Genomic DNA, 56,289 nt, shown 5'->3' on the forward strand with positions numbered 1-56,289 from the left:
CTTGGTGCCCACCAGGTGCCCGTTATAGCCCTTATGTCAGGGCGGAAAGTGCAAGATCGACGGGGACCGGGACGGGGACGGGGCGGGGGACGTCAGTCCCCCGCCCCGGTCGGTCACTGCTTGAGCATGTTGTCGAGCAGCAGGGCGCAGCGGATCAGGCCGAGGTGGCTGTACGCCTGCGGGTGGTTGCCCAGCCCGCGCTCGGCCAGCGGGTCGTACTGCTCCGGCAGCAAGCCGGTCGGACCGGCCGTGTCGAGCATCTGGGTGAACAGCTCCTCGGCGTCGCTGCGGCGGCCGGTGCGCAGGTACGCCTCGATCAGCCACGACGTGCAGATGTGGAAGCCGCCCTCCCGGCCGGGCAGGCCGTCGTCCCAGTGGTACCGGTAGACGACCGGACCGCTGCGCAGCTCCGCCTCGATCTTGAGCACGGTGGAGAGGAAGCGCGGGTCGTCGCCGGCGAGCAGCCCGGAGATGCCGATCCACAGCGACGAGGCGTCCATCTCCTCGTACCCGTAGGCGACGCTGTACGCCTCGGCCTCCGGGTGCCAGCCGTGCTCCAGCACGTTCGCGGCGATCCGGTCGCGCAGCTCGACCCACTCGGGTCGGTCCTCGCCGCCGTGGCGGCGGACCACGTGCAGCGCGCGGTCCACAGTCATCCAGAGCATGACCTTGGAGAAGACGTGGTGCCTCGGGGGGAGGCGGGCCTCCCAGATGCCGTGGTCAGGCTCGTGCCAGCGGCGGCGTACCGCCTCGACCATGTTCTCCAGCACCCGCCACTCGTCGTCGCGGATCGAGCCCCGGGCGTCGGCCACCGCCGCGATCAGGTCCGCGACCGGGCCGAAGACGTCGAGCTGGAGCTGGTGGTTGGCGAGGTTGCCGACGCGTACCGGCCGGGAGCCGGCGTAGCCGGGCAGCGTGTCGATGACCGCCTCGGCGCCCAGCTCGAAGCCGTCCACCGTGTAGAGCGGGTGCAGCCGCTCCGGGTGCCCTCCGGTGCGCTCGACCACGCCGTCGATCCAGCGCAGCAGCCCTTCGGCCTCCTCGGTCGAGCCGAGGTCGACAAGCGCGCGGGCGGTCATCGCCGCGTCCCGCAGCCAGCAGTAGCGGTAGTCCCAGTTGCGGACACCGCCCAGCTCCTCGGGCAGCGACGTGGTGGCCGCGGCGAGGATCGAGCCGGTCGGCTCGTGGCAGAGGCCGCGCAGCGTCAGCGCGCTGCGGGCGACCAGGTCCCGGGCGGTGGCGGGCAGCCGCAGTGAGGCCACCCAGTCCTTCCAGGGCTGCTCGGCGGCGGTCTGCCGCTCGTGCAGCGGCAGCCGGTGCGGCTCCAGGCTCTGCGTGCCGAAGCGCAGCTCCAGCACCACCTGGCCGCCGGCCGCCGACAGGTCGACCACCGCCTTCGCGGTCTCGTACCCGGCGTCGTTCGTGACCTCCCACTCGACGCCGGGGGAGTGCAGCGCGACCGGCTCGTTGGAGCCGAGCACCAGCAGCCCGTCGTCGAGCGGCTGGAGCTGCACCGCCACCTGACCGAACTCGGGGCGCGGCGCGAACTCGACCCGGGCCCGCCCGGTGCCGCTGAGCACCCGGACCAGTGTCGAGTCGCCGCTGACCACTGCGGGGTCGTCCGGCGTGGTCTCCCGTACCGGGAGGTCGAGCCAGTCGGTCACGGTCAGGCCGGACCAGCGGGTCTCGACGGTCATCGTGTTGCTGCGGTAGCGCTGGCCCAGCGGGATGCCGCCGCGCTCCGGGCCGACCGTGAAGTGCCCGGCCGGGCTGCCGCCGACCAGGTCGGCGAAGATCGCCGCCGAGTCCGGCTTCGGGTGGCACAACCAGGTGATCTTGGCTTCCGGCGTGACGAGCGCGACGGTACGGCCGTTCGCGAGCATCGAGTGCCGCTCGATCGGCACCGCCCGCTCGCCGAACAGCCAGTGCCGCCGCGTCTCCAGCAGCAGACCCAGCGCGCGGGCCGCCTCGATCGGCTCGGCCACCCGGTAGTCGGCGCGGGTCTCCCCGGGACCGATCTTGATGCCGACGTCCGGCCCGGTCAGGTTGCCGAAGGCGTTCTCGTCGGTGACGTCGTCGCCGATGAACAGCACCGCGCTCGCGGCGAGCTGGGTACGGAGCTGGTCGACGGCGGTGCCCTTGTTGGTCACCACCACCGACAGCTCGATGACCTCCTTGCCCTGGGTGACTGTCACGCCCTCCCAGGTCGCGGGGCCGTTGCGGACCGCCTCGACGGCCCGGGCGGCGACGTGCGGGTCGACACCGCGGGTGTGTACGGCGACGCTGGCCGGCTTGCGTTCCAGGCGGATGCCCGGGTGTTCGGCGGCGATCTCGCGCAGTGCCTCGCGGAGCCGGTGCCGGACCGCGATCAGCTCGGGGGTGAGCCGCTCGACGAAGCCGATGTCGAACTCCGAGCCGTGGCTGCCGACCAGGTGCACCTCGCTCGGCAGCCGGGACAGTGTGGCCAGGTCGCGCAGCGCCCGGCCGGAGACGACAGCGACGCTCGTCTGCGGCAGTGCGGCGAGCGCGCGTACGGCCGCCACCGACTCGGGCAGCGGCACGGCCTTGCTGGGGTCCTCGACGATCGGCGCCAGTGTGCCGTCGTAGTCGCAGGCGACCAGGAGTTGCGGAACCCGGGCGATACGGCCGATGGCGGCACGCAGTTCGGGATCCAGCACGCCGCCGTGGGCGGCGGCGGGGGCGGGCGAGGTCACGCAGCCTCCGTATCTCCGACGCCGAGCTCGCTGAGGAACGACTTGGCCCAGTGGCCCACGTCGTGGCTGCGCAGATGGCGCTGCATGACGCGCATCCGGCGGCGGGCTTCGGGCTTTTCGACATGCACGGCCCGCAGCAACGCGTCCTTCACCGCGTCCGGGTCGTGCGGATTACACAGGAACGCCTGGCGCAGCTCTGTCGCGGCGCCGGCGAACTCACTGAGCACGAGCGCGCCGCCCTGGTCGGCGCGCGATGCGACGTACTCCTTGGCCACCAGATTCATTCCGTCTCGCAGCGGGGTCACCATCATCACGTCGGCCGCGACGTACATCGCGGCCAGTTCGGAGCGACTGTACGACTGATGCAGATAATGCACTGCAGGCACGCCGACCCGGCCGAATTCACCATTGATCCGGCCAACCTCGCGTTCCACCTTCACCCGAAGTGCCTGGTAGTGCTCCACGCGCTCGCGGCTGGGCGTGGCGACCTGCACCATAACCGCGTCCGGAACTGTCAACTTTCCGTCAGCGAGAAGTTCGCGGAAGGCCTTCAGCCGGAGTTCGATGCCCTTGGTGTAGTCGAGCCGGTCGACGCCCAGGATGATCGTCTTCGGGTTGCCCAGCTCCTCGCGGATCTGCTTGGCCCGGGCCTGGATCGCGGGGTCCTCGGCCAGCCGCTCCATCTCCTTGGTGTCGATCGAGATGGGGAACGCGCCCGCCTTCACCTGCCGGCCGTCGACCTGGATCATCTGGCCCTCGTAGCGCAGGCCGAGCAGGTGCCGGGCCAGCCGGACGAAGTTCTGCGCTGCCAGCCGCTGCTGGAAGCCGACCAGGTCCGCGCCGAGCAGTCCACGCAGGATCTCGGTGCGGAACGGCATCTGCATGAACAGCTCGATCGGCGGGAACGGGATGTGCAGGAAGAAGCCGATCCGCAGGTCCGGCCGCAGCTCGCGGAGCATCGCCGGCACGAGCTGGAGTTGGTAGTCCTGGACCCAGACCGTGGCGCCCTCGGCCGCCACGTCCGCGGCGGCCTCCGCGAACCGGGCGTTCACCAGCCGGTACGCCTCGCGCCAGCGGCGCTTGTAGGCAGGCGTCTCCACCGCGTCGTGGTAGAGCGGCCAGATCGTCGCGTTCGACTGGCCCTCGTAGTAGCGCTCCAGTTCCTCGGCGCTCAGCGGCACCGGGTGCAGCCGGATGCCCTCCAGGTCGAACGGCTCGGGCGCGGCGCCGGTGCCGCCGGCCCACCCCACCCAGGTTCCCTGGTGCTCGGCGAGCACCGGGTGCAGCGCGGTCACCAGCCCGCCCGGGCTGCGCCGCCACTGCCGTCCCTCGGGTGTGCTCACCTCGTCGACCGGCAGACGGTTGGCCACTACGACAAAGGAGCTACGGACGGTCACGATCGGCCACCTCCGGGTACTGACGGGTCCACCGCGATGAGCGTACTGAGCGTAGCTGCGGCGTCTGATCCCCCGTGCCGGAGTTACCTACCCGTCCCAGAACCGCCGAACCCACCGCGTGATCTTGTCGACACCGGTGGCTCAGAGGTCGATGATCGGCCACTCCTTGGGGAGCACCTCACCGAGCAGTTCCCGCCGGTCACTCATGATCGGCGTGGTGGCCCGTGCGGCCTCCAGCGCCACCTGGGCGAGGTCCATGCTCAGGAGCGTGCGCGACTAGCCGCCGAGGAACATGCACATGTCGTGCGCCACGGGGCTGACGACCACGTGGTCGAGATCGCCGAGGATGTCCAGCAGGCGCCAGCCGTCGACGGCCACCTGCCGGTACGCCTCGGCGAGGCATAGTGCCGGCACGATCACCGTCTGCCCCCGGTCCGCGACCGACGCGATCTGCTCCCCGACCGCCTCGGTGCCCTCCGAGTAGGCCAGCAGGCAGGCGGTGTCGAGCACCAGCCCGGGGTCAGTCACGGGTCAGCCGTCCACGTGACGACTCGCTTAGCAGTGCGGCGGCCCGGGCGCGCAGTTCCGGGGTGATCTTGGCCTGGGCCTCGTCGAGCGCGTGGCCCGCGTCGGCGAGCCCGCCGTCGGACAGCCGGAAGCCGACCTGCCGGAGCGTGCGCCGGGTGCGCTCTCCCGTCATCCGCTGCCGCACGCTCTCGGTGATGAACGCGGAGACGTTCGGCTCCTGGGCCAGTCGTTCGGCCACGTCGTCGGGGACGCTGATGGCGATCTTCTTGGTCATACCGTCGACGTTAACGAGTAGTACCTGCGCCGGCAACGCGGCAGGCCGCCGTACCCCTGGGGTGGGGTGATGTGGGCGTGGCGGTCCGTACCTGTCAGGATTGACGGCGGCGTGCGTGCGGCCGGCTCCCGGCCGGCGGCGGCGGGCGGAGATCGACGCCCGCGCCCCGCACCCGACAAGCCCGCGATCGCAACCGACGGAGGTAGCCCGCACCGTGGCCCAGTTCATCTACGTCCTGGACAAGGCGCGCAAGGCGCACGGCGACAAGGTCGTGCTCGACAACGTGACGCTGAACTTCCTGCCGGGTGTCAAGATCGGGGTGGTCGGTCCGAACGGCGCCGGTAAGTCCAGCCTCCTCAAGATCATGGCAGGGCTGGACCGGCCGAGCAACGGCGAGGCCCGGCTCATGCCCGGCTACTCCGTCGGCATGCTCGCGCAGGAGCCGCCGCTCAACGAGGAGAAGACGGTCCTCGGCAACGTCGAGGAGGCGGTCGCCGAGACCAAGGCCAAGCTGGAGCGGTTCAACGCCATCGCCGAGCAGATGGCCACCGACTACTCCGACGAGCTGATGGAGGAGATGGGCAAGCTCCAGGAGGAGCTGGACGCCTCCGACGCGTGGGACATCGACTCCAAGCTCGAACTCGCGATGGACGCGCTGCGCTGCCCGCCGCCGGACGCCGACGTCACCAAGCTCTCCGGTGGTGAGCGCCGCCGGGTGGCGCTGTGCAAGCTGCTGCTGGAGGCGCCGGACCTGCTGCTGCTCGACGAGCCCACCAACCACCTGGACGCGGAGAGCGTGCAGTGGCTGGAGCAGCACCTGGCCAAGTACGCCGGCACCGTCCTGGCGATCACCCACGACCGGTACTTCCTGGACAACGTGGCCAACTGGATCCTGGAGCTGGACCGCGGCCGGGCCTACCCGTACGAGGGCAACTACTCCACCTACCTGGAGAAGAAGGCCGCCCGGCTCTCCGTCGAGGGACGCCGCGACGCCAAGATGAAGAAGCGCCTCTCCGAGGAACTGGAGTGGGTCCGCTCGAACGCCAAGGCGCGGCAGACCAAGTCCAAGGCCCGCCTGGACCGCTACGACGAGATGGCCGCCGAGGCGGAGAAGACCCGGAAGCTGGACTTCGAGGAGATCCAGATCCCGCCGGGCCCGCGCCTGGGCAACACGGTCATCGAGGCGCAGAACCTCACAAAGGCGTTCGGTGACCGGGTGCTGATCGACGACCTGTCGTTCTCGCTGCCCCGCAACGGCATCGTCGGCATCATCGGCCCGAACGGCGTCGGCAAGACCACGCTGTTCAAGACCATCGTCGGTCTGGAGCAGCCGACCAGCGGCTCGGTCCGGGTCGGCGAGACCGTCTCGCTGTCGTACGTCGACCAGAACCGGCAGGGCCTGGACGGCGACAAGACCGTCTGGGAGGTCGTCTCCGACGGGCTGGACCACCTCATGGTCGGCAAGGTCGAGATGCCGTCCCGGGCGTACATCGCCGCGTTCGGCTTCAAGGGGCCGGACCAGCAGAAGCCGACGAAGGTGCTCTCCGGCGGCGAGCGCAACCGGCTCAACCTGGCGCTGACGCTCAAGATCGGCGGCAACGTGATCCTGCTCGACGAGCCGACGAACGACCTGGACGTGGAGACGCTGTCCAGCCTGGAGAACGCGCTGCTGGAGTTCCCCGGCTGCGCCGTCGTCATCTCCCACGACCGGATGTTCCTGGACCGGGTCGCCACGCACATCCTGGCCTGGGAGGGCGACGACCAGAACCCGGCCAAGTGGTTCTGGTTCGAGGGCAACTTCGAGGCGTACGAGAAGAACAAGGTCGACCGGCTCGGCGCCGAGGCGGCCCGTCCGCACCGGGTGACCTACCGCAAGCTCACCCGTGACTGACCGCTTCGTCTACCACTGCGCGCTGCGCTGGTCCGACCTGGACGCGTACGGCCACGTCAACAACGCCCGCTTCCTCACGCTCTACGAGGAGGCCCGGGTGGCGATGATGTTCGCCGGCGGCCGGGCGTGGGGAGTGGGCTCGTTCGCCGACGGGGTGGTCATCCGCCGGCACGAGGTCGACTACCTGCGCCCGGTCGACTACGCGCTCGGCCGGGCCAGCGCGGAGGCCGCCCCGACGGTACGGATCGAGCTGTGGGTGGACCAGATCAGGGCCGCCTCCTTCTCGGTCGCCTACGAGCTGTACGACGGCGACACGCTGGCCGGTACCGCCCGGTCGCTGCTGGTGCCGTTCGACCTGACGGCGCAGCGCCCGCGCCGGATCTCGCCGGAGGAGCGGGCGTTCCTGCTCCGCTACGCGCCGGGGCTGAGCGGATGACCGGGCACGGGTTGACCGGGACGGCCGACGCCGGGGCCTTCCTGGCCCGGCTGGTCCGGTTCGACCCGGCCACTGTGGTCCGGCTGCGGCCGGTACCGGGTGCGGGCCGTACCGCCCTCTGGGGGCGGCTGCCGTGGGGCGTGCTCGTGGTCCGTACCGTGCCCGGCACCGCCCCCGGCGACGTCACGGTGGCGGCGGGGGAACTGCTGGCCGAACTCTCCGCCGAGGGCGAGGCGCTTCCGGTACGCCGGGACGACGGCTGGCGGTGGCAGCTCCCACCGGCAACGAGCCGGGCGGTGGAGGCGCTGCCCGGCGCCGAGCTGCGCCGGATCGCGGAGGCGGCGGCCGGGACGCTGCGCGAGGCGGCCACGCAGGGCGTGGCGGGCCGCGCGGTCGGGCAGCGGGTGCTGCGGGACGCGCTGCTGGACCACGTCGCCGTGGTGGTGACCCCGGACGAGGCGCCGCGGACGCCGGTGGAGGTGTCGCAGCGACTGGTGCAGGCGCTGGTCCGGATGGGTTTCCTCGGCACCGGCGCGGACGACGTTCAGGTGCGGACGGCCGGTCGATGGGTCGGACTCGTCGGACCGTTCGGGGCGGCCTGGTCGCGGACCGTCGCCGATCTTGCACTCAGGCCGGCGCCGGGTCGTCCGAACGGATGACCCCGTGTCGTCCTTCCGGTTTGGGGCGGTCGTTGGGGGGATGCCTCAGGCCGCCTGTCCGGGTACCGTCCATCCTCGGATCCAACGCACCGTAGGCGTCCGGATCCGCTGGGGAGTGAGGTGCGCGAGCGATGCCGTGGTGGTCATGGCGCCCTGGTCCCGCCGCTGGCGGGGAGCCGGAGACTCGAAGCGGGACCACAGTGGATGACACCATCCGGGTCGGACCACCGACCCCTCGCCAGCCGGGGGACGACGTGGCGCCGCCCGAGCGGCCGGCCCTCACGGACATGCCGGCCACCGTCGCGCCGGTCACGCTGAGCCGGGTCTGCGACGCGCTCGACCTGCTCGACGTGCGCTATCTGGCCGACGGCGACGGCAACCTGCTGGCCATGTGGGAGCGGCACGCCGTGCTCGTCGCGCTGGAGGGCCCCGAGGACGAGATCCTCGTGATGCGGGCCCGCCCGCACGCGACGGTCCCGCCGGACTGGGCCGACCGGGCCTACCGCGTCGTGAACGAGTGGAACCACACCCGGCGCTTCTGCAAGGCGTACATCGGTGACCCGACCGAGCGCGGTCAGCTCCCGATCTACGCCGAGTTGCAGGTCCCGCTCGGCGCCGGCGCCCACGACGCGCTGCTGGTCGAGATGCTCGACTGCGGCGCCGCCGTCGCGGTGACGTTCGTCGACTGGCTGCACGACGAGGGCGCCCTGCTCTGAGCCGGGCTCAGCCGGCCGGGTCCTCCATCACGTTCACCATGAAGTAGGCGGCCCGCTCCAGGTAGTCCCAGAGCGCAGCGGCGAGCTGCGGCGGCAGGCCCAGCGTGTCCACCGCCCGGCGCATGTGGTGCAGCCAGGCGTCCCGCTCGGCCGCGCCGATCCGGAACGGTGCGTGCCGCATCCGCAGCCGCGGGTGGCCGCGCTGCTCCGAGTAGGTGTGCGGGCCACCCCAGTACTGGATGAGGAACAGGGTCAGCCGGTCCGCCGCCGGGCCCAGGTCCTCCTCCGGGTACATCGGCCGCAGCAGCGGGTCGTCGGCCACACCGGCGTAGAACTCGTCCACCAGCTTGCGGAAGGCCGGTTCGCCGCCGATCGCCTCGAAGAGGGTCATCGACTCGCCTGGGGAAGTCACGCTTCCATCCTGCCAGGTGCCGCCCGGCACCCGCGCCCGCCCGCCGGGCGGCGCGGATCACGTCACCGCGTGCCGGCGTCGGCCGTGCTCCCGGTTCCGGTCACCGGACGCGGGGCCGGGCGCGTGGGCGTGCGCCGGTCCGCCGCCGGCCGCCGACTCCGCGCGGGCGGCCGCGACGGCCTCGTGGATCACCTGTGGCCGGGGCCAGGCGAGCGCCGCCACCGACATGATCAGTACCCCCGCGGCGCTCCACACGCCGACCACCGACGGGACCGAGAAGCGCTCGGCGAGCGCGCCCGTGGCCAGCACCGCGGCGCCCTGGATGATCTGTGTGCCGCTGGCCATGACGCCGAACGCCCGGGCCCGGAAGCCGTCCGGGAGCGCCTGCACGAACAGGCCGTTGGCGACCGGGACGAGCCCGGCGACGGCGAAGCCGCACCCGGCGGCCAGCAGCGCCACCACCGCCGGCGGCGGGTTGAACAGCGCGGGTACGAGCGTCGCCGGCGCGATGATCATCAACGGTCGCATCAGCGTCAGCCGCCGCTCCGGGCCGACGAGCCGGCTGATGGTCAGCCCGCCGAGGATGTATCCGACCGGGACGGCGGCCATGATCAGACCTTGGGCGGTGCCGGCGTCCATCCGGCCGTCGGTCCGGTCGGCGGCCCAGCCCGCGGCCAGCCCTTCGGGGACGATCGAGAAGAGCATCGCGCTGAACACCAGCACCGCGATGGCGCGCAGCACCGGCCGCTCGAAGACGATCCGGAAGCCCTGGACGGTCTCCCGCAGCAGGTGGCTACGGTGCACCTCGGCCATCGCCGGTGGCCGCTCGCGTACGCCGAAGCGGACGATCGCGGCCGACACGGCGAAGGTCACGGCGTTGACGAGCAGGGCGGTGTTCGGGTTGAGGGCCGCCACCGTGGCGCCGATCAGGTAGCCGACGACCTGGGCGGCCTGGCCGGCGCTGGTGAACGCGGCCAGGCCCACGACCAGCCGGTCCCCGGTCAGGATGTGCGGCATCAACGCGGACCGCGCCGCCTGGCTCGGCGGGTTCGCGAGCGTGGCCAGGAAGATCAGCGCGAAGATCGACCAGGTCGGCATCCAGGGCATCGCGACCAGCGCCATCAGCGCCATCCGCAGCAGGTCGCAGATGACCATGACCCGGCGGTAGTGGTGCCGCTCGGCGAGCGCGGAGAGCAGCGGGCCGCCGACCAGCCAGGGGAGGTAGCTGGCGGCGAATGCGGCGGCGGAGAGCGCGACCGAATCGGTCTCGCGCAGCACGAGCACGGTGACCGCGGCGCGGGCCAGGTAGTCGCCCACCCAGGAGAGGGTGTTGGCGGCGAAGATGGCGCGGAACTCCGACTGACCGAAGACGTCCCGGAAGGTGGCCGGGGCATCCCGGGCGGGTCGCGCGTCGGACACCGTCGCCTCCATCGTTCCTGGTCGACCACTTGTGATGGCCCGACCGGGAACCGTCGTCAGATCGATCGATCAGCGAGGACACGAGCACGCCCCCCGGTGGAGCGTGTGCACCGGATTCTGCCCGATCGTCTGACAACTGGCTAGGGCGAACGGATTGATCGTCGCATCTCCGACTGAACGAACGGACGATACCCGAGGGGCCGCGCGGTGCGGAACCCCGGAAATCGTCCGGCTCGTCCGGTGGCTCAGGTGGGTCCGCCGGTACCGGTACCCTCGGCGGCGGGCGGCGCCGGCGGCTGGACCGGGAGGCCGGGGAACAGCCGGGCAGCCGCGATCTGCGCGACGATCCCCGAGTTCTCAAGCGCCTCCGCGAGGCGGCGGCGCAGCTCACGCCCGACCGCGAACTGCCCGTCCGCGGTGGTCTTGACGACGGTACGGATCACCGCGCCGTCGACGGTCATCTGCTCGACGCCCAGGACCTCCGGCTGCTCCACGATGCTCGGCGCCAGCTCCGGGTCCAGCGCCACCGACGCCGCCGCGGTACGCAGCACGGCGGTGGCCTCCTCGGTGCCGGCGAACCCGATCGGCAGGTCGACCACGACGAGCGCCCAGCCCTGGCTCTTGTTCCCGACGCGGACGATCTCGCCGTTACGGATGTACCAGAGCACGCCCCGGCCGTCCCGGACCGTGGTGACCCGCAGCCCGACCGCCTCGACCACGCCTGTCGCCTCGCCCAGGTCGACCGTGTCGCCGACGCCGTACTGGTCCTCGATCAGCATGAACAGGCCGGCGATCAGGTCCTTGACCAGGCTCTGCGCGCCGAAGCCGAGCGCCACGCCGGCGATGCCCGCGCTCGCCAGCAGCGGGGCCAGGTCGAAGCTGAACTCCTTGAGCACCATCAGCAGCGCGATGCCGAAGACGAACGCGGTGACCATGCTGCGCAGCACCGACCCGATCGCCTCGGCCCGCTGCCGCCGCCGCTCCGGCACGAACTGGTCCGGGTCGAGTGCGGCGCTGGGGATCCGCTCGCGCAGCGGGCGCAGCATGGTCGGCACCGCGCCGTCGGTGGTGGTCCGCACCAGCCGGTTGATGGTCCGGTGCAGCGCCCACCGGGCGGCCACCGCGAGCAGCAGGATCAGCGCCACCCGCAGCGGCTTGAACAGGATCCAGTAGCTGCTCTCGGCGAACCAGGCGGAGTTCGTCACTCGGTACACCCACTCGCAGGAGCTGCTGCCCTGGCAGTCCGGCTTCCGGTCGGAGACGGCGGCCAGCACGGCGGAGATCAGGTCGGAGACGTTCACTCTGCTTTCGTACCGCACGCCCGGCGGGCGACGGACACCGCCACCTCGGCGAAGGGCCGCCGGGCGGGGGGTAGCCCGGATTAGTACGTGCAATCCGGGGCGCGATCAGGGACTATTGGCGCAACGGACGTCGGTGATCCGGCCGGCGTCGGAGCCGTTCCGCGCTGTCCGCGGGGCGGTTCCGGCGCAGACGAGGCGGGAGCGACTGGACCGGGAGGGTGAGCGCGATGCCTGACATACGACCCACGGCGGGCTCCGGTGCACTCGTTCTCAACGCCACCTACGAGCCCCTGTGCGTCGTGTCGGTGCGTCGTGCCGCGATCCTCGTCCTCAGCGCCAAGGCGGTCTGCGTCAAAGACGGCGAGGGCATCCTGCACAGCGCGCGCAACGCGTTACCGGTGCCCTCGGTCGTACGCCTGACCCGCTACGTCCGGGTGCCGTACCGCACCCACGTCGGGTTGTCCCGGCGGGCGGTGTTCGCCCGCGACGGGTGGCGGTGCGCGTACTGCCGGGGGCCGGCCGAGACCATCGACCACGTCTTCCCGCGCAGCCGGGGCGGCCGGCACGCCTGGGAGAACGTGGTCGCCGCGTGCGCGCGGTGCAACCACACCAAAGGCGACAAGACCCCGGCCGAGCTGGGCTGGCGGCTGCACCACCTGCCGGCCGCGCCCAAAGGAGCCGCCTGGCGGGTGCTCGGGCACCGCGCCCCCGACCCGCGCTGGGCGGACTGGCTCGACCTGCGCGAGCCCGAGCCCGAGGCGGCCTGACCCGCCCGCTCAGCGCGCCTTGACCAGCGCGGCGTAGACGACCAGGTTGTCCGCGTACCCGGTCTCGCCGCCCACCCAGCGCCCGCCGCAGGTGATCAGCCGCAGGTTGGGCCGGCTGAAGTCGCCGTAGACGTCCTCCACCGGCAGTTTCTCCTTGCCGTACCGCTCGATCGACGTCACCTCGAACACCGCCACCGAGCGGTCCTCGCGGGTCACCTCGATCCGGTCGCCGTCGTCCAGCTCCCTCAGCCCGTGGAAGACGGCCGGACCGGTGGTGGTGTCGACGTGCCCGACGAGCACCGCCGGGCCGTACTGGCCGGGCGTGGGGCCCTGGTCGTACCAGCCGACCTCGCCGGCCCGCTCCACGTCCGGCACGGCGATGCTGCCGTCCGGCGCGATGCCGACCCGGTGCACCGGCGCGCGCAGGTCGAGCTTGCCGATGCTCAGGCCGGTCGGTGGACTGGCCGGCAGCACCGGGAACTTCTTCGGCGGCGGGCGCAGGCCGGCGACGATCCGGTCCGGCAGCACGCTGACGCCGGTCACCCGTTCCACACCGAGCATGGCCACGATCAGCGCCATCACGCTCGCCACCACGAGCACCGGGACACCCGGGTTGCGGCTCGGGGCGTACCGGCGGGTGGTGGTCCTGGCGGCGCGGGCCGGTACCGGCCGGGACTGCGGGTCGGCGGTGGCGACGCTGGCCGAGAACGCGTGCCCGGCGACGTGGGCGAACCGGCGCGCGGCGCGGGACGTCAGCCGCAGCGCGGCCCGGAGCCGGCCGGCGCGCTGTCGCGACCGGCGGCCGGGACGGGCGGCGTCGCGGCGTCTGCGGTCCGCCGCCGGGCCGGTACGGTCCCGGCGGCGCGATGAGCGGGCCATTGCGGCACCTCTCGTCAGGCACGGCCGCCGGTCTTACGGCGGGCACTCACACCGGCCACCACTGCCACCGCGACCAGACCGCCGACGAGCAGCAGCGAACCGGTGCCCCGGCTACCCGCGGTGCCACCGCCGCCGGTCGCCGGTCCCTTGCTCGGCTGCGCCATGTTGAGCACGGTGAGCATGGTCGAGGCGGTGTTGCCGTTGGAGCAGTCCAGGTTCACCGGGTAGTCGCCGGGCGCCTTGTTGCCGGGCACGGTGACCGAGCCGGTGAGGAAGCCGTTGTCCGGCCGCAGCGTCACCCGCCCGAAGGCGTCCGAGGTGACCTGCGCCTGACGGTTGTTGCTGTTGTCGCAGCCGGCCCGCAGGTTGACCCGGGAACCGGCCTGGACGCTGTTCGGCGTCACCTCGATGAACACGCTCTCGCCGGCCCGGGCCGGCGGCGCGGTGGTCAGGACGAACGCCGCCACCAGGCCGAACAGGCCCAACAGGGACGACAACGCACGATGTGACAGGAGCCCTCGCATGGTTCCCCCCTCCCGGCGCGACGGTGCGCCGGACCACTGACGGGCAGCGGCGCCTGCTTTCCCGGAGGGCGGGGGAAGCTAACGGGGCGCCTTGACCACGGGGTGCCAGGCCAGCGGGGTGGAGAGCACCATCGTGCTGGATGGCTGCCCGTACGGCGCGAGGCGGTCGATGACCTCCTCGAACTCGCCCATGTTGGTGGCGGCGACCTTGAGCATGCTGCACGCGTCACCGGTGATCCGGTGGATCTCCATGATCTCCGGCCAGCCCGCGACGTCGGGGTCGTTGAGGATGCAGCGCGCGCCGTAGCAGGACATCCGGATCAGGGCGAGCACCGTCCGCCCGGCCCGGGTGAGGTCGACGTGGGCGTGGTAGCCGGTGATCACACCGGCTTCCTCCAGCCGCCGGACCCGCTCGGCCACAGCGGGCGGCGACAGGTGGACCCGGCGGGACAACTCGCTGTACGACAGCCGGGCGTCGGCTTGGAGCTCGCGCAGCAGCGCCCAGTCCATGTCGTCCACGCGCGGACCTTCCTTCCGTAAAGACGGCGACGCGAGATGGTTTCGGTTCGCGAAGTGAGACCACCATACCGCCGTTGAACAGGCATTCCATTCGGCCGCCCACCAGCGGGATCATGACGTCTACCCCGCGCACGGACGGAGAATGACTGTGGAACAGACGACGGCGGTGCGCCCGGTAACCCCCCAGGAACGGGCGGCTCGGGCGGCGCGCAACGGCGGCGAGCCGACACTGGAGTTCGCCGACCGCGTGCCGTACGACGCGTACGTGCGGGCCAGCACGCTGCACCGGCTCCAGGAGCCACTCAGCGACGACCCGGGCGAGATGTCCTTCCTGATGGTCAGCCAGATCATGGAGCTGTACTTCGGCCTTACCTGCCACGAGTTGCGGCACGCCAAGCGCGAGCTGCGCGAGGACCGGATCTGGGAGGCCCTGCCCCCGCTGCGCCGCGCCGCCCTGCACCTGGAGGGCCTCAACGCCGCCTGGCACGGCCTGCGCTGGATGAGCCCGGCCGACTTCAACCGCTTCCGCGACCGGCTCGGCGAGGGCTCCGGCTTCCAGTCCGCCATGTACCGGCAGCTGGAGTTCCTGCTCGGCCTGCGCGACCGGGCGCTGATCCGCCCGTTCCGCCGGCAGACCGAGGTGTACGACGAGCTGACCGCCGCGCTCGCCACGCCGAGCCTCTGGGACGAGGTGGTGGCGCTGCTGGCCCGCAAGGGCTTCGACGTGCCGGCCGAGCTGCTGTCGCGGGACGTGAACGTCGAGCACGAGGGACACCCGGCGATCGAGGCGGCCTGGGTCCGGATCTACGGCGACAACGGGCCGGACAACCACCTCCGCCTGCTCGGCGACGCGCTGACCGAGATCGCCGAGGAGTTCGGCGACTGGCGCTGGAACCACGTCAAGGCCGTCCAGCGCACGATGGGCGCCAAGGTCGGCAGCGGCGGGTCCGCCGGACTGGCATGGTTGCAGCGCAGCATGGCCCGGGTGGTCTTCCCGGAGCTGTGGTCGGCCCGCACCGCGATGTGACGAGAGAGAACAGCATGCACACCCCCGAGAACGAAGCCCTCCGCCGCGACGCCGCAGACCCCGGCCACCGGCACCTGTTCCACATCCCACCCGCCGACGGCGGGCGCTACCCGGACACGGCGTACCTGGCGGGCAACTCGCTCGGTCTCCAGCCCCGGGCCACCCGGGACGAACTCCTCGCCGACCTGGACGCCTGGCAGCGCCTGGGCGTCGAGGGGCACCTGGAGTCGGAGCGGCCCTGGCTGCCGTACCACGAGCTGCTGACCGCACCGGCCGCCCGCCTGGTCGGCGCGCTGCCCGCGGAGACCGTGGTGATGAACTCCCTCACGGTGAACCTGCACCTGCTGATGGTCAGCTTCTACCGGCCGGCCGGCGAGCGCACCCGCATCGTCATCGAGGACAGCGCGTTCCCCTCGGACAGCTACGCGGTGCGCAGCCAGGCCCGCTTCCACGGCCTGGACCCGGACACCACTGTGGTACGCCTCAAGCCGCGTCCCGGCTCGGATACGCTCGGCACCGAGGACGTGCTGGACTTCCTGGCCCGCGAGGGCCACACGGTGGCGCTGCTGATGCTCGGCGGCGTGAACTACCTGACCGGCGAGCTGATGGACATCCCCGCCATCACCGCCGCCGGCCGCGCCGCGGGCGCCGTCGTCGGCTGGGACCTGGCGCACGCCGCGGGCAACGTGCCGCTGGCGCTGCACGACTGGGACGTGGACTTCGCCGCCTGGTGCTCGTACAAGTACCTCAACTCCGGCCCGGGCGCGCTGGGCGGTGTCTTCGTCCACGAGCGGCACCTCGGCGACCCGTCGATCCCGCGGTTCGAGGGCTGGTGGAGCACCGAGGCGGCCACCCGGTTCGAGATGACCCCGGTGTCCCGGCCGCCGGCCACCGTGGAGGCGTGGCAGATCTCCAACCCGCCGATCTTCGCGATGGGCCCGGTGCGTACCTCGCTGGAGCTGTTCGACTCCGTCGGCATGCCGGCGCTGCGCGAGCGCAGCCTGCGGCTCACCGCCTTCCTGGAGCAGCTGCTCGACGAGGTGACGCCCGGTCGTCCGCTGAGCGTGGTCACCCCGCGCGACCCGGCCCGGCGCGGCTGCCAGCTCTCCGTCCGGATCGGCGTGGGAAGCGCGAACGAGTTGACCAAGCGGCTGCGGCACGAGCACGGCGTGGTCGCCGACGCCCGGGAGCCGGACATCGTCCGGTTCGCGCCGGTGCCGCTCTACTCCACGTACCACGACTGCTGGCGGGTCGCCGAGGCGCTGGCCGCGACGTTCGACAAGGAGGGCTCGTGAGCGTGACGAGTGAGCGCGACGAGATCGCGGTGGTCGGCGCCGGGCTGGCCGGCTGTCTGCTGGCCTGCTACCTGGCCCGCCGCGGCTACCCGGTGGCCCTCTACGAGCGGCGGCCCGACCCGCGTACCGGCACCGTCGAGCGGGGCCGGTCGATCAACCTGGCGCTGTCCGAGCGGGGCCTGGACGCGCTGCGCCGCATCGGCCTAGAGGACGAGGTGATGACGGACGCGCTGCCGATGCGCGGCCGCATGATCCACCCGGTCGAGGGCGAGCCGGAGTTCCAGTCGTACAGCGGCTCCGGGGACCGCGCGATCAACTCGATCAGCCGGGGCGCGCTGAACAACGCGCTGCTCGACGCCGCCGCCGCGCTGCCGAACGTGCGCGTCGCGTTCGACCACCGGCTGGTCGGGCTCGACCCGCTCGGCGGCGAGATGACGTTCGAGACCCCGCAGGGCAAGGTCACCGCCACCGCCTCGGTCATCCTCGGCGCCGACGGCGCCGGCTCCGCGGTGCGCGGGCAACTGCTCGCGTACGGGGGCCTGACCGAGAGCCTGGACTTCCTCGACTACGGCTACAAGGAGCTGACCATCCCGCCGCTGGGCGGGGAGTTCGCGCTCGACCCGGGCGCGCTGCACATCTGGCCGCGCGGCACCTCGATGATGATCGCGCTGCCGAACCCGGACCGCTCCTTCACCTGCACGCTGTTCTGGCCCACCCACGGCACCCGCAGCTTCGCGTCGCTGAGCAGCCCGGCGGCGATCGAGCGGTTCTTCGCCACCCACTACCCGGACCTGGTCCCGCTCGCGCCGAACCTGGTCGACGACTACCAGCACAACCCGGTCGGTGTGCTCGGCACTGTGCGCTGCACGCCGTGGCAGGTAGCAGGCAAGGTCGGCCTGATCGGCGACGCCGCGCACGCCATCGTGCCGTTCTACGGCCAGGGCGCGAACTGCGCGTTCGAGGACGTGGTCGAGCTGGACCGCTGCCTGGACGAGTGCGACGACGAGTGGGCCGCCGCGCTGCCGCTGTTCCAGCACCGCCGTCAGGACAACGCCGAGGCGATCGCCCGGATGGCGCTGGCGAACTTCGTGGAGATGCGGGACAAGGTCGCCTCGCCGGTGTTCCGCACCCGCAAGCAGGTCGAGCACGCGCTGGAGCGCGCGCTGCCCGGCCGCTACGTCTCCCAGTACGAGCTCGTCTCCTTCTCCACCACCCCGTACGCGCAGGTGCGCCGCCGGGTGCGTGCGCAGTACGCGGTGGTCGGCGCGGTCGCGGCCGGCGCGGTCGCGCTGCTGGCCGGTGGTGTCCGCGCGGCGCTGGGGAGGCGGCGATGACGCTCTGGGATCCCCGGCTGATGACCGGCCACGCGCCGCACGGCCCCGGCCTGCTGCGCAACTTCGTCGGCGGCGAGTTCGTCGACGCCGGTTCCCGGTTCACCAAGCGCAGCCCGGTCACCGGCGAGCCGGTGTTCGAGGTGGTCGAGGCGTCGCAGTCGACAGTGGACGACGCGGTCGCCGCGGCCCGGGCGGCGCTGCGCGGCCCGTGGGGCCGGATGGGGGAGCGGGAACGCGCCGAGGTGCTGCGCCGGGTCGCCGACGAGCTGGAACGGCGCTTCGACGACCTGGTCGCCGCCGAGGTCGCGGACACCGGCAAGGCCATCTCGCAGGCCCGGACGCTCGACATCCCGCGCGGCGCGGCGAACTTCCGGGCATTCGCCGAGATCGTGGCGACCGCGCCCACCGAGTCGTTCACCACTGTCACCCCGGCCGGGGGCCGGGCGCTGAACTACGCGGTCCGCAAGCCGGTCGGCGTGGTCGCGGTGATCGTGCCGTGGAACCTGCCGCTGCTGCTGCTCACCTGGAAGGTCGCCCCGGCCCTGGCCTGCGGCAACGCCGTCGTGGTCAAGCCCAGCGAGGAGACCCCCGCCTCCGCCACGCTGCTGGCCGAGGTGATGGCCGCGGCGGGCGTGCCGGACGGCGTGTTCAACCTGGTGCACGGCTTCGGCCCCGGCTCGGCCGGCGAGCACCTGACCCGGCACCCCGGCGTGGACGCGATCACGTTCACCGGCGAGTCGGCGACCGGCAGCGCGATCATGCGCGCCGCCGCCGACGGGGTGAAGGCGGTCAGCTTCGAGCTGGGCGGCAAGAACGCCGGCCTGGTGTTCGCCGACGCCGACCTGGACGCGGCGGTCGCCGGTTCGGTGCGGTCCAGCTTCACAAACGGCGGCCAGGTGTGCCTGTGCACCGAGCGCATCTACGTGCAGCGGCCGGTGTTCGAGGAGTTCACCGCGCGGCTGGCCAAGCGTGCCGACGAGCTGGCGTACGGCTGGCCGGACGACGAGGCGACGGCGAACATGCCGCTCATCTCGCACGGCCACCGGGACAAGGTGCTCGGCCACTACGCGCTGGCCCGTACCGAGGGCGCCGAGGTGCGCGCCGGTGGCGGCACGCCGCGCTTCGGCGACGCCCGCGACGGCGGGGCGTACGTGCAGCCGACGGTGCTCACCGGCCTCGGCGCGGACGCCCGCACCAACCAGGAGGAGATCTTCGGACCGGTGGTGCACGTCGCGCCGTTCGACGACGAGGACGAGGCGTTCGCGCTCGCGAACGGCACCGCCTACGGCCTCGCGGCGACGGTGTGGACGCGGGACGTGGGCCGGGCGCACCGGGCCGGCGCCCGGCTCGACGCCGGCATCGTCTGGGTGAACACCTGGTTCCTGCGCGACCTGCGTACCCCGTTCGGCGGGGTGAAGGCGTCGGGTGTCGGCCGCGAGGGCGGCGTGCACTCGCTCGACTTCTACTCCGAGCTGACAAACGTCTGCGTGGATCTCACATGAGCGCGCGTGGTGGGCAGAATGGCCGGAATCCCCAGCGACGTAAGCGAGGAGCCGCCATGACCGTGGACATCGAGGCCGCCAACCGGGAACTGGCAGTGGCCCGGCAGGACGGGAAGCCCTGCCCGCCGCTGCGCGGCCGGCTGCTGCCCGAGGGCGACATCGAGGCCGCGTACCAGGTGCAGCAGGTCTACACCCGGCAGCGGCTGGGCAAGGGACACCGCCGCGTCGGCGCGAAGATCGGCCTGACGTCGCGGACCGTCCAGGAGAGCTTCGGCGTCTTCCAGCCCGACTTCGGGGTGCTCTTCGACGACATGGCCGTCGGTGACGGCGTCGAGGTGCCGATCGACCGGCTGCTCCAGCCGCGGGTGGAGGCGGAGATCGCCTTCGTGCTCGGCGCGGACCTGCCGGACGAGCGGGTCACCACTGTCGACCTGATCCGGGCGGTGGACCACGTGCTGCCGGCCATCGAGATCGTCGACTCGCGGATCGCGGACTGGGACATCTCCATCGTGGACACGGTGGCGGACAACGCCTCCAGCGGGCTGTTCGTGCTCGGCACCGCGCCCCGGCGGCTCGCCGACGTGGACCTGCGGCTGTGCGGCATGGTACTGGAGCACGCCGGTGAGCCGGTCTCGGTCGGCGCGGGCGCGGCCTGCCTCGGCAATCCGCTGCACGCGCTGCAGTGGCTGGCCGGCACGATGGCCCGCGCCGGTGACCCGCTGCGGGCCGGCGACGTGGTGCTCTCCGGCGCGCTCGGCCCGATGGTGCCGGTCACGCCCGGCGCCGCGTACGAGGCGCGCATCTCCGGGCTCGGCTCGGTGCGTACCTGTTTCTCCTCGGAGGGAACGTCATGACTGTCGGAGTGGCGGTGCTCGGGTCGGGCAACATCGGCACCGACCTGATGATCAAGGTGCTGCGGCTCAGTGAGAGCCTGCGCATGGTGGCGATGGCCGGTATCGACCCGGACTCGGACGGTCTGGCCCGGGCCCGCCGGCTCGGCGTGACCACCACCGCCGAGGGCGTCGACGGCCTGGTCGCGCTGCCCGAGTTCGCGGACGTCCAGCTCGTCTTCGACGCCACCTCGGCCGGCGCGCACAAGCGTCACGACGAGGTGCTGCGGGCACACGGCCGTACCGTCGTCGACCTGACGCCTGCGGCTATCGGCCCGTACGTGGTGCCGCCGGTGAACCTCGACGAGCACCTGGGTGAGCCGAACGTCAACATGGTGACCTGCGGCGGACAGGCGACGGTGCCGATCGTGCACGCGGTCGGCCGGGTCACCCCCGTCGCGTACGGCGAGATCGTCGCCTCGATCGCCTCGAAGTCGGCCGGTCCGGGCACCCGGGCCAACATCGACGAGTTCACCGAGACGACCGCCCGCGCCATCGAGGTGGTCGGCGGCGCCGAGCGCGGCAAGGCCATCATCGTGCTGAACCCGGCCGACCCGCCGCTGCTGATGCGGGACACGGTCTACTGCCTGTGCCCGGACGCCGACGCCGACCGGGTGAAGATCGCCGCCTCGGTGGCCGACATGGTGAAGACCGTGCAGGAGTACGTGCCCGGCTACCGGCTCAAGCAGGACGTGCAGTTCGACGCCGTGGACACGTACGCGCCGGTGCTCGGCCGGCACTTCACCGGCCTCCAGGTGTCGGTGTTCCTGGAGGTCTCCGGCGCCGGGCACTACCTGCCCGCGTACGCCGGGAACCTGGACATCATGACGTCGGCCGCGCTGCGTACCGCGGAGCGGCTGGTGGCGCTGCGTTCCCCGGAGGGGGCATCCCGATGACCGACCTCTACATCCAGGACGTGACGCTGCGCGACGGCATGCACGCCATCGGGCACCGCTACACGGTCGACCAGGTGCGTACCATCGCCGCCGCGCTCGACGCCGCAGGTGTGGCGGCGGTCGAGGTGGCGCACGGCGACGGCCTGGCCGGTTCCAGCGTCAACTACGGGCACGGCGCTGCCGCCGACGCGGACTGGATCGCCGCCGCCGCCGAGGTGCTGACCACCGCGCGGCTCACCACGCTGCTGCTGCCGGGCATCGGCACCATCGCCGACCTGAAGGCGGCCAAGGCGCTCGGCGTGACAAGCGTCCGGATCGCCACGCACTGCACCGAGGCGGACATCTCCGCCCAGCACATCGCGTGGGCCCGGGAGAACGACATGGACGTCTCCGGGTTCCTGATGATGTCGCACCTCAACGACCCGGCCGGGCTGGCCGCGCAGGCCAAGCTCATGGAGTCGTACGGCGCGCACTGCGTCTACGTCACCGACTCCGGCGGGCGGCTGCTGATGTCGGACGTGGCGCAGCGCGTCGACGCGTACCGGCAGGTGCTGGAACCGGAGACGCAGATCGGCATCCACGCGCACCACAACCTGTCGCTGGGTGTGGCGAACAGCGTGCTCGCGGTCGAGCACGGCCGGATCCTCGGCGACGGCCCGGTCGGCTCGCCGTCCGGGCGGACCGTCCGGGTGGACGCGTCGCTGGCCGGCATGGGCGCGGGCGCGGGGAACGCGCCGCTGGAGGTCTTCGTCGCGGTCGCCGAGCTGCACGGCTGGAAGCACGGCTGCGACGTGTTCGCGCTGATGGACGCCGCCGACGACCTGGTCCGCCCGTTGCAGGACCGGCCGGTCCAGGTCGACCGGGAGACGCTCTCCCTCGGGTACGCGGGCGTCTACTCCAGCTTCCTGCGGCACGCCGAGCGGGCCTCGGCCAAGTACGGCGTGGACGTCCGCTCGATCCTGGTCGAGCTGGGCCGCCGCCGGATGGTCGGCGGCCAGGAGGACATGATCGTGGACGTGGCACTGGACCTGGCGAGCAAGGAGACCTCATGATCGGGCCGGACATCGCCGGCATCGCGGAGAAGCTGGGTGCGGCGGCCGACGACGCCACCGCGATCCCGCAGCTCGCCGCCGAGACCGGCCTCGACGTCGACGCCGCGTACGCGGTGCAGACCGCGCTGGTGCAGCGCCGCCTCGACCGGGGTGAGCGGCTGGTCGGCCTCAAGATGGGGCTCACCAGCAAGGCCAAGATGGCGCAGGTCGGCGTGGACGAGGTGATCTGGGGCCGGCTGACCGACGTGATGCGGGTGCCCGACGGCGGCGGCGTCGACGTCGGCGACTTCATCCACCCCCGGGTCGAGCCGGAGGTGGCGTTCCTGCTGGACCGGCTGCCCGACCCGGGCGAACCGGTCGGCTCGTTCACCCGTGCCGTGCGCGCGGTCGCCCCGGCGATCGAGCTGATCGACTCGCGGTACGCGAACTTCACCTTCTCGCTGCCGGACGTGATCGCCGACAACACCTCGGCCGCCGCGTTCGTGGTCGGGCCGTGGTCGCCGGTGCCGGACGGGCTGGACAACCTCGGCGTGCTGCTGGAGATCGACGGGCGGGTGGCGCAGGTCGGCTCGACCGCCGCCATCCTCGGCGACCCGCGCCGCGCGCTGGACGAGGGGCTGCGGCTGGCCGGCCGGCACGGCGTACGGCTGCGCAAGGGTTGGGTGTTCCTGGCCGGCGCGGCCACCGCCGCGGTGCCGCTGCGCCCCGGGGCGCACGTCCGCGCCACTGTGGAGAAGCTGGGTTCCGCCTCCCTGAAGGCCCTCCCATGACCGCCCGCGTGGTGGCCGGCAAGGCCGTGCCGCGGGGCGCGTTCCCGCACGTCAAGGTGGCCGGCGGGTTCGTCTACGTCTCCGGTACGTCGTCGCGCCGGCCGGACAACACGTTCGCCGGGGTGTCGGTGGACGAGTTCGGCACCACCGACCTGGACATCCGCGAGCAGACCCGGGCCGTGATCGAGAACATCCGCGACCTGCTCCGCTCGGTCGGCGCCGACCTGAGCGATCTGGTGCAGGTCACCAGCTACCTGGTCAACATGAACGACTTCGGCGGCTACAACGAGGTGTGGGCGGAGTTCTTCGACGCCACCGGGCCGACCCGGACCACAGTCGCCGTGCACCAGCTTCCGCACCCGCATCTGCTGATCGAGATGCAGGCCGTCGCCCTACTTCCGTCGGGAGGTTCCCATGAGTGAGATCGCCGAGCCGTTCAGCTTCTCCGGCTGGATCGGCGAGAACCAGCACCTGCTCAAGCCCCCGGTGGGCAACAAGGAGATGCTGCCCGGCAGCGACGACTTCATCGTCATGGTGGTGGGCGGCCCGAACCAGCGCACGGACTTCCACGTCGACCCGTACGAGGAGTTCTTCTACCAGGTCAAGGGCAACATGCACATCAACCTGATGCTGCCCGAGGGCCCGCGTACGGTGCACGTGCGCGAGGGGCAGATGTGGATGCTGCCGCGCAACACCCCGCACTCGCCGCAGCGTCCCGAGGCCGGCTCGATCGGCATGGTGATCGAGCGGGTCCGCGAGGAGGGCACACTGGAGAAGTTCCAGTGGTACTGCGGCGAGTGCGACCACAAGGTGCACGAGGTCGAGTTGCAGGTCCGCGACATCGCCGCCGACCTGCCCCCGGTCTTCGCCGCGTTCTACGCCGACGAGAAGGCCCGCACCTGCGACAACTGCGGCGCGCTGCACCCGGGCAAGGGCTGACGCGTGCCGGTCGTGGACGTGCACACGCACGTCGTACCGAAGGGGTGGCCGGACCTCGCCGCGGCGTGCGGCGGGTCCGGCTGGCCCTGGCTGCGGGTGGACTCCGAGCGCGCCGCCATGATCATGGTGGGGGAGACGGAGTTCCGTCCGGTCGGCGCGCAGTGCTGGGACGCGCCGACCCGGCTGGCCGACATGGACGCCGACGGCGTGGACGTGCAGGTCGTCTCGCCCACCCCGGTGTTCTTCAGCTACGACCGCCCGGCCGACCAGGCGGCCAAGGTGGCCCGGATCTTCAACGACCTCACGCTGGAGGTCACCGCCGGCGGTGGCGGCCGGCTGGTGCCGTTCTGCCAGGTGCCGTTGCAGGACCCGGACGCGGCCTGCGCCGAGCTGGACCGTTGCCTGTCGGCCGGGCACGCCGGGGTGGAGATCGGCAACCACGTCGGTGACCGGGACCTGGACGACGAGGGCATCGTGCAGTTCCTGACCCACTGCGCCGAGGTCGGCGCGCCGGTGTTCGTGCACCCGTGGGACATGCCCGGCGGCCCCCGGCTGGACCGGTGGATGGCCCGCTGGCTGACCGGGATGCCGGCCGAGACACACCTTTCGGTGCTCGCGCTGATCCTCGGCGGCGTGTTCGACCGGGTGCCGGACACGCTGCGGATCTGCTTCGCGCACGGCGGCGGCAGCTTCCCGTTCTGGCTGGGCCGCGCCGACAACGCCTGGCACCGCCGCGGCGACCTGGTACGCGGCGCGTCGAGCGCACCGCCCAGCTCGTACGTCGACAGGTTCCACGTCGACTCGGTGGTCTTCGAACCGGCGGCGCTGCGGCTGCTCGTGGACACCCTGGGCACCGAGCGGGTGCTGCTCGGCAGCGACTACCCGTACCCGCTGGGGGAGCGGCCGGTCGGTGACGTGGTGCACCGGGCGGACTTCCTCACCGACGCGCAGCGGGACGCGCTGCTCGGCGGCAACGCGCTGCGGTTCCTCGGCCGCCGCTGAAGCCGGCGCGGGTGCGTCCGTCGTCGCCCTAGAGTCGACGGACGCACCCGGCGCTGTTCAGGACCGGCCGGACGTGTCGCCGGGCCTCCCGGCCGCCGTACCGGCAGGATGGACGGCATGGCCGAGCCGCACGACCTGACCGCGCTGGAACAGGCCGCCGCGATCCGCCGGGGCGAGCTGTCCAGCCTGGAACTGGTCGAGCACCACCTGCGCCGGGTCGAGGCACTCGGCGAGACCGTCGGCGCGTTCGTCACCGTCACCGCCGAACAGGCCCGTGCCGCCGCCCGCGCCGCCGACGCGCTCGCGGCCGAGGAACGGTGCCCGCTGCACGGCGTTCCGACCGCGATCAAGGACCTCACGCTCACCGCCGGGGTCCGCACCACATTCGGCTCGGCCGCCTTCGCCGACTTCGTCCCGCCCGTCGACGCCGACGTGGTCCGCCTCATGGCCGACGCCGGCCTGGTCAGCCTCGGCAAGACCACCACCTCCGAACTGGGCTGCTCGCTCTACTCGGAGGGACTGGTGGCGCCGCCGGCCCGCAACCCGTGGGACCTCGCGTACACCGCGGGCGGGTCCAGCGGCGGCGCGGCCGCAGCGGTCGCCGCCGGGCTGGTGCCGGTGGCGCAGGGCTCCGACGGTGGCGGCTCGCTGCGCATCCCGGCCGCGCTCTGCGGGCTGGTCGGCTACAAACCCAGCCGGGGCATGGTCTCCGGCGGGCCGCTCGGCTTCGGCGGCTTCGGGCTGCCGGTGAACGGGCCGATCGGCCGTACCGTCGCCGACGTGGCCGCGCTGCTCGACGTGCTCGCCCGCCCGGTACCCGGCGAGCCGTACCTGCCGCCGGCCGCGCCCGCCGGCGGCTACCTCGGCGTCACCCGCGCCGCCCGCGTCACCGGCCCCGGCCGGCTGCGCGTCGGCCGCTTCACCACGCCGATGCTCGCCGACGAACCGGTCCACCCGGACTGCGTGGCCGCCGTCGACCGGGCCGCCGCGCTGCTCAGCGACGCCGGCCACGAGGTGGTCGACGTCCCCGCGCCGCTCGGCCCCGAGGCGTGGCCGCTGTTCGAGACCGTCTGGTACGCGCTGGCTGTCACCCCCGTCCCGGCCGGGCGGGAGGGCGACCTGCTGCCGCTGACCCGGTACCTGCGCGAGCGCGGCGAGGCGCTCGGCGCGGCCCGGCTGATGGCCGCGCTCGGCGAGCTCCAGGCGCAGGTACGCCGTGGCGTACGCCGTACCGCCGGGTGTGACCTGCTGCTCTGCCCTACGCTCGCGGCCCCGCAGGCGCCGGTGGGCGCGTTCGCCGCCCTCGAACCGGCAGCGGACTTCGACCGGCAGCGGCGCTTCTCGCCGTACTGCGCGGTCTTCAACGTCACGGGCGATCCGTCCGTTTCGTTACCTCTCGGACGGACCACCGACGGGCTTCCGGTCGGGGTGCTCCTCACCGGCCGGTACGGCGACGACGCGACACTGCTCGCCACTGCCGCGCAACTGGAGCACCGGAGTGACGGATGGGATCAGCACCCCGCAATCTGGCGGGCCGCCGACTCCGCTAACGTGAACATCACAAGTGACGTGGGGCGCGACCGGTCCTGACCGGCCGACCCGCACCATTCCTGGTCTCTCTTTCCGCCTGGGGGCGTTGGGATTGTCTGTTACCGAGACGTTGGTGGTCTTCGTCGGCATCCCGGCCGCCGCGGTGCTGCTGATCGCCGCCCTGGCGGCCGTCGGCAGCCGCGGCAACGGTGGCGGCGCCAAGCGCTACCGGCCGGGCCGGCCCTTCGACTTCACTCCGGTCTGGTTCCTGGGCCGTCCGGAGCAGCTGGCCGACTCGGCCGGCACGGCGCTGGCCGCCGGGGCGCAGGCGCCGGCGTTGACCAGCCGCAAGCAGGAACAGGCCGGCCGGGAGGCGCCGGCCGGTGGAACCGGAGGCGCAAGTGACCGTTGGTGAAGCGCGGCCCACGACGGGGACGGGCACCCCGCCCGACGTGCTGGACGGACCGTTCTCGACCCGTCAGCTGCTCCGCATCGACGAGGCGCTTCGCCTCGCCGACCAGGGCACCGGCCTGGTCTTCTCGGTCTACGTCGGCGGCCTCGACGAGCCGATCCGGGAACACGCCGAGCGGCTGCACCGCCAGCTCGCCGACCCGGACCGCTCGGTGCTGATCGCGGTGTCGCCCAACCAGCGGCAGCTGGAGATCGTCACCGGCAAGTACGCGCGCAAGCGCATCCCGGACACGTACGCCAAGCTGGCCGCGCTCTCCATGGTGGCTTCCTTCGGCGGCGGCGACCTGGCCGGCGGCATCATCCAGGGCCTCGACCAGCTCGCCAGCCACGCCGGCAAGGGCTGATCCCCGCCCGTACACACGACGAAGCCCGGCCCGCGTATACGCGGGCCGGGCTTTCTCGTGTCAGCGGGGCGGGCCCCACGACAGCGGCCGGGGCCGGCGCGGGCTGCCACCCGCGCCGGCCCCGGCCGGCGTGCCTCACTCAGGCGCTGCGCGCGTCCCGTTCCCGGGCCTTCAGCGCGCGGACCACGCCGTCGCGACCCTCAGCCACCAGCCGCCGCAGCGACGCCGGCCGCCCGTCCTGGGCCAGCCACGCGTCGGTGGCCGCCACCGTGTCCTCCTCGACCAGGTACGCCGGGTAGGCGAGCTGCACGAACTCCTGCGCCGGCTCGCTGTCGCGCTGCGCCCACACCTGGTCCACCGTGGCGAAGTACCGCTCCCGGTAGGGCGCGGTCAGCTCGACCTGCGCCGGGTGGGTGAAGCCCTGCAGCAGCGCCCGGTTGCGCCAGTTGGGCAGCGCGTCCGGGCCGGTGAGCAGCGCCCACACCGCCGCCTTGTTCTCGGCGGTCGGCACCAGCGCGTGCGCGTACGCGGCCTCCCGCTCGCCGCTGGCGGTACGGTCGGCGGCCAGCTCCGCGTCAACGTCGGCAGCACTCGCCGCACCGTTGGCGACGAGCGACTGGAGCACCGCCCAGCGCAGCTCGGTGTCCACGGTCAGGCCCTCCGGTACCCCGTTGCCGTCCAGCCAGCCGCGCAGCGTCGCCAGGTCCTCGCCGGAGCGGGCCGACGAGGCGTACGCCCGGGCCCAGGCGAGCTGGAAGCCGCTGCCCGGCTCGGCCGCCGCGAGCGCGGTCCGGGCGGTACGGGACAGGTCGGCCCAGCCGGTCGGCGCCCACGCCGGGTCGGCGTAGAAGGTGAGGGCCGTGGTCGCCTGCCGCAGCGTCGCCGTCACCAGGTTGATGTCGGTCTCGGCGGTCAGCCCGGCCAGCACCAGCGCCACGTAGTCGCGGGCCGACAGCTCGGCGTCACGGGTCATGTCCCACGCGGCGGTCCAGCACAGCGCCCGCGCCAGCGACGAGTCGAAGCCGGCGATGTGCTGCACCACAGTGGCCATCGACCGCTCGTCCAGCCGCAGCTTGGCGTACGTCAGGTCCTCGTCGTTGAGCAGCAGCACGTCGGCGGCCCGCTTGCCGTGCAGCTCGGACAGCTCGGTCAGCTCGCCGGTCACGTCCGTCTCGATCAGCTCCCGGCGCACCAGCCGGCCGTCGGTCAGGTCGTACAGGCCGACGCCGATGCGGTGGGTACGCAGCGTCGGGTAGCCCGACGGCGCCTCCTGGCGGACCACCACCCGCTCGTACGTGCCGTCGGCGCCGATGGTCACCTCCGGGCGCAACGTGTTCACCTGCGCGGTCTCCAGCCATTGGGCGGCGAACTTGCGCAGCTCCCGGCCGGAGGCCGCCTCCAGCTCGGACAGCAGGTCGTCGAACGTGGCGTTGCCCCAGGCGTACTTGCCGAAGTAGGCGCGCAGACCGGCCAGGAACGGCTCCTCACCCACGTACGCGACGAGCTGCTTGAGCACGCTCGCGCCCTTGGCGTACGTGATGCCGTCGAAGTTGACCTCGACGGCCTCCAGGTCCGGCATCTCGCAGTAGACCGGGTGGGTGGAGGAGAGCTGGTCCTGCCGGTAACCCCAGTTCTTGCGGATCGACAGGAACGTGGTCCACGCGTCGGTGAAACGGGTGGCGTGCGTGTTGCACCAGTGGCTGGCCCACTCGGCGAACGACTCGTTCAGCCACAGGTCGTTCCACCAGCGCATGGTGACCAGGTCACCGAACCACATGTGCGCCAGCTCGTGCAGGATCGTGTTGGCGCGCTGCTCGTACTCGAAGTCGGTGACCTGCGACCGGAAGATGTAGTGCGACTCGGCGTGCGTGACGCAGCCGAAGTTCTCCATCGCGCCGGCGTTGAAGTCCGGCACCCAGAGCTGGTCGTACTTGGGCAGCGGGTAGCGGACGCCGAACTTCTCCTGGAAGAAGTCGAAGCCCTGCGTGGTGATCAGGTGCAGGTCGTCGGCGTCCATGTGCGGGGCCATGCTGGCCCGGCAGAAGTAGCCCATGTCGATGCCGTCGTGGCTGTGGCGCACCTCGTGGTACGGCCCCGCGCAGAGCGCGGTGATGTAGGTGCTCATCCGCTCCGAGACGGTGAAGTGCACCGTCTTCAGGCCCTCACCGGCCGCCTCCTCGCGCTCCACCGGCATGTTCGACACGACCCGCCAGTGGTCCGGGACGGTGGCGTGCCAGGTGTAGACGCTCTTCAGGTCGGGCTGGTCGAAGCAGGCGTAGACCTTCTGCGCGTCGGCGGTCTCGAACTGGCTGTAGAGGTAGGTCTCGCCGTCCACCGGGTCGACCGTGCGGTGCAGGCCCTGCCCGCTGTTGGAGTAACCGAAGTCGGCGTCGACCACCAGCACGTTCTCGGCGGCCAGGCCGCTGAGCGTGAGTCCCTTCTCGGCGGACCAGCCGGACAGGTCCACCGGCTCGCCGTTGAGCGTGGCCGACCGCACCGATTCCGCGGCTGTCTCGATGAACGTCGTCGCCCCCGGTTCGGCGCAGCGGAACCGGACCTCGGTCACCGAGCGGAACGTGCGACCGGTGGGCTGCACCGCGGTCGACAGGTCAAGGCTGATGTCGTACCCGGTCACCTCGAGCAGGCGGGCCCGCTCGGTAGCCTCGACCTGGGTCAGGTTGCGCACTCCCGGCACTGTTCGTCTCCATCCCACTCGTCTCGCCGCGCCCCGCGGCGCCGGTACTGCCCGGCCGCTCGTGACGGCCCGTCGAGAACCGAGTCTTCCATGCACGGACCGCTCTCGGTGGTCGAGGTCACGCTCTCATTCCGGTACCTGTCGATGCGGTACGGGGTGAGGATCGGAGGTGACCGCGCCGGAGCCCCGGCGCGACGATGTCGTGAAGGGAAGACACAGTGACCGAACGTGTCACCGCGGACATGTGGTTCGACCCGCTGTGCCCGTGGGCGTGGATCACCTCCCGTTGGCTGCTGGAGGTCGAGCAGGTCCGGGACGTGGACATCCGGTTCCACGTGATGAGCCTGTCCGTGCTCAACGAGGGCCGGGAGTTGCCGGCGGAGTACCAGGACCTGATGGTCAAGGGCTGGGGCCCGGTACGGGTGTGCATCGCCGTCGAGCAGGCGCACGGCGCCGAGGCGCTGGCGAAGCTCTACACCGCGATGGGCAACCGGATCCACCTCAAGAAGGAGGAACTGGGCCGCGACATGCTCGCGGGCGCGCTCACCGACGTCGGGCTGGACCCGGCGCTCGCCGACGCGGCCGAATCCACCCAGTACGACGAGGCGCTGCGGGCCAGCCACGAGGCGGGCATGCGGCCGGTCGGCACCGACGTGGGCACCCCGGTGATCCACGCGCCCGGCCCGGACGGCAAGCAGGTCGCCTTCTTCGGCCCGGTGATCACGCCGGCACCGAAGGGCGAGGCGGCCGGCCGGCTCTGGGACGGCGTACTGCTGGTCTCCGCCACCCCCGGGTTCTACGAGCTGAAGCGCACCCGCGAACAGGGCCCGATCTTCGACTGAGGTGAAAGGAAGGGCCCCTTCTTAACACCGGCAGCGCGCCCCGAGCCCCGCACCGCCCGTCACCGGGCCGGTGCGGGGCTCGTTTCACCGGGTGTCCCAGCCGACGGCCCGCGGGGCCGCAACACGGCAGCTCCTGGAGGCGTTCCCATGGCCAAGCACCGCCACATGTCCGACGACGCGCCGCAGCAGGCGACCGAGGACTCCGGTGCGACGTACTGGTCGGTGACCGAGAGCGACTGGCCGGCGGGCCCGGCCGAGGTGGCCGACCTGCTGGCCCCGCCGATCGTGGTCGGCGTGGCCCGGGTGGTGGCCACCTCGCGGATGACACCGCCGGCCGAGACCGTCCGGCCCGCCCGCGCGCCGTCGCGGTCCGGCCCCGCCGCCCACCCGGCCGCCGCGGGTGCGACGACGGTACGCCTCAACGCCGGCTCCCGCCCGGCCCCGCCGGTGCGCCGCCCCGCCCCGGGCCGGCACCGCAACCCCACCGCCTGAGCTGCCTTCCTTTCACCTGGTGGTAAGGGGGTGAGTCCGGCGGCGGGGGTGATCGGGGCCCGGGTAGCGTCAGCGGACATGACGGTCGTGCACCCGATCACCCGGGCCTGGATCACCACTGGCGGCACCGGCGCGCAGAACTACGACGAGTTCGCCGACGACGCGGAGATCACCTCCATCGTCGAAGCGAATCCGCACAGCGCCCTGGGCATCGAGATGCCCCACCGGGCGCCCGGCAGTCTCGGGAAGTCCTTCCTCGACGCGCTGCCGGACGCGGTGGCGCGCCTGGCCGAGGCGAAGGCGGACGGCAGCTACACGCCGGCCGAGCAGGTGGTGGTGCTCTACCGCATCAGCGCGCCGGGCGAGGAGAGCGCGTACGGGCTGTGGGTCATGGTCGACACCGACCAGATCTCCACCCGCGCCGACGAGCCGGGACTGGTGATCCGCAACGAGGACGTGTTCATCGCCAAGGTGCGCGAGCGCGTCGCGCTGGCCGAGGCGCTCGGTCACCTGCTCTCGCCCGTACTCCTGCTCCAGACCGGTAGGGGCGACGAGCTGCACGCCGCGCTCGCGGCGGCGACCGACGCGGCCGGTGCGCCCGCCGCGACGGACGTCGACCAGTCCGGCCGGACGCACGCGATCTGGCTGCTCGGTCCGGGCCCGGTGCAGGACGAGCTGACCGCGCTGGCCGGTGGCGGGGAGCTGGTGGTCGCGGACGGCAACCACCGCAGCCTGGCCGCGCAGACCGGCGGTTTCCCGCGCTTCCTCGCGGTGGTCACCACGCCCGCGTCGGTCGCCATCCAGCCCTACAACCGGCTGGTCAGCGAGCTGACCACCACGCCGGACGAGCTGCTCGACCGGCTGCGCGCGGCGGGCGCGGAGATCACCCCGGTGAACGGGCCGGCCGACGTGCCGGCGACCGGAGGCGTCGTGCACCTCTATCTCGGCGGCCGGGGGTACGCGGTGACGCTGCCGCACGTCGGCGCCGGTCGGCTGGAGAACCTCGACCACGCGCTCGTCGAGCGCCTGCTGCTGCGCGACGCGCTGGGCCTCGACCCGGGCGACAAGCGGATCACGTACGTGGGCGGCGACTACCCGGCGAACTGGCTCGTCGGTGAGGTCGACGCCGGCCGGGCCGAGCTGGCGGTGCTCGTCGCGCCGGTGACCGTCGACGACTTCGTCGCGGTGAACCTGGCCCGGGAGAAGATGCCGCGCAAGAGCACCTGGTTCACCCCGAAGGCGCGGGCCGGCCTGGTCGTGGCCGAGCTGCCGCACTGACCGTGTGACGAATCCGCCTCCGGGTCGCCGCCGGTTCGCCGGCCCGGAGGCGGGCCTGTCAGACTGCGCGGTATGCGCGTCTACCTGGGATCCGACCACGCCGGTTTCGAGTTGAAGGTGCACCTCGCCAACCACCTGGCCAAGCAGGGCTACGAGGTGGTGGACGTGGGACCGCACGTGTTCGACCCGGACGACGACTACCCGGCGTTCTGCCTGCACACCGGTGACCGGGTGGTCGGTGACCCGGGCAGCCTCGGCGTGGTGATCGGCGGTTCCGGCAACGGCGAGCAGATCGCCTCGAACAAGGTCGCGGGCGTCCGGGCGGCGCTCGCCTGGAACGTGGACACCGCCCAGCTGGCCCGTGAGCACAACGACGCGAACGTCGTGGCGATCGGCGCCCGGCAGCACACGCTGGACGAGGCGACAGCGCTGGTCGAGGCGTTCCTGACCACGCCGTTCTCCGGCAACCCCCGGCACAGCCGGCGCATCGAGCAGGTGGCCGCCTACGAGCAGAGCCGCCGCCTGCCCGAGCTGCCCGCCTGAGCGGACACCTCCGGGCTCAGCGCCCGTTGCGGGGCAGGTCCTCGCGCGGCACCCAGTTGCGACGGATGAGCACCACCCGCTGTTCGGCCTCGGCGAGGTCGTCCTCGGTGGGGCGGGCGGCGTCGCGTGCCCGCAGCGCGGCCGTCACGCTCACCTGCGACGAGCCGGAGCCGACCAGCCCACGCAGCCCGCGCTCGCCCTCCTCGGCGGGCGGCGCGGCGCGGCGTCCGCGGGGCTCCGGCTCGCCCGGCCGGCCGCCGCGCGGGGACCGGGGCACCACGTCGTCGTGTACGGGGGCGGTGCTGGCGGTGGTGCCGCCGGTGCCCGTGCCGTCGGCACCGGTTCCGGCGGTCTCCGTCGGCGGGGCGGCCTCGCCGTGATGCCGCAGCCGTCGTCGCCGTCGCTCCGCCTCACCCATCCCCCGACCGTACCGTCCCCGAGCCCACCCGCGCGCCGCTAGCACCCCGCGCGGCCCGCTGACCCAGCCGTCCCATACCCGCTCCCGGCACACCCGATCCCGCCAGCCTCCGTCGATCTTGGAGTTGTGGCGCCCGGAGTGCCCGGTCAGCGAGGTATGTGAGGTGCCACAACTCCAAGGTCGACGAGGCGCGCGCCGACGAGTCCCGCGACGGGCGTGCGCGCCCCATGCCCCCGGCCCCCGCCCCCGCCCCCGCGCGATCATGAAGTTAGCCGGAACAAATCGGACGATCCGCGCCGCTAACTTCATGATCGCGCGGGCCAGCCGGGCCAGCCGGGCCAGCCGGGCCAGCCGGGCCAGCCGGGCCAGCCGGGCGGGGGTGGGCGGGGGTGGGCGGGGAGGGGTGCGGGGCGGGCGGGCGGTCAGAAGACCTCCATGGGGGAGGGGGCGCGGTGCCAGGTGAAGGCGGGCGTCAGCGCGGTCAGCGTGTCGGGGATCAGCTCCTTCACGCGGCCGGCGGCGGCCAGCGCGTACGGGTTCGCGCCGCCGAGGTACAGCTCACCGAGGGCGCGTACGTCACACGCCAGCCCGGCCGGTGCGGTGGTGGGCGTGCACTCCGCCCCGTCGGGGCCGCCGACCAGCCGCCAGCGGCCGGTGTTCTCCTTCAGCAGCTCGTCGGCGACCTCGATCACCACGTCCACGTCGGTGGCGTAGCGCCGGGCGGCCAGCGCGGCCGGCACGTCCACCACCCGCACCCAGAGCGCGTCGGCGAGATGCGGGGAGAGCTGGCGGGGCTCGTCCACCAGCCGCAGCAGCGGCTCGTCCAGGGCCGCGATGCCGAACGACAGCCGGCGGGTCAGGTCGACCGAGAGCAGCAGCCGCCACAGCGCCGTGTACGCCTCCGGCGTCGCCGCCACCACCTCGCCGACCTGCACCTCGGCCTGCGGCCCGACGGCCGTCGAGCTGTCCTTCGTCCGGTACAGCGCGTACCCGTCGAGGCCGTCGGCGCCCTCGTGCAGCAGCACCCGGCGCTCGGTCGCGCCACCCCGGTGCGCCTTGAGGTCCGCCAGCACGTACGACCACCAGCGCTCGTCCCGCCGGGACCAGCCGGGACGCTCGGCGCGGACCCGCTCGTACAGCCGGGCCAGCTCGTCCCGGTGCGCGTCCGGACGGTCCAGACGCAGCCTGCCCTCGGCGGGCGCCGGGGCGGGCAGCCGCAGGCCGGTGGTGTCCACGGACAGGACGTAGCGCGGGGCCGCCGACCCGTAGCCGAACCGGGGGTAGATGCGGCCCTCGCTGGCCCAGAGCACCGCGATCGGTTCCCGGCCGGCGTCGCGGACGTCCCGCAGCTGGCGCCGCATCAGCGTGGTGAGCAGGCCGCGCCGCCGGTGCGTCGGCGCGACCGCGACCATCGTCACGTGCGCGGCCGGCACGTTCGCGCCGGGTACCGCGAGCTCGCGGCTGAACGCGGCGGCGTTTGCCACGACCGTCCCGCCGTCGCGGACCAGTAACGACCGGTCCGGCTCGAAGATCGGGCGTTCGAGCGCCTGCACGTCGGGGTCGAGATCGCCGTGGAAGGCCAGCGCCAGCAGCGCCGCGATGTCGTCGAAGTCCTCGGCCCGGGATACCAGCACGTCAGCCACGGCACGTGTGTATCGCACCGCGATGGGGGTCGGCACCCTATTTGCGGGCTGGCTACCCTCGGAACCGAGGCCGGAATCGGTCGAGGGGGAGGACGGAAGATGGCGGACCAGACACAGCCGTGGGCCGAGCGCACCGTGGAGGTGCCGCCCCAGCCTGGCGTGGTGCCCCCGCAGCGGGACGCGTTCCAGCGCGGGGTGGCGGCGGTCGGCCGGCCGCGCGACTCGCGTACGCCCCGCACCGAGCAGTTCCCCACTGTCGAGCACGGCGACTGGGCGGCCGAGCCGGCGCCGCGCCGGCCGATGAGCTGGCATCTCGCCCAGGCGCGCAAGGGCGGGGAGCTGAGCGCCGCCGGCGCGCTGTTCGCGTTCGTGTGCTGGGGAATCTGGGCGATCTCCGGCCGGGGCAACCTGGTCGCTCCGCTGCTCACGTTCGTGCTCAGCCTGCTCACCGCGGTCGGCCTGTTCGCGCTGGCCCGGCTGCTCGGCCGGCTGATCCTGGAACGGCAGCTCGGCCGGGTGCGCCGCAGCGCCAAGGGTGCTCACCTGGTCACCGCGTTGTTCCTGGCCGGCGTCGGGGTGGCGTATCTCCAGCAGACCGAGTGGGTGGTCTCCGCCTGGAACTGGGTGACCGGCAACTGAGCCGGCGGGTCGTCCGTCCGGTACGCGCCGGACGGACGACCCGGGGTGCCGGCGTCAGAAGGTGGTCGGCGCGCCGGCCGTCTTGCAGGCGGCGTTGATGTCCTTGCTGGCCTTCTCCATGGCGGGGTTGTCGGCGGCGGTGCCCGGGTCGGCGGCCGAGCCCGCCTTGCCGGCCTCCGCGCCGAACTCCTTCAGGGCGGTGGCCGCCTTGCCGTCGCCGGCGGTCCCGGCGAGCTCTGTCACCCGGTCACCGAGTTCGGTCAGGATCGCGCCGGTCTGCTTCGTCAGGTCGCCGCCCGACTGCACGGCGGTCATGAGCTTCGCCCGCATGTCCTTGTTGATCTTCTCGGCGGCGGTGCAGAGTTCCTTGTCGCTCATCGCGGCCGCCGACGGCGAGGGGGCAGCCGAGGAGGGGGCGACGGAGGCCGAGGTGGCCGCCGGCCCGGCCGTGGTCGAGGGCTTCTCGTCGCCGCACGCGGTGAGCCCCAGCACGGCACAGGTCAGGAGGATCGGCAAGATCCGATTGGTTTTCACGCCTGCGCACGCTAGCCGACGGTCGTCATCGATCAAACTCGGTTTGCCCGGGTCGGCCCCGGGATGCGCGGGCGGGCGGCATTCGCGCCGCCCGCCCGCGTGCCCGGCCGCGGTACGCCGCGACACCGGTCGTCTCTCCACCAGGACCGTGTTGCCTTACCCCGCCCCGCGGGCTTCATCCGTCGCCCGTTGGGCTGAGCGGTCACCGCCCACCGCCGTGACCGGCCGTTCAGCGAGCCGGGACGTGCTTCCGGCGCACCGGACCCGTCCGGCCGTCGTGCCGGCGTGGCGCCGGGGCGCAGCATGGCGGTATGGGCGCGTATCGATCAGCGTACGAGCGGAGCATCGCCGACCCGGCCGGCTTCTGGCGGGACGCGGCGGCCGACATCGACTGGGTCATCCCGCCGGAACGCATCCTCGACGAGGAGACGGCGCCGCTTTACCGCTGGTTCCCCGACGGGGTGCTGAACACCTGCCACAACGCGCTGGACCGGCACGTCGCCGCCGGGCGTGGCGAGCAGCCCGCGTTGATCCACGACAGCCCGGTGACCGGCACGGTCCGGACGCTCACCTACGCCGAGCTGCTCGACGAGACGGCCCGGTTCGCCGGTGCGCTGCGCCGGCTCGGCGTCGGCCGGGGCGACCGGGTACTGCTCTACCTGGCGATGGTCCCGGAGGCGGTGATCGCCATGCTGGCCTGCGCCCGGATCGGCGCGGTGCACTCGGTGGTCTTCGGCGGGTTCGCCGCGCACGAGCTGGCCGTCCGGATCGACGACGCGCGGCCGAAGGTGGTGGTGGCCACCTCCTGCGGCATCGAGGCCGACCGGGTGGTGCCGTACCACCCGATCCTGGCCGCCGCGCTGGACGAGGCCGCGCACGTGCCGGAGCGCTGCGTGGTGGTGCAGCGCCCGCAGGAACCGGCCCCGCTGGTGCCGGGCCGCGACCTGACCTGGGCCGAGGTGATGGCGGACGCGGAACCGGCGCCGTGCGAGCCGGTGGCCGCCACGGACCCGCTCTACGTCCTCTACACCTCCGGCACCACCGGCCGGCCCAAGGGCGTGGTGCGGGACAACGGCGGGCACGCGGTGGCGTTGCGCTGGTCGATGCGCAACGTCTACGGCATCGAGCCGGGCGAGGTCTTCTGGGCCGCCTCCGACGTGGGCTGGGTGGTCGGCCACTCCTACATCGTGTACGCGCCGCTGCTCACCGGCGCGACGACGGTGCTCTACGAGGGCAAGCCGGTCGGCACCCCCGACCCCGGCGCGTTCTGGCGGGTCGCCGCCGAGCACCGGGTGGCGGCCCTGTTCACCGCGCCCACCGCGATCCGGGCGATCCGCCGGCAGGACCCGGACGGCAGCCACATCGAGCAGTACGACCTGAGTGCGCTGCGTACCCTCTTCCTCGCCGGTGAGCGCCTGGACCCGGACACCTGGGCCTGGGCGGGGGAGCGGCTCGGCGTACCGGTGGTCGACAACTGGTGGCAGACGGAGACCGGCTGGCCGGTGGCGGCCAACCCGCGCGGCCTGGAGCCGCTGCCGATCAAGCCGGGGTCGCCGTCGGTGCCGGTGCCCGGCTACGACGTGCGCGTGGTCGACGGCGCGGGCCGGGACGTGCCGCCCGGCACGGACGGCTCGATCGTGATCCGGCTGCCGCTGCCGCCCGGCTGCCTGCCCACGCTCTGGGGCGACGACGAGCGGTTCGTCCGCTCCTACCTGTCCACGTTCCCGGGTCACTACCTGACCGGCGACGGCGGCAGGTTCGACGAGGACGGCTACCTGTACGTGATGGGCCGCACCGACGACGTCATAAACGTGGCCGGGCACCGCCTGTCCACCGGCGCGATGGAGGAGGTCCTGGCGACGCACCCGGCGGTGGCCGAGTGCGCCGTGATCGGCGTGGCCGACGCGCTCAAGGGGCAGGTGCCCAGCGGGTACGTGGTGCTCAAGGCCGGCGCCGACGTGGACCCGGACGCGCTCGCCGCCGAGCTGGTCGCGCTGGTCCGGCAGCGGATCGGCCCGGTGGCGGCGTTCCGCCGGGTGACTGTGGTGCCGGCGCTGCCCAAGACGCGCTCCGGGAAGATCCTGCGGCGCACCATGCGGGGCCTGGTGGAGGGGCGCGACGAGCCGGTCCCGGCGACCATCGACGACCCGGGCGCGCTCACCGTCTTCCGCGACCTCGGTACCACCGACTGAGCCGGCCGGGCGGACCCGCCCCGGACGCACTGACGCGGTCCCCGGCCGGTGGAGTCCGGCCGGGGACCGCCTGCGGTCAGCGCCGGACCGGGTTGTCGGCGGCGTAGTCGCGGGCGACGCGGACCAGTTCCACCAGGCCGCCGGCGTACTCCTGCGCCTCGGCGTGCGCCTCGTCGAACGGCGGCTGGAAGCCGACGCCCTCCCACTGGCCGGTGGCCTCGTTCCACCTGTCGTTCCCGACCTCGAAGTCCCAGGCGAAGATGCCCAGCTCGTAGTAGAGCTGGTCGGCCGAGTTGCCGGCCGCCGAGTACAGCACGTCGGCGACCGGGCCGGTCTGCGACGGCCAGGTGACGGTGCCGCGCTCGGCCGCGATCGCGCCGACGATGCGCCGCGCGCTGCCCAGGAACAGCGTCGACTCGTCGATCGACGGGCGCGGCAGCGTCACCCGCCCGTCGGCCTTGTACGCCCCGGGCGGCCACATGAAGTAGCCGCCGTACGAGTGCACGTTCATCGCGAACTTGATGTTCGGGTGGGCCTTGGCCAGGTCGATCACGTTGCGGCTCTCCGGCTCGGACAGCTCCGCCGTGCCCGCGTAGTTGCCGGACAGGCAGTTCGCGCTCGCGCCCACGTACCCGTCGAACAGGGAGCCGACGGTGTAGTTGCGGTTGACGTCGACGCCCCACATGGTGCGGTACTTCGGGTCGCGGGAGGCGCCGGTGCAGTGGTTGACCAGGTTCTTGCGCTGGAAGTTGTAGTCGTTGAAGGAGTAGTTCGCGCCGTCCGGGTTCACCGTCGGGATGACGAACACGTCCACCTGCTCCAGCAGCCTGCGGGTCGCCGCGTCGGTACGCGCGTTCGCCAGCAGCCGCTCGGCGAACTCCAGCGTGACGAGCGGGGTGGCCCACTCGCGGGCGTGCTCCTGCGAGTACGCCAGCACACCGATGCGGGAGCCGTCGCGGTGCTTGCCGATCCGCAGCGCCTGCACCGTCCACGGCCGGGCCGGTACCTCGGTGCCCTGCAACCCGTCGTCGAGGCGTACCGGCCCGGCCACCGGCATCGGCAGCCCGGCCGAGCCGTCCTCCACGGTGGCCCGGAAGCGGGCACCCCGCGGGGCGTTGATCAGGGCGGCGACGTCGTCGGTGGTGCTCGTGACCTTGCCCGCGCGGTCGGTGGCCAGCGAGACGGTGAGCACCCGGTCCCGGTAGCGCATGCTCAGCGGCCGGTTCGGCCGGCCCGGGTCGACGGTGCGTACCTGCACGCCGTTCATGCCCTGGTCACCGAAGCGGACCGACTCCACCACCACGGCGGCGGCCGCCGGGTCGCCCAGGTAGGCGGCGGCGTTCCGCCGGTAGCCCTGGGTCTTGTTCGGCAGGTCGATCACGTCGACCAGGTCGCGGTACTGGCGGCCGAGCCGGGCGATGCGCGCCTTGATGTCCACCGGCGTCAGGTACGCGTCGATGAAGTCCTTCTGGTAGCCGGCCGGCTGCGGCGGCGGGGTCGCGTTCGGCCACAGCGACGGCGTCACCGGCCGGCTCGTGCCGCCCAGCGTGGAGGTGGCGGTGAGCTGCACCGGCCGGCTCGGCACCGGCTGCGGCAGAGCGTAGTGGTACTGGTACTCGCCCGAGTCCTCGAAGCGGTACAGCGGGAAAGAGCCGGTGGCGCCGTCGGCGGTCCGCCAGGTGACGGTGATCTCCACGTCCGGGTCGTCGGTGGCGGTGGTGGCGACCTGGGCCTGGAGGAACGTCCGGCCGCTGGTGGTCCACCAGTACGCCTGGAGGAACTGGAGCGTGTCGACAGCGGTGGCAGCGCCGCTCGCGCGCAGCCCGGCGCGGGTGCGCTCCTGTGCGGCGCGGCGGCTCTCGGCCAGGTGCCGGTCCCCGTCGCCGGCGCGCTGCACCACCTGCACTGCGGTGGCCCCCTGCCGGGTGAGGTCGGTGAGCTGCCGTCCGGTGAGGACCAGGTCGGCGATCCACTCGCCGTCGCGGGATCGGGGGCGGTTGGCCAGGTCGGCACCGCCGGCGACCAGGCGGTCGAGCTGCGCCCGGTCGGCCAGTCGGACGCGGACCAGCGCGGTCTCGGCGGGGGCGAGCGTGATCGTGGGGGCGGATGGTGCGGCGGCGCCCGGCCCGGGATGGGCCAGCGCCGCGGCGATCAGGATGCTGGTGGTGGCGAGTGCGGTCCACCGTCGTCGGACGAACACGGGGCCTCCTGACGAACGTCGATCTCTCTGCCGTTCACACCAGCCGAGACATCGATCACTGTCAAGCTCAGTTCCGGTCAGCCGGCGAACCGGTACAACCGGAACTCCTTCTCCGCGCCGCACACCAGCATCTCCGTGTTCCACGAGCAGGACTCGCTGCGGATCTGCTTGAGCTGCCCCATCTCGACCGGCTTGCCGTCCACCGCCGTCCCGGCGAGGACGCGGTCGTCCTCGTACGCGCTGGGCGCCTCGGAGAAGATCAGCAGGTTGCCGGCGTCGAGCCGGACCGCGACGCCGTCCCGGTCGCGCAGCACCGGCGTGCCGTCCGGCGCGAACAGCGTCACCGCGTCCGGCGAGTCCTGCCCGGCCAGCACGTGCTCACCGACCGGCACCAGCGACTCGGCGCGTGGCGCCGGCCACTGCCGGGTGCCCTCGCCCTCGGTCGCCGCCACCACCCGGGTGTCGTCGGCGCCACTGCCCGGCGTCTCCAGCAGACACACGCGACGTTCTCCGCAGGTGACGAGATCCTTCACCCGGCCGCCCTGCTCCGGCGCCTCGTACAGCATGCTGGGCGTGCCGAGACCGCCCAGGTCGTAGGCGAGCAGCCGCAGGCCGCGCTCGTTCTCCGCCACGTACAGCCGGTCGTCGCGGGCGGCCACCGGATCGTCGAGCCCGGCGACGTTGCCCCGGTCCTTGAGGACCTTGCCGCTGCGCATGTCCAGCACCCGGACCGACCGGTCCGCGCCGACCTGGACGAGCCGGTCCGCCTGCCCCGCCCACGGGGCGAGCGGCGAGCCCTCGGCGTTGCCGGGCCCGTCCAGTGCCGCGCCGGTGCCGACCGGGACCACCTTCGTGCGCGCGTCGCCGTACTCGGTGCGCGGGTTGGGCCGTTCCCACCGCTGCCCGCCGTCGCTCAGCCGCAGCCCGACCAGGCGTTCGCCGGTGCGGTCCAGCCGGACGATCGTGTCCGGCCCGAGGTACAGGGTGTCGTCGCGGCCGACGTCGGTCCGCCAGCGCTGGTCCCCGGAGTCCTCGTCGAGCACCGCGAGCACGCGGGGGGTGTCGCTTCCGGTGGCGTCGCCGAGGACGAGCAGCCCGTCGGGCAGCGCCCGGATCCCCGCCCACCGCTGCGTCGTCGCGTCGGTCCGCTTCTCCCAGACCGTCCTGCCGGTGGCCGCCTCGACGGCTGTCACGTGGAGGTGCCCGTCGGGCAGCGAACGGGCCAGGTAGGCACGTTCCCCGAGCGTCGCGGTGAACATCTGGTCCGGCCGCGTGTCACCGGCGGCCACCGTCTTCACCAGCTCCGCGGTGTGGAAGTCCAGCGCCGGATGCCGGTCCCGGAACACCCAGAGCAGCACCGACGCCGCCACGGCGACGACCACGAGACCCGCGCCGAGCGCGATCCACCGGCCGCGCCGGGGCCGGCCGCCGCCGGGCCGGACACCGCCCGGAGCGGGGGAGAAAGGCGTCCCGGGTACGCCGGGCTGCCAGCCGCCGGGCGGGGGAGCGGACGGTCCGGGTACGCCGTAGCCGGCGGGGTGAGGCGGAACCGGCCCGTGGGTGGCCGGCATGTGGTCGTACCTCGTGGGCTGTGGCGGAACCGGGCCGGGCGTGCCGTCGTACCTCGTGGCGGCGGTCTGCGGGGCGGGGCCGTCGGCGACCAGCGTGCCGTGCGGTCCGGCGGACGCCGCGTCCGGACCGCCGAGCGGCGCGGTCGGGTTCGTCCTGGTCCCACCGGCCGGGACCGTGGCGGCGGTCTCGCCCGCGGCCGGCGCGGGCCGTGTCGATTCGGGTTGCGTCGGCGTGGGTGGTGCCGGCGCGGCCTGGACCGGCACGGCCGGACGGCCGGAGCGCCGGGGCAGCGGCAGGTCGGTGAGCGCGCCCTCGGCGACCGGCATCTCCGGCTGCTCCAGCACCGTCGGCGCGATGCCCAGCTCGGCGTGCAGCAGCCGGGCCACCAGCGGCACCCGGGTCGACCCGCCGACCAGGAACAGACCGGAGAGCTGCTCCGGGCGCAGCCCGGCGGCGGCGGTCACCTCGCGGGTCTCCGTCACCGCCCGGGCCAGCAGCGGCGCGGCCAGGCGTTCGAAGTCCTCCCGGGACAGCGGCACCGCCGCCTCCACCCCCGGTACGGCCACCGGCGCGACCATCGCCCGGGACAGCATCTCCTTCGCGCCGCGCACGTTGTCCCACAACTGCTGGCGGTCCCGCCGCTCGGCGGTGGTCGTCGGGTCGGTCAGCCGGGCCCACTCGCGCGGGTGGGCCGGGCCGACCAGCTCGCCGAGCCGTCCGAGCAGGGCCGCGTCCAGGTCGAGGCCGCCGAGGTCGGGGATCCCGCCGGTGGCGACCAGCTGGAAACCGGAGTCGCCCCACGGGTCGGCGCCCTCGTTGCGCAGCACCGCCACGTCGAGCGTGCCGCCGCCGAAGTCGAACACCGCCACCGCACCGCCCACCGGCACCGGCCGGCGCAGCACCTGCGTGAAGTAGCGGGCCGCGGCCACCGGCTCCCGCAGCAGGCGGGTGCCGGGCGCGATCGGCCCGGCCAGCGTGTGCTCGGCCGCGGCCGGCCAGCCGGCGAGTTCCAGCGCGTCGTGCAGCACCTGACGGCGGGCCGGCGTCCAGGCCGCCGGGTGGGTGACCACCGCCGGGGGCAGCAGCCCGACCGCCGCCACCGCCGCGTCCGCGACCGCGCGCAGCGTCGCGGCCAGCAGCTCCGCCGGCCGGTACGCGCGCCCGCCCAGCTCCACCGTCTCCTCGTCGACCCGGCGCTTCGGGTTCGGCTCGTAGCCGGCCGGGTCGGCCTGGGCGAGGCGCTGCGCGTCCCGCCCGACGTGCAGGTGACCGTCCGCGTCGGCGTAGACGCCGGACGGCAGGATCGGATGGCCGTCGACGAGCACCGGCCGGGTCCGCCCGTCCGGCCAGCGCAGCACCGCCACCGTGTTCGAGGTGCCGAGGTCCACGCCGAGGGCGAAACCGTCCTGCTGGCCTGCCATCCGCGGCTACCTCCACCACCCGACGAGGATGTCCGGCCCGCATCGTACGCAGGCCGCGCCGCCTCGCCGTTCCCCCGGCCCGGGGAATGGACTGGCCCGTCCGGCCCTGCGCCGCATACCGTCGCCGTCATGAGGGTGATCTCCGTCAACGTGGGCCGACCGCAACCGAACCCGTGGAAGGGCATCGGGGCCACCGGCATCGACAAGCGGCCCGTGGACGGCCGGGTCGCCGTCACCGCGCCCGGCCCCAAGGGCAACGGCGACGTCGGGCTCGCCGGCGACCGGGTCTACGACGTGGCCCACCACGGCGGCACCGACCAGGCGGTCTACGCGTACGCGCGGGAGGACCTGGACCACTGGGAGGCCGAGCTGGGCCGCCCGCTCGCCGACGGCAGCTTCGGCGAGAACCTGACCACCAGCGGGCTGGACGTCAACGGCGCGCTGATCGGCGAGCGGTGGCGGATCGGTCCGGACCTGGTGCTGGAGGTCTCCTGCCCGCGCATCCCCTGCGGCACGTTCCAGGGGTGGCTGGGCGAACGCGGCTGGATCAAGCGGTTCACCGAGGAGGTACGACCCGGGGCGTACCTGCGGGTGGTCACACCGGGCAGCGTCGGCGCCGGAGACCCGGTCGAGGTCGTGCACCGGCCCGACCACGACGTGACGGTGGCGCTGGTGTTCCGGGCCATCACGCTGGAGACGGACCTGCTGCCCCGGCTGCTGGTCGCCGACGCGCTCCCGGAGGAGGACATGGCGCGGATCCGCCGCCGCTTGACCTGAACCACACTTCAGGTCGGACGCTTCCCGGTGTGCTGAACTCCGTACTCGACGAGGCGTACGAGCGCGTACGCGACACCGGTCCCGAGCGCAACGGGTGGCTGTCCAACCACGTACCGATGGCGGCGGAGGCCCTGACGCGCCACGGCCACGGGCGAGCGGTGCACCGCTGGATCGACGCGTACGCCGGCCGGCTGGAGGAACGCCCGCGCGGCATCCGGCGTATCGCCGTCGACGAGTGGCGTGACCCGCTGGGCGACCCGGTGCGTACCGGCGACTGGCTCGACCTCTTCGACCGCGAGCTGGCCGGCGAGCCGTGGCGCGACGTGCTGACCCGCTGGTGGCCGCGCCTGCTGCCGGGCATCGCCGCCGGGGCCACGCACGGTGTCATCCGGGTCGGGCACGCCGTGCGCGCGCTGCTCGACGCCGAGACCGCACCGCGGGTGACCGAACTCGGCCAGGGGCTCGCCTACTGGGCCGCCCGCTGGCAGCCGCTCGCCCCGCCCGGCACCGGGGCGTACCCAGCAACCGACGCCCGGTCCGCGCTCGACGCCGTGCCCCGCGTACCCGATCAGCGGTTCGGCATCCGGTCCCGCCTGGCGCAGCTCGCCGACCTGGACCGGTGGCCGGCCGCCGCGGCCGCAGTGCCCGGCGACGCCGCCGCCGAGGTGCCGGCCCGCCTCGCCGCCGTCGTCGACGCCGCTGTGGCGCGGCACGGCACGCACGGGTACGCCGCCCCGGTCATGCTCGTGCACGCGGCGACCGCGCCGAATGCCGTCCTGCGTACGCTGCCGGCCCTGCCGCCTGTGCTCTGGCAGCCGAGCCTGGCCGCCGCCTGGGCGGCGACCGCCGCCGTCACCGCCGCCTACGCCCCGGCCGGGGCCCGTGCCCTTCCGACGGCCGCCGGGCCGGAACTCGACGACGTCATGGCGCGGGCGCTGGACACCGGGGACGCGCACGCGATCAAATTCATCGACACCCTGAGCGACGCGTACGCCCGCAGCGGCGACCCGGCCCTGCGCGCCGTGGCCGCCCGATCCGTCGAGCAGATCGCCGCCGACTGACGGCCTCGGCTCGGTACCGCCGACACGTGGAGGGCTGATGACACCCGACGACGAGGCGTTCCTGCGCCGTGCCGTGGAACTCGCCGACCGGGCGGGCGCGTCCGGCGAGCGGCCGTTCGCGTCGCTGCTCGTCGGCGCGGACGGCACCGTCCTGATCGAGGACCACAACACTGTGGTCTCCGACCGGGACGTCACCGCCCACCCGGAGCTGAAGCTGGCCCGCTGGGCCGCCCGTCAGCTCGCCCCCGAGGCGGCTGTCGCCACCACCATGTACACCAGTTGCCAACCCTGCCCGATGTGCACGGTCGCGATCAACGCATCAGGTCTCGGCCGGGTCGTGTACGCGCTGTCCACCGAGCAGTTCGAGCAGGTCAAGCCCGCGACGCCCGCGCCGCGTCCGGTGCGGTACGACGGGCCGGCGCTGTTCGACGAGGCGCGGCGGCCGATCGAGGACCACTACTAGGCCGTCGGCCTACCGCAGGGGCCCCGGACATCGACTTCTCCTGATAGCTTCTTCCCACGATCAACTTGGTCGGCCGTGCTTTCGCGGCCTGCCAGATCGGCATTTGCTGCCAGGAAGAGGAGTAGAGACTCGTGCATCGCCTAAAACTCGGTGTCATTGTCACCGTCAGCGCGCTTATGGCATCGGTCGGGCTCGCGGCCGCGCCGGCGCATGCCGCATCCCCGACTCCCTTCAGTATCTCGGCCGGTTCAGACTTTGGCCACACAAAGGGTGGAATCACCTGGTACAACCGCTCAGTCGGCGTGCAAGGCGAGGTCTGCAATGGCGGCGGCACCACGACCGCCGCGTGGTTCTACTTCTACACCAACCGCACCGGCTCCGGCACCCCGCACAGTTATGAGAGTCGCACGGCCCCTGATGGCGCCTGCCGCAGTTTCAACTGGACCCAGGAAGGGCCTGTCGGTGGCATCCTGAGCGTTCACGTTTATCTCTGCGCGCCCGAGTGCGGCGTGCCGCAGCTCCTCAAGCGACCCTGAGCAACCCGACCTCGCTATGGGGGGTCGGGCGGTGGTTGGGCACTAGGTCATGCGGCCTGATCAGCTCAGTGCGAACGGCTGGCCGGCACCGCCGGCCAGCCGTTCGCCGAGATGAAGCCGGGCACCTCATGGCACCCCGCAGCGCGGGACGACGGATCCAAGCTGTCTGGCGAGGCGTGACGACCGACCGAGGACAACTATCAGCGAGTGACCCTCGGCGGGAAGTTGCGCCTGGTGCCTGCGGAGCGAGGGCTCCGAGCCGGGCAGTGCGGATGGCGCGCGATGGCTGCGCTGTTGCCGCACGGCGTCAGCGGGTGGGCCGGTGGGGCGTCGGCTGGGTACGTCGCGATGGCGCTGCTCGGCGCGCTGCTGTTCGGCACGGCCGGCCTGGCCCTCGGGCCCTGGCCTTGCGGAACTCTGCCTTTTTCGGCTGGTCAGAGTCGTGTTGTGCGACACAGACCGATGCAGTAAACCCGGGTAGCGCCTCGGCGGCCTCGTCGGGGCTCATTCCGAACCGCAGAGGTTCCACGCTGACCGACGGCGTGTACGTCCACTGCTCTCGCTCTGCCTCGGTCAGGACACGCCAGGGGCTCGTCATGAGTCAGCCACTCCCATCTCGTTCGTGGCCGCAGGGTTCGTGCTCGGCCTGGCTCGGCACCAGCGGATGCCGATGGGTCTTCGGTGGTTCGTCCATTCTTCGGGGGCTGCGCTTCGTCGACGACGGGAAGCGGCCCGGGACGAGGAAGACAGCCGCCGGATGCGGGCTAGCCTGACCGCCGTGACGACGATCGAGCAGTTGGAACGGGACGTCTGGCCGGACCCCGGCCGGGAGGCCACGTCTCTCGTGAGGCGCTGCTCGGAGCTACGACGCAAGCCGCTGGCCGAGTTCACCGTGGAAGACCTGCGCATCATGCTCGGGCAGGGGATCGGCGTGTCGGCTCTGCTGCCTCTCGCGGTACAGGTCCTGCTCCGCGATCCGTTGGCCGAGGGCGACTACTACCCGGGTGACCTGCTCGCCAACGTGCTGCGGCTTCCCGGCCCGGCGTGGTCGGGCCTGCGAACGGAACGGGAGCGGCTGCGGTCGGTTCTGGCGGAGCTCGTCGCCGGTCGCCCGTCCTCCGACGCCGGTCCGGGCCCTCGTGACCCGGACCAGCGTCTTCGCGGCGCCATCGGGCAGTTTCTCGGCGATGAGAGCGGAGTTCCAGCTGGTGGGTACGCCAGTCCATGGCGGCGAGCAGGACCTCTACCAGGGCCGACCGATTCGCCGCGCCGATCCCTCCAGCGCCCGGTGCATGACGTTCCCGGCGTCCTCGGGCAGTTCCCGCGGACCGAGCATCGGCAGTATCAGGATTAGCCGCTGCGCCCAGCCGCTCGTCCGGCAGTGCCGCCACGGCGAGCAGTTCCGCCCAGGTCATCGCGGACGTGAACCCGTGGCCGCCGACCGAGGCGAGAACCTTCGCCGGCTGCCCCGGCCGGTCCTCCACGAAGTCGAGTCCCGCCTCGTCCTCGAGGTTGCGGTAGACGATCCGAAGCCACACGTCTGCGTCGAGCCGCACCGAGACCGCCGGCCAGCGCTCCGGGTCGTTGAGGACGTCACACATCGCGTCGTAGTCGGCGGCCGGCACTCCGAAGGTGGCCTCCGACTCGACCGTACGCCCAGCAGAGGACAGACATTGCAGCCGATGACATTCAGCCACACGATCTCCGCACCGCCGGAGAAGGTGTGGCGGTGCCTCGCCGACGTCGCGCGGTATCCGGCGCTGCTGACCAAGGTCGACGCGACCGAGCTGCTCCACAGCCAGGCGTTCGGAACGGGCACGAGATGGCGGGAGACCCGCAGGCCGTACGGCTGGCCCGTCACCGTGGAACTCCGCGTGACCGACTGCCGGCCCCCGTTCCGCTACGTCGTCGAGTGCTTCGCGGGCGGGCACAGTGTGACCGAGTACCGGCTGGTTCCCGGTGCCGCGGTTGGTACCACCGACCTCCAGCTCACCTACACCTTGACCGGTGGCTCACCGATCCATCGGATCAGCCGGGTCATCGCCCGTCGACGGTTCCTCGCCTGCGTCAGGGAGAACAACGTCCAGGACCTGCTCGACATCGAGCGAGCATGCGGGGCCAATGCGTGAGGACGCGGGCAGGTGGCAGGAGCCTCGTACGGTCGACGGGGTGTTGTTCGAACCGGTGACTGCGGAGTTCTCGTTCGAGGATGACGGCAACCAGCTGGTCGGCGACGTCGTCCGGCCGCCCTGGCCGGGGCCGTACCCGGCGGTGGTCTTCGTCGAGGGTTCCGGGCCGGGCGGTCGCGACCAGGGGTCGTGGCAGACGAGGCTGGCCGCAGCCGGCTTCGCGAGCCTCGCCTATGACAAGCCCGGTTCCGGCGCGTCGACGGGTGACTGGACCCGTCAGACCATGGCCGACCGCGCCGCCGAGACCGTGGCCGCGGTCCGGGCCGTGCGGAGCCGCGAGGACGTGCTGTCCGGCGCGGTCGCGCTGATCGGCGGCAGCCAGGGCGGCTGGGTGGCTCACCTCGCGGCGGCAGCGGACGACAGGATCGCGGCGGTGGTGACGGTGTCGGGTCCGGGCGTGCGCGTACGGGACCAGGAGGAGTACCGGCTCCGCCACCAACTCGCTGCGGAGGGCTTCGGCGGCGCCGACATCCAGCAGGCCCTTCTCCTGCTACGCGACCAGATCCGGCGGGTCCAGTCGGGCGACGACCCGGCGCGCGTGCACGCCGCGCAGGCGCACTGGCACGGCGCTCCCTGGTATCCGATGCTCGCCGGGACGACACCCGAGTCCATCGCGTTCATCGCGGGCATCGCGGACTACGACCCCGCCCCGGCACTGGCGGCTCTGCGCTGCCCGCTGCTGGCGATCTTCGGCGCGGACGACCTGCTGGTGCCGGTGGAGGCGAGCGTGCGCGCCATCAGCGGCACCCTCGACGACGCACGCCACGCCGACCACACGACCGTGGTCTTCCCCGGCGCCGACCACAGCATCCGCGTCTACACGGGGGAAGGGCCCGCGCAGGTCAGGGAGGGGCGCTACACCCCTGCCGAGCGGGCGCCGGGCTTCGACGAACTCGTCGTCACCTGGCTGCAGCGCCGTCTACCGGCGACCGACCCGGGGTACGCGGCGCGCTGATCGCGGCATGGGCGGGTGCTCACGCGGGGAACCACCTCCACTGCCCCTCGGAGACGACCTCGACGGCGCCGTCGGTCACCTTGACGGCCGTCTGGTCGTCGATCGCGTACGCCGGACCGGCGATCTCGGCCGCCCACTTCTCGGCAGCCGCCATGGTGTTGTCCGGTTCGAGGCCCAGGTGCGGGAAGATCGAGAAGTCGACGAGCCCGAGCGTGCGGTCGTCGGGTGCGGACTGCCACTCGACGAATTCCGTGCCGACCCGGGGGGTGAGCACCATGCTGCCGGCGCTCAGCCCCACCCAGACGGTGTCCCGCAGCGACGGCAGGAGGTCCGCCAGCCCGGACTGCCGCATCCAGTGGCACAGGTACGTCGCGTCGCCGCCGTGCACGAGCAGGACGTCGGTCTCCCGGACCCAGGGGACCCAGTGCTCCTGGCCGATGCTGGGTAGCGCTGACAGTTCGAGTACGCCCAGCGACTTCCAGCCGAGGCCGCTCATGGGCAGCGGCGTCTGACCGGTGATGAAGCGCCAGGCCGAGGCCGGTCCGCCCATCGGGTACGCCGCAGTGGGGATGCAGAGTGCGCTGGATTCGGCGATCGGCTTGCCCAGCAGGTCGACCAGAGCATCGTTGATGCTCGGGTTCTGGACGCCTGCGGATGTGAGGAGAAGTTTCACGCTTGCCTCCTGCGCGTAGCGGTCATGACGCTCTGCCCGGTGTCCGGAGATAGGTGCACAGGAATGCTGACCGGACGCGGTAACGAAACTCATCGCGATCCCGGCTGTACGGCCGGTCGATGCGTGGCCGGGGAGAGCCCTAGGCTGACGCCATGTCGGCGGAGCACGAAGTGATCGACCTGGACGAACGCGATCACCGGCCGGCGGATTCGAGCGGCGCTGTTCCCGGTCGCCGCGTGTCCGGACGAACAATGAACGTACGGCTCGTTGCTGCCTTCGTGATCGGCGCTGTGCTCGGCGGTGTCGGTGTGAGCGAGCTGCGAGTCTCGCGGGACGAGCGGGAGCGGAACGCCTCGGTCGCGCTCGTGGCCTTACCTCAAGACAGGGTCAGCGGAGGTTCGGGTACTGAAGCCCTGGGCGTCATCCAGCTGAACGGACAGCTCGCGGTGATCAACACGGGACCCGCGCCGATCACTGTCGGTGCGGCTGTCGGTCGACGACCCGGCATCCAGGTCCGTGACACCGGCCAGCCGAAGCTGCTACGCCCTGGCGGTACCGGCTGGATCGAGGTCGAGGTGCGCGTCGAGTGCGCTGGTGCCACCGCGTTCGAGAGTGAGCCGTTGTCGATACGGTTCTCGGTCGAGACCGCCGACCGGCAGGTCAGAGAGGTCAGCTACCCCGTCGCCGTAAAAGGAAGCGCCTGGGAGCGGGAGGCGGAGATGCCGTGCGCGCATCTCAGTCACTCGGGGAGACGCGGCGGCTAGCGCAGGGGTCACAGCACCATGCGGGCGGCCCTGCTCCATCAGCACACCATCGGCGTGACCGTGAGATGGCCCAGGTGCCGCGTTCATGCGGTCTGCCTGGGCCTTCGTGGTTGGAGCGGGCGACGGGAATCGAACCCGCACCGTCAGTTTGGAAGACTGAAGCTCTGCCATTGAGCTACGCCCGCGAGCGCCCCACCACAGCAGGGCGCGCCGACAGCGTACCCAATGAACCACGGCCACCGCGCAGCGCGTACCCGGAGGTTCCCGCCGACCTTCAAGATCCACGCCACTTCGGCGAGGTGGCGCCTTCCCGGGCCCTCGGACCCAGCCACTTCCCCGAACTGGCGCCTGGCACCGCCCGCCCGGCCGCGCCCGGCGACCGCCGCGCCGTGCCCCGTCACCCGCGCGGGTGGCCGGACGGCATACACTCTTCGTCGCCACCGGGGTGTGGCGCAGCTTGGTAGCGCACTCGCTTTGGGAGCGAGGGGCCGTGGGTTCAAATCCCGCCACCCCGACTGTCGTTCGCGACCGGATCGTCCCGGGAACCGCCGGTTTTCTCCGCGCGGTGCCCGGGCCCTGCCGATGCCGTCGGCCGGCTCGCCTACACTCGATGCGCGCAATCACGCCCCAGACTCAACACCCAGATCCGTCAAGGAGTACGCCTGTGAAGAGCACCGTCGAGACTCTGAGCCCGACGCGCGTGCGGCTCGCCATCGAGGTGCCGTTCGTCGAGCTCGAGCCGAGCCTCAAGAAGGCGTACCGGGAGATCGGCCAGCAGGTCCAGGTTCCCGGCTTCCGCCGGGGCAAGGTTCCCAGCGCGGTGATCGACCAGCGGGTGGGCCGGGGGACCGTCCTCAACGAGGCGATCCAGGAGGCCATCCCGCAGAACATCCTGGCCGCGGTCCGGGAGCACGACCTGAAGACGCTGGGCCGTCCCGAGGTCGACATCACCGAGTTCAACGACGGTGACACGCTCAACTTCACCGCCGAGGTGGACGTCCGGCCGGAGATCACCCTGCCGGACCCGGCCACCATCGAGGTGACCGTCGACGAGATCCAGATCGCCGACAGCGAGATCGACGAGCAGATCAACAGCCTGCGCGAGCGCTTCGCCACGCTGAAGACCGTCGAGCGGGCCGCCCAGGAGGGCGACTTCGTGCAGATCGACCTCAACGCCACCGTCGACGGCGAGGAGGTCCCGGGCGGTTCGGCGAGCAACATCTCGCACGAGGTGGGCAGCAAGCAGCTCCTGCCGGGTCTGGACGAGGCGCTGGTCGGCCTGGCCGCCGGCGACAGCACCACCTTCACCACGCAGCTCGTCGGCGGCGACTACGCCGGCCGCGACGCCGACGTGGCGGTGACCGTCCGCACGGTCAAGGAGAAGGAGCTCCCCGAGCTCAACGACGACTTCGCGCAGATGGCCAGCGAGTTCGACACCATCGACGAGCTGCGCGGCGACCTGCGGGAGCGGGTCACCCGGGGCAAGCAGGTCGAGCAGATCTACGCCGCCCGTGACAAGGCCCTGGAGCAGATGGTGGCCGCCGCCGAGGTGCCGGCGCCCGAGGGCGTCGTCAAGGAGGAGGTCGAGAGCCGCAAGGCCGCGATGGTCGACCAGCTCGAGCGCATCGGCGCCTCCCTGGAGGAATACCTCGCGGCGGAGGAGAAGACCGAGGAGCAGATCGACACCGAGCTGACCGAGGCGGCGACCGACGGCGTCAAGATCCAGCTTCTGCTGGACACGCTGGCCGACGCCGAGGACGTGCAGGTCTCCGACGACGAGTTCGGTCACGAGATCGTGCACCGGGCGCAGCGTGCCGGCATGGCCCCGCAGCAGTACTACGACCAGCTGGTCCGCTCCGGTGCCGCCGCTGCCGTCTTCGGCGACGTCCGCCGGGGCAAGGCGCTCGCCGCGGTGATGGAGAAGATCAAGATCAAGGACTCGGCGGGCAACGAGGTCTCCCTCGACGCGCTGCGGGCCCAGAACGAGGCCGAGCACGACCACCAGCACTGATCATCGGGGGTGTCGGCCGCCGTCCCGCGCTGCGCGCCGGGAGGCGGCCGAAACCCTTTCCGGGGTACGCCGTGCGGGTGACTGCGCTGAGAGCGAACAGTGCCCCGACCGGGAGTACGCCTCCCGGCTGAGCGGTTAGTGTCGGGTAGGACGGTACGGAGAGCGAAGGGCTGCCATGACCGACATGCACATCCCCAAGAAGTCGCTCCGGGTGAACGAGGCCCGCGGTGGCGACTCCATTGGCAACCTCGACGACTCGGTCTACAACCGGTTGCTCAAGGAACGGATCATCTTCCTCGGCAGCGAGGTGAACGACCAGGTGGCCAACCGCATCTGCGCGCAGCTCCTGCTGCTCGCCGCGGAGGACCCGGACCGCGACATCTTCCTCTGGATCAACTCGCCGGGTGGCTCGGTCTACTCCGGCATGGCGATCTACGACACCATGCAGTACATCGACAACGACGTCTCGACAGTGGCGATGGGCATGGCGGCCTCCATGGGCCAGCTGCTGCTCTGCGCCGGCACCAAGGGCAAGCGCTACGCCCTGCCGCACGCGCGGATCATGATGCACCAGCCCTCGGGCGGTCTCGGCGGCACCGCGTCGGACATCGCGATCCAGGCCGAGCAGATGCTCTACACCAAGCGGATGTTCCAGGAGCGGGTCGCGTTCCACACCGGCCAGTCCCAGGAGCAGATCGAGGCCGACTCGGACCGCGACCGTTGGTTCACCGCCCAGGAGGCCATGGACTACGGCTTCATCGACAAGGTGATCATCGGGGCCGCCCAGGTTCCGGATGGCGCCGGGACCCTGAGCTGAGCGAGGAGCTGACGATGACCGACCTGAGCCTGCCGCCCCAGTTCGCGGCCGTGCACAACCGCTACGTCCTTCCGTCGTTCGTCGAGCGCACGTCGTACGGGATGAAGGAGTCCAACCCGTACAACAAGCTCTTCGAGGACCGGATCATCTTCCTCGGCGTGCAGGTGGACGACGCGTCGGCGAACGACGTGATGGCCCAGCTGCTGACGCTGGAGGGCACCGACCCGGACCGCGACATCATCATGTACATCAACTCGCCCGGTGGCTCCTTCACGGCCATGACGGCGATCTACGACACCATGCAGTACGTCCGGCCGGACATCCAGACCGTCTGCCTCGGGCAGGCGGCCAGCGCGGCGGCGGTTTTGCTTTCGGCCGGCACCCCGGGCAAGCGGATGGCGCTGCCGAACTCGCGGATCATCATCCACCAGCCGGCCACCGAGGGCGGTTACGGCCAGGGCTCGGACATCGAGATCCAGGCGCGGGAGATCCTGCGGATGCGGACGCAGCTGGAGGACATGCTCTCCCGGCACTGCAACCGCCCGATCGAGCAGGTCCGCAAGGACATCGACCGTGACAAGATCATGACGGCCGAGGAGTCCAAGGAGTACGGGCTGGTCGACACGATCCTGACCAGCCGCAAGAAGGGTCTGCTGGCGTCACACGCCGCGGGCTGAGCAACGTGTGGTCGGAGGTCGGTCGGGGTATCGTTCCCGGTCGACCTCTGACACACCCGTTTTGGGGGTCGGAGAAAACCCGGCCACCGGGTAACGTCGGGTCTGTACCGCTCCGCCGGTCGGATCAGGTGGAGCCGACAGCATGGTGGGACGACAGGACGGACGGGCGCTCCGGCGCTCGCAGGTCAGGGCCGGCGTTCCGGCCGACGAGTGCAGGGAGAACGTAGGTGGCACGGATCGGTGACGGCGGCGACCTACTGAAATGCTCGTTCTGCGGCAAGTCGCAGAAGCAGGTCAAGAAGCTCATCGCGGGCCCTGGTGTCTACATCTGCGACGAGTGCATCGACCTCTGCAACGAGATCATCGAAGAGGAGCTGGCCGAGTCCGGCGAGGTGAAGTGGGAAGAGCTTCCCAAGCCGATGGAGATCTGCCAGTTCCTCGACAACTACGTCGTCGGTCAGGAGCAGGCCAAGAAGGCGCTCGCCGTCGCGGTCTACAACCACTACAAGCGGATCCAGGCCGAGGCCGCTGGAGCGCCGGGCTCCGGCACCGACGGCGTCGAGCTGGCCAAGTCGAACATCCTGCTGCTCGGCCCGACGGGCTGCGGCAAGACGCACCTGGCGCAGACGCTCGCCCGGATGCTCAACGTCCCGTTCGCGATCGCGGACGCCACCGCGCTCACCGAGGCGGGCTACGTCGGCGAGGACGTCGAGAACATCCTGCTGAAGCTGATCCAGGCCGCCGACTACGACATCAAGCGCGCCGAGACCGGCATCATCTACATCGACGAGGTCGACAAGATCGCCCGCAAGTCGGAGAACCCGTCGATCACCCGTGACGTCTCCGGGGAGGGTGTGCAGCAGGCGCTGCTGAAGATGCTCGAGGGCACCGTCGCCAACGTGCCGCCGCAGGGCGGGCGCAAGCACCCGCACCAGGAGTTCATCCAGATCGACACCACGAACGTGCTGTTCATCTGCGGTGGCGCGTTCGCCGGGCTCGACCAGATCATCGAGGCCCGCACCGGCTCCGGCGGCACCGGCTTCGGCGCGCGGCTCCGGTCGGTGTCCGAGCGGTCGACCGACGACATCTTCAGCCAGGTCATGCCGGAGGACATGCTGAAGTTCGGGCTCATCCCCGAGTTCATCGGCCGGCTTCCGGTGATCACCAACGTGCGCAGCCTCGACCGCTCGGCCCTGGTGCGGATCCTGACCGAGCCGCGCAACGCGCTGGTCCGGCAGTACCAGCGCCTGTTCGAGCTCGACGGCGTCGAGCTGGAGTTCGAGCAGCCCGCGCTGGAGGCCATCGCCGACCAGGCCATGCTCCGCGGCACCGGCGCCCGCGGCCTGCGGGCGATCATGGAAGAGGTGCTCCTCTCCGTGATGTACGAGGTGCCGAGCAACCCCGACGCC

The 56,289-nt window shown here is 72.4% G+C and carries 54 protein-coding genes and 2 tRNA genes (1 of these 56 only partly in view); 38 read left to right on the forward strand and 18 right to left on the reverse strand.

Annotation, left to right across the window (positions count from 1 at the left end):
• Nucleotides 1-113: 113 nt before the first annotated feature.
• From otsB to IRY44_RS29330, 4 genes are all read right to left on the reverse strand, one after another.
• Nucleotides 114-2,714, reverse strand: coding sequence for a trehalose-phosphatase (otsB, locus tag IRY44_RS29315; protein WP_194803388.1), 2,601 nt, complete (start codon nt 2,712-2,714; stop codon nt 114-116).
• Nucleotides 2,711-4,111: a trehalose-6-phosphate synthase gene (locus IRY44_RS29320; RefSeq protein WP_043328887.1), complete on the reverse strand. Its 1,401-nt coding sequence runs from the start codon at nt 4,109-4,111 to the stop codon at nt 2,711-2,713. The genes otsB and IRY44_RS29320 overlap by 4 nt, the downstream gene beginning before the upstream one ends.
• 276 nt (nt 4,112-4,387) lie before the next feature.
• Nucleotides 4,388-4,639, reverse strand: a complete 252-nt coding sequence (locus IRY44_RS29325; protein WP_194803389.1) for a hypothetical protein — start codon at nt 4,637-4,639, stop codon at nt 4,388-4,390.
• On the reverse strand, nt 4,632-4,913 hold the full coding sequence (locus IRY44_RS29330) for a hypothetical protein (RefSeq protein ID WP_194803390.1): 282 nt from the start codon (nt 4,911-4,913) through the stop codon (nt 4,632-4,634). Before IRY44_RS29330 ends, IRY44_RS29325 begins: the two co-directional genes overlap by 8 nt.
• Before the next feature lie 214 nt (nt 4,914-5,127).
• Between IRY44_RS29330 and ettA the strand changes: the two genes are divergently transcribed.
• The 4 genes from ettA (at nt 5,128) to IRY44_RS29350 (ending at nt 8,615) form a co-directional block, all read left to right on the forward strand.
• Nucleotides 5,128-6,804 (forward strand): energy-dependent translational throttle protein EttA, encoded by a 1,677-nt coding sequence (gene ettA / locus IRY44_RS29335; protein ID WP_194803391.1) that lies wholly within the window; start codon nt 5,128-5,130, stop codon nt 6,802-6,804.
• The gene (locus IRY44_RS29340) at nt 6,797-7,240 is read left to right on the forward strand and encodes a thioesterase family protein (protein WP_135241665.1); all 444 of its coding nucleotides are present in this window, start codon (nt 6,797-6,799) and stop codon (nt 7,238-7,240) included. Before ettA ends, IRY44_RS29340 begins: the two co-directional genes overlap by 8 nt.
• The gene (locus IRY44_RS29345) at nt 7,237-7,899 is read left to right on the forward strand and encodes a hypothetical protein (RefSeq protein WP_194803392.1); all 663 of its coding nucleotides are present in this window, start codon (nt 7,237-7,239) and stop codon (nt 7,897-7,899) included. The genes IRY44_RS29340 and IRY44_RS29345 overlap by 4 nt, the downstream gene beginning before the upstream one ends.
• A gap of 131 nt (nt 7,900-8,030) precedes the next feature.
• Entirely contained in the window at nt 8,031-8,615 is a 585-nt protein-coding gene (locus IRY44_RS29350) for a YbjN domain-containing protein (protein WP_194803393.1), read from the forward strand.
• A 7-nt stretch (nt 8,616-8,622) separates the two neighbouring features.
• Here the strand turns inward: IRY44_RS29350 and IRY44_RS29355 are convergent, their stop codons facing one another.
• The 3 genes from IRY44_RS29355 to IRY44_RS29365 all read right to left on the reverse strand — a co-directional run bounded on the left by IRY44_RS29355 (nt 8,623) and on the right by IRY44_RS29365 (nt 11,747).
• A complete protein-coding gene (locus IRY44_RS29355; RefSeq protein ID WP_194803425.1) occupies nt 8,623-9,006 on the reverse strand; it encodes a globin in 384 nt (127 codons plus the stop codon).
• A gap of 78 nt (nt 9,007-9,084) precedes the next feature.
• The gene (locus tag IRY44_RS29360) at nt 9,085-10,458 is read right to left on the reverse strand and encodes an MFS transporter (protein WP_194803394.1); all 1,374 of its coding nucleotides are present in this window, start codon (nt 10,456-10,458) and stop codon (nt 9,085-9,087) included.
• 233 nt (nt 10,459-10,691) lie between these two features.
• Nucleotides 10,692-11,747: a mechanosensitive ion channel family protein gene (locus IRY44_RS29365; protein WP_370585037.1), complete on the reverse strand. Its 1,056-nt coding sequence runs from the start codon at nt 11,745-11,747 to the stop codon at nt 10,692-10,694.
• A 227-nt stretch (nt 11,748-11,974) separates the two neighbouring features.
• On the opposite strand from IRY44_RS29365, the gene IRY44_RS29370 reads away from it, so the two are divergent.
• A complete protein-coding gene (locus IRY44_RS29370; protein ID WP_194803396.1) occupies nt 11,975-12,514 on the forward strand; it encodes an HNH endonuclease in 540 nt (179 codons plus the stop codon).
• A gap of 9 nt (nt 12,515-12,523) precedes the next feature.
• Here the strand turns inward: IRY44_RS29370 and IRY44_RS29375 are convergent, their stop codons facing one another.
• The 3 genes from IRY44_RS29375 to IRY44_RS29385 all read right to left on the reverse strand — a co-directional run bounded on the left by IRY44_RS29375 (nt 12,524) and on the right by IRY44_RS29385 (nt 14,436).
• Complete coding sequence (locus IRY44_RS29375) at nt 12,524-13,393, reverse strand: class F sortase (protein ID WP_194803397.1); 870 nt, start codon at nt 13,391-13,393, stop codon at nt 12,524-12,526.
• Between the two features lie 14 nt (nt 13,394-13,407).
• Nucleotides 13,408-13,917, reverse strand: coding sequence for a hypothetical protein (locus IRY44_RS29380; RefSeq protein WP_135241659.1), 510 nt, complete (start codon nt 13,915-13,917; stop codon nt 13,408-13,410).
• Nucleotides 13,918-13,995: 78 nt separating this feature from the next.
• Nucleotides 13,996-14,436, reverse strand: a complete 441-nt coding sequence (locus IRY44_RS29385; RefSeq protein WP_013288068.1) for an Lrp/AsnC family transcriptional regulator — start codon at nt 14,434-14,436, stop codon at nt 13,996-13,998.
• A gap of 142 nt (nt 14,437-14,578) precedes the next feature.
• Between IRY44_RS29385 and IRY44_RS29390 the strand changes: the two genes are divergently transcribed.
• The 14 genes from IRY44_RS29390 (at nt 14,579) to IRY44_RS29455 (ending at nt 27,488) form a co-directional block, all read left to right on the forward strand.
• The gene (locus tag IRY44_RS29390) at nt 14,579-15,463 is read left to right on the forward strand and encodes a tryptophan 2,3-dioxygenase (RefSeq protein ID WP_194803398.1); all 885 of its coding nucleotides are present in this window, start codon (nt 14,579-14,581) and stop codon (nt 15,461-15,463) included.
• Nucleotides 15,464-15,477: 14 nt separating this feature from the next.
• The gene (kynU, locus tag IRY44_RS29395) at nt 15,478-16,758 is read left to right on the forward strand and encodes a kynureninase (RefSeq protein WP_194803399.1); all 1,281 of its coding nucleotides are present in this window, start codon (nt 15,478-15,480) and stop codon (nt 16,756-16,758) included.
• Between the two features lie 2 nt (nt 16,759-16,760).
• The gene (locus IRY44_RS29400; protein WP_194803427.1) at nt 16,761-18,092 is read left to right on the forward strand and encodes an NAD(P)/FAD-dependent oxidoreductase; all 1,332 of its coding nucleotides are present in this window, start codon (nt 16,761-16,763) and stop codon (nt 18,090-18,092) included.
• A 20-nt stretch (nt 18,093-18,112) separates the two neighbouring features.
• On the forward strand, nt 18,113-19,594 hold the full coding sequence (locus IRY44_RS29405) for a 2-hydroxymuconic semialdehyde dehydrogenase (RefSeq protein ID WP_194803426.1): 1,482 nt from the start codon (nt 18,113-18,115) through the stop codon (nt 19,592-19,594).
• 56 nt (nt 19,595-19,650) lie between these two features.
• Nucleotides 19,651-20,448 carry a 2-keto-4-pentenoate hydratase gene (locus IRY44_RS29410; RefSeq protein WP_120573580.1) on the forward strand — a complete coding sequence of 266 codons (798 nt, stop codon included), beginning with the start codon at nt 19,651-19,653 and terminating at the stop codon, nt 20,446-20,448.
• A complete protein-coding gene (locus tag IRY44_RS29415) occupies nt 20,445-21,380 on the forward strand; it encodes an acetaldehyde dehydrogenase (acetylating) (RefSeq protein WP_194803400.1) in 936 nt (311 codons plus the stop codon). Before IRY44_RS29410 ends, IRY44_RS29415 begins: the two co-directional genes overlap by 4 nt.
• Nucleotides 21,377-22,432 carry a 4-hydroxy-2-oxovalerate aldolase gene (gene dmpG / locus IRY44_RS29420; protein WP_194803401.1) on the forward strand — a complete coding sequence of 352 codons (1,056 nt, stop codon included), beginning with the start codon at nt 21,377-21,379 and terminating at the stop codon, nt 22,430-22,432. Before IRY44_RS29415 ends, dmpG begins: the two co-directional genes overlap by 4 nt.
• Nucleotides 22,429-23,202 carry a 2-keto-4-pentenoate hydratase gene (locus IRY44_RS29425; protein WP_091423125.1) on the forward strand — a complete coding sequence of 258 codons (774 nt, stop codon included), beginning with the start codon at nt 22,429-22,431 and terminating at the stop codon, nt 23,200-23,202. The genes dmpG and IRY44_RS29425 overlap by 4 nt, the downstream gene beginning before the upstream one ends.
• A complete protein-coding gene (locus IRY44_RS29430; RefSeq protein WP_194803402.1) occupies nt 23,199-23,624 on the forward strand; it encodes a RidA family protein in 426 nt (141 codons plus the stop codon). Before IRY44_RS29425 ends, IRY44_RS29430 begins: the two co-directional genes overlap by 4 nt.
• Nucleotides 23,617-24,141 carry a 3-hydroxyanthranilate 3,4-dioxygenase gene (locus tag IRY44_RS29435; protein WP_194803403.1) on the forward strand — a complete coding sequence of 175 codons (525 nt, stop codon included), beginning with the start codon at nt 23,617-23,619 and terminating at the stop codon, nt 24,139-24,141. The genes IRY44_RS29430 and IRY44_RS29435 overlap by 8 nt, the downstream gene beginning before the upstream one ends.
• Nucleotides 24,142-24,144: 3 nt before the next feature.
• Entirely contained in the window at nt 24,145-25,143 is a 999-nt protein-coding gene (locus IRY44_RS29440) for an amidohydrolase family protein (protein WP_194803404.1), read from the forward strand.
• A gap of 117 nt (nt 25,144-25,260) precedes the next feature.
• Nucleotides 25,261-26,733 (forward strand): amidase, encoded by a 1,473-nt coding sequence (locus IRY44_RS29445; protein WP_194803405.1) that lies wholly within the window; start codon nt 25,261-25,263, stop codon nt 26,731-26,733.
• A gap of 70 nt (nt 26,734-26,803) precedes the next feature.
• Nucleotides 26,804-27,088 (forward strand): hypothetical protein, encoded by a 285-nt coding sequence (locus IRY44_RS29450; RefSeq protein WP_026268244.1) that lies wholly within the window; start codon nt 26,804-26,806, stop codon nt 27,086-27,088.
• A complete protein-coding gene (locus IRY44_RS29455; protein WP_091423148.1) occupies nt 27,075-27,488 on the forward strand; it encodes a DUF5130 family protein in 414 nt (137 codons plus the stop codon). Before IRY44_RS29450 ends, IRY44_RS29455 begins: the two co-directional genes overlap by 14 nt.
• A gap of 139 nt (nt 27,489-27,627) precedes the next feature.
• Here IRY44_RS29455 and pepN read toward each other — a convergent pair whose 3' ends face one another.
• Complete coding sequence (pepN, locus tag IRY44_RS29460) at nt 27,628-30,174, reverse strand: aminopeptidase N (RefSeq protein ID WP_194803406.1); 2,547 nt, start codon at nt 30,172-30,174, stop codon at nt 27,628-27,630.
• A gap of 227 nt (nt 30,175-30,401) precedes the next feature.
• On the opposite strand from pepN, the gene IRY44_RS29465 reads away from it, so the two are divergent.
• From IRY44_RS29465 to IRY44_RS29480, 4 genes are all read left to right on the forward strand, one after another.
• Nucleotides 30,402-31,025, forward strand: a complete 624-nt coding sequence (locus IRY44_RS29465; RefSeq protein ID WP_135241648.1) for a disulfide bond formation protein DsbA — start codon at nt 30,402-30,404, stop codon at nt 31,023-31,025.
• A gap of 147 nt (nt 31,026-31,172) precedes the next feature.
• The gene (locus tag IRY44_RS29470) at nt 31,173-31,517 is read left to right on the forward strand and encodes a hypothetical protein (RefSeq protein ID WP_194803407.1); all 345 of its coding nucleotides are present in this window, start codon (nt 31,173-31,175) and stop codon (nt 31,515-31,517) included.
• A 78-nt stretch (nt 31,518-31,595) separates the two neighbouring features.
• The gene (locus IRY44_RS29475) at nt 31,596-32,795 is read left to right on the forward strand and encodes a DUF1015 family protein (RefSeq protein WP_194803408.1); all 1,200 of its coding nucleotides are present in this window, start codon (nt 31,596-31,598) and stop codon (nt 32,793-32,795) included.
• Between the two features lie 72 nt (nt 32,796-32,867).
• Nucleotides 32,868-33,338 (forward strand): ribose-5-phosphate isomerase, encoded by a 471-nt coding sequence (locus IRY44_RS29480; RefSeq protein WP_013288048.1) that lies wholly within the window; start codon nt 32,868-32,870, stop codon nt 33,336-33,338.
• A gap of 16 nt (nt 33,339-33,354) precedes the next feature.
• Here the strand turns inward: IRY44_RS29480 and IRY44_RS29485 are convergent, their stop codons facing one another.
• Both IRY44_RS29485 and IRY44_RS29490 read right to left on the reverse strand, forming a co-directional pair.
• A complete protein-coding gene (locus IRY44_RS29485) occupies nt 33,355-33,756 on the reverse strand; it encodes a hypothetical protein (RefSeq protein WP_194803409.1) in 402 nt (133 codons plus the stop codon).
• A gap of 422 nt (nt 33,757-34,178) precedes the next feature.
• Entirely contained in the window at nt 34,179-35,399 is a 1,221-nt protein-coding gene (locus tag IRY44_RS29490; protein ID WP_269697500.1) for a GNAT family N-acetyltransferase, read from the reverse strand.
• A gap of 99 nt (nt 35,400-35,498) precedes the next feature.
• Here IRY44_RS29490 and IRY44_RS29495 point away from each other — a divergent pair, with 99 nt between their 5' ends.
• The gene (locus IRY44_RS29495) at nt 35,499-36,038 is read left to right on the forward strand and encodes a hypothetical protein (RefSeq protein ID WP_194803411.1); all 540 of its coding nucleotides are present in this window, start codon (nt 35,499-35,501) and stop codon (nt 36,036-36,038) included.
• Nucleotides 36,039-36,092: 54 nt separating this feature from the next.
• Here IRY44_RS29495 and IRY44_RS29500 read toward each other — a convergent pair whose 3' ends face one another.
• The gene (locus tag IRY44_RS29500) at nt 36,093-36,698 is read right to left on the reverse strand and encodes a hypothetical protein (protein WP_228533058.1); all 606 of its coding nucleotides are present in this window, start codon (nt 36,696-36,698) and stop codon (nt 36,093-36,095) included.
• A gap of 185 nt (nt 36,699-36,883) precedes the next feature.
• On the opposite strand from IRY44_RS29500, the gene IRY44_RS29505 reads away from it, so the two are divergent.
• Nucleotides 36,884-38,764: a propionyl-CoA synthetase gene (locus IRY44_RS29505; protein ID WP_194803412.1), complete on the forward strand. Its 1,881-nt coding sequence runs from the start codon at nt 36,884-36,886 to the stop codon at nt 38,762-38,764.
• A gap of 76 nt (nt 38,765-38,840) precedes the next feature.
• Here IRY44_RS29505 and IRY44_RS29510 read toward each other — a convergent pair whose 3' ends face one another.
• Nucleotides 38,841-40,964, reverse strand: a complete 2,124-nt coding sequence (locus tag IRY44_RS29510; RefSeq protein WP_194803413.1) for a M14 family zinc carboxypeptidase — start codon at nt 40,962-40,964, stop codon at nt 38,841-38,843.
• A 77-nt stretch (nt 40,965-41,041) separates the two neighbouring features.
• Nucleotides 41,042-43,957, reverse strand: coding sequence for an Hsp70 family protein (locus tag IRY44_RS29515; protein WP_194803414.1), 2,916 nt, complete (start codon nt 43,955-43,957; stop codon nt 41,042-41,044).
• 129 nt (nt 43,958-44,086) lie between these two features.
• Between IRY44_RS29515 and IRY44_RS29520 the strand changes: the two genes are divergently transcribed.
• From IRY44_RS29520 to IRY44_RS29550, 7 genes are all read left to right on the forward strand, one after another.
• On the forward strand, nt 44,087-44,734 hold the full coding sequence (locus IRY44_RS29520) for an MOSC domain-containing protein (RefSeq protein ID WP_194803415.1): 648 nt from the start codon (nt 44,087-44,089) through the stop codon (nt 44,732-44,734).
• 29 nt (nt 44,735-44,763) lie between these two features.
• Entirely contained in the window at nt 44,764-45,795 is a 1,032-nt protein-coding gene (locus tag IRY44_RS29525) for a questin oxidase family protein (RefSeq protein WP_194803416.1), read from the forward strand.
• Between the two features lie 37 nt (nt 45,796-45,832).
• Nucleotides 45,833-46,258: a nucleoside deaminase gene (locus IRY44_RS29530; protein ID WP_194803417.1), complete on the forward strand. Its 426-nt coding sequence runs from the start codon at nt 45,833-45,835 to the stop codon at nt 46,256-46,258.
• Between the two features lie 131 nt (nt 46,259-46,389).
• Entirely contained in the window at nt 46,390-46,794 is a 405-nt protein-coding gene (locus IRY44_RS29535; protein ID WP_194803418.1) for a hypothetical protein, read from the forward strand.
• A gap of 778 nt (nt 46,795-47,572) precedes the next feature.
• Nucleotides 47,573-48,148, forward strand: coding sequence for a contact-dependent growth inhibition system immunity protein (locus tag IRY44_RS29540; RefSeq protein ID WP_269697497.1), 576 nt, complete (start codon nt 47,573-47,575; stop codon nt 48,146-48,148).
• Nucleotides 48,149-48,476: 328 nt separating this feature from the next.
• On the forward strand, nt 48,477-48,923 hold the full coding sequence (locus tag IRY44_RS29545) for an SRPBCC family protein (protein WP_194803419.1): 447 nt from the start codon (nt 48,477-48,479) through the stop codon (nt 48,921-48,923).
• A gap of 40 nt (nt 48,924-48,963) precedes the next feature.
• Nucleotides 48,964-49,938, forward strand: a complete 975-nt coding sequence (locus tag IRY44_RS29550; RefSeq protein ID WP_194803420.1) for a S9 family peptidase — start codon at nt 48,964-48,966, stop codon at nt 49,936-49,938.
• Nucleotides 49,939-49,957: 19 nt separating this feature from the next.
• Here the strand turns inward: IRY44_RS29550 and IRY44_RS29555 are convergent, their stop codons facing one another.
• Entirely contained in the window at nt 49,958-50,611 is a 654-nt protein-coding gene (locus IRY44_RS29555; protein WP_194803421.1) for a Type 1 glutamine amidotransferase-like domain-containing protein, read from the reverse strand.
• 152 nt (nt 50,612-50,763) lie between these two features.
• Here IRY44_RS29555 and IRY44_RS29560 point away from each other — a divergent pair, with 152 nt between their 5' ends.
• Entirely contained in the window at nt 50,764-51,375 is a 612-nt protein-coding gene (locus IRY44_RS29560; RefSeq protein WP_194803422.1) for a hypothetical protein, read from the forward strand.
• Nucleotides 51,376-51,486: 111 nt separating this feature from the next.
• Here the strand turns inward: IRY44_RS29560 and IRY44_RS29565 are convergent.
• Nucleotides 51,487-51,560: transfer RNA gene (locus IRY44_RS29565), tRNA-Gly, on the reverse strand.
• 256 nt (nt 51,561-51,816) lie between these two features.
• On the opposite strand from IRY44_RS29565, the gene IRY44_RS29570 reads away from it, so the two are divergent.
• From IRY44_RS29570 to clpX, 5 genes are all read left to right on the forward strand, one after another.
• Nucleotides 51,817-51,890, forward strand: a tRNA-Pro gene (locus tag IRY44_RS29570).
• Between the two features lie 149 nt (nt 51,891-52,039).
• Complete coding sequence (gene tig / locus IRY44_RS29575; RefSeq protein ID WP_167796927.1) at nt 52,040-53,386, forward strand: trigger factor; 1,347 nt, start codon at nt 52,040-52,042, stop codon at nt 53,384-53,386.
• A gap of 175 nt (nt 53,387-53,561) precedes the next feature.
• A complete protein-coding gene (locus IRY44_RS29580) occupies nt 53,562-54,203 on the forward strand; it encodes an ATP-dependent Clp protease proteolytic subunit (protein ID WP_018786886.1) in 642 nt (213 codons plus the stop codon).
• Nucleotides 54,204-54,217: 14 nt separating this feature from the next.
• A complete protein-coding gene (locus tag IRY44_RS29585) occupies nt 54,218-54,880 on the forward strand; it encodes an ATP-dependent Clp protease proteolytic subunit (protein ID WP_013288034.1) in 663 nt (220 codons plus the stop codon).
• A 227-nt stretch (nt 54,881-55,107) separates the two neighbouring features.
• On the forward strand, nt 55,108-56,289 hold the 5' portion of the coding sequence (gene clpX / locus IRY44_RS29590; protein WP_013288033.1) for an ATP-dependent Clp protease ATP-binding subunit ClpX. Its footprint extends 111 nt past the window's final position; the window shows 1,182 of its 1,293 coding nt (coding positions 1-1,182); it begins with the start codon at nt 55,108-55,110; its stop codon lies beyond the right edge, outside the window.

The organism is Micromonospora sp. ANENR4 (genome assembly GCF_015354395.1).
In the GTDB taxonomy this organism is placed as follows: Bacteria; Actinomycetota; Actinomycetes; order Mycobacteriales; family Micromonosporaceae; genus Micromonospora; species Micromonospora aurantiaca.

Bases quoted from the DNA above. Each gene is read 5' to 3' on its own strand.
- IRY44_RS29330 (WP_194803390.1), bottom strand. From the start codon at position 4,913: ATGACCAAGAAGATCGCCATCAGCGTCCCCGACGACGTGGCCGAACGA.
- IRY44_RS29345 (WP_194803392.1), top strand. From the start codon at position 7,237: ATGACCGGGCACGGGTTGACCGGGACGGCCGACGCCGGGGCCTTCCTG.
- IRY44_RS29350 (WP_194803393.1), top strand. From the start codon at position 8,031: ATGCCGTGGTGGTCATGGCGCCCTGGTCCCGCCGCTGGCGGGGAGCCG.
- IRY44_RS29355 (WP_194803425.1), bottom strand. From the start codon at position 9,006: ATGACCCTCTTCGAGGCGATCGGCGGCGAACCGGCCTTCCGCAAGCTG.
- IRY44_RS29360 (WP_194803394.1), bottom strand. From the start codon at position 10,458: ATGGAGGCGACGGTGTCCGACGCGCGACCCGCCCGGGATGCCCCGGCC.
- IRY44_RS29370 (WP_194803396.1), top strand. From the start codon at position 11,975: ATGCCTGACATACGACCCACGGCGGGCTCCGGTGCACTCGTTCTCAAC.
- IRY44_RS29375 (WP_194803397.1), bottom strand. From the start codon at position 13,393: ATGGCCCGCTCATCGCGCCGCCGGGACCGTACCGGCCCGGCGGCGGAC.
- IRY44_RS29380 (WP_135241659.1), bottom strand. From the start codon at position 13,917: ATGCGAGGGCTCCTGTCACATCGTGCGTTGTCGTCCCTGTTGGGCCTG.
- IRY44_RS29390 (WP_194803398.1), top strand. From the start codon at position 14,579: ATGACTGTGGAACAGACGACGGCGGTGCGCCCGGTAACCCCCCAGGAA.
- kynU (WP_194803399.1), top strand. From the start codon at position 15,478: ATGCACACCCCCGAGAACGAAGCCCTCCGCCGCGACGCCGCAGACCCC.
- IRY44_RS29405 (WP_194803426.1), top strand. From the start codon at position 18,113: ATGACCGGCCACGCGCCGCACGGCCCCGGCCTGCTGCGCAACTTCGTC.
- IRY44_RS29410 (WP_120573580.1), top strand. From the start codon at position 19,651: ATGACCGTGGACATCGAGGCCGCCAACCGGGAACTGGCAGTGGCCCGG.
- IRY44_RS29415 (WP_194803400.1), top strand. From the start codon at position 20,445: ATGACTGTCGGAGTGGCGGTGCTCGGGTCGGGCAACATCGGCACCGAC.
- dmpG (WP_194803401.1), top strand. From the start codon at position 21,377: ATGACCGACCTCTACATCCAGGACGTGACGCTGCGCGACGGCATGCAC.
- IRY44_RS29425 (WP_091423125.1), top strand. From the start codon at position 22,429: ATGATCGGGCCGGACATCGCCGGCATCGCGGAGAAGCTGGGTGCGGCG.
- IRY44_RS29430 (WP_194803402.1), top strand. From the start codon at position 23,199: ATGACCGCCCGCGTGGTGGCCGGCAAGGCCGTGCCGCGGGGCGCGTTC.
- IRY44_RS29435 (WP_194803403.1), top strand. From the start codon at position 23,617: ATGAGTGAGATCGCCGAGCCGTTCAGCTTCTCCGGCTGGATCGGCGAG.
- IRY44_RS29445 (WP_194803405.1), top strand. From the start codon at position 25,261: ATGGCCGAGCCGCACGACCTGACCGCGCTGGAACAGGCCGCCGCGATC.
- IRY44_RS29470 (WP_194803407.1), top strand. From the start codon at position 31,173: ATGGCCAAGCACCGCCACATGTCCGACGACGCGCCGCAGCAGGCGACC.
- IRY44_RS29475 (WP_194803408.1), top strand. From the start codon at position 31,596: ATGACGGTCGTGCACCCGATCACCCGGGCCTGGATCACCACTGGCGGC.
- IRY44_RS29480 (WP_013288048.1), top strand. From the start codon at position 32,868: ATGCGCGTCTACCTGGGATCCGACCACGCCGGTTTCGAGTTGAAGGTG.
- IRY44_RS29485 (WP_194803409.1), bottom strand. From the start codon at position 33,756: ATGGGTGAGGCGGAGCGACGGCGACGACGGCTGCGGCATCACGGCGAG.
- IRY44_RS29495 (WP_194803411.1), top strand. From the start codon at position 35,499: ATGGCGGACCAGACACAGCCGTGGGCCGAGCGCACCGTGGAGGTGCCG.
- IRY44_RS29505 (WP_194803412.1), top strand. From the start codon at position 36,884: ATGGGCGCGTATCGATCAGCGTACGAGCGGAGCATCGCCGACCCGGCC.
- IRY44_RS29515 (WP_194803414.1), bottom strand. From the start codon at position 43,957: ATGGCAGGCCAGCAGGACGGTTTCGCCCTCGGCGTGGACCTCGGCACC.
- IRY44_RS29520 (WP_194803415.1), top strand. From the start codon at position 44,087: ATGAGGGTGATCTCCGTCAACGTGGGCCGACCGCAACCGAACCCGTGG.
- IRY44_RS29530 (WP_194803417.1), top strand. From the start codon at position 45,833: ATGACACCCGACGACGAGGCGTTCCTGCGCCGTGCCGTGGAACTCGCC.
- IRY44_RS29545 (WP_194803419.1), top strand. From the start codon at position 48,477: ATGACATTCAGCCACACGATCTCCGCACCGCCGGAGAAGGTGTGGCGG.
- IRY44_RS29560 (WP_194803422.1), top strand. From the start codon at position 50,764: ATGTCGGCGGAGCACGAAGTGATCGACCTGGACGAACGCGATCACCGG.
- IRY44_RS29580 (WP_018786886.1), top strand. From the start codon at position 53,562: ATGACCGACATGCACATCCCCAAGAAGTCGCTCCGGGTGAACGAGGCC.
- IRY44_RS29585 (WP_013288034.1), top strand. From the start codon at position 54,218: ATGACCGACCTGAGCCTGCCGCCCCAGTTCGCGGCCGTGCACAACCGC.